We start from the raw sequence: 57,417 nt of genomic DNA on the forward strand, positions 1-57,417 counted from the left end.
GCTGCGATCAGCGAAGCCTTGTAGTCTATCACGGTTTTTTAAGTACCGTCAAACTTTTTTCGCTTTCTTCAACTTCACCAGCCAACCGCTTTTCGCGATCAGCCGCCGAAGTCTTTTCAGCGAAGCCTTCGATTATGCACTGCTTTTTCAAACCGCGTCAACTTCGAAGGAAGTTTTTTTACCCGACCCACTCGCAGTCAATTCCGAAGAACCCACCGCGACTCACTTTGCAGTGACTGTCAGTCGAGCCCGCAAGTATATGCCAGGATTTGAGCCCGACAAGCCCCATGACCAAACAATCTTGCAATCGAGTTGCCTGTCCACCCGCGGGCCCACATTGACGCACTGCAAACCCCGGAGAGTGCCTCCTCCGATAATCCGCACCACATGGCACTCATCACACTCCTCGACGCCCAACTGGCGTTCGGTCACGTCCCCCTGCTAGATCACGCGGACTTCTCTCTTCTTGAATCGGAGCGCATCGGCCTGATCGGGCGCAATGGCGCCGGCAAGTCCTCGATGCTCAAGATCCTCGGGGGCCTGGAGAAGACAGACGACGGCACCCTTCAATTGCAGCAGAACCTGCGCGTGGCCTACGTCGCCCAGGAACCGGCGCTCGACATGGACGCGGACGTGTTCACCGCCGCCAGCCAGGGCCTGGCCGAAGTCATTGCGGTGCGCGACCTCTATCTCTCCGGTGCGGACGGCCTCGACCTCGACGCCCTGCAGTCGAAGATCGAAGCCTTCGACGCCTGGAACTGGGAGCAGCGCGTGGAAGAAACACTGCACCGCCTCCACCTCGACCGCAACGCGCGCGTCGGCTCCCTCTCTGGCGGCACGCGCAAGCGCGTCGCCCTGGCCCAGGCCCTGGTGGCCGCCCCCGACGTCCTCCTGCTGGACGAACCCACCAACCACCTGGACCTCGACTCCATCGAGTGGCTCGAACAACTGCTCATCGACTTCAAGGGCAGCGTCGTCACCATCACCCACGACCGCAGCTTCCTGAACCGCGTGGCGACCCGCATCGTCGAGCTCGACCGAGGCAAGCTGAACTCCTACCCCGGCAACTTCGAGCAATACCTTCTGCAGAAGGAAGAACAGCTCGCCCAGGAGGCGGTCATCAGCGCCAAGGCCGACAAGCTGCTGGCCCAGGAAGAAATCTGGATCCGCAAGGGCGTGGAAGCGCGCCGCACGCGCAGCCAGAGCCGCATCACCCGCCTGCAGGAACTGCGCGCCAGCCGCACCGCCCGGCGCGAGGTGCAGGGCAGCGTGAACATGGACGTGGCGTCCGGCCAGTCCAGCGGCAAGATCGTGGCCGAACTCACCGAGGCGACCAAGTCCTTCGGCGAAAAGACCGTGATCCGCAACTTCAGCGGCACCATCCTGCGCGGAGACAAGGTCGGCCTGCTCGGCCCCAACGGCGCGGGCAAGACCACGCTGCTGAAGCTCATCCTGGGCGAGCTCGAGCCCGACAGCGGCAAGATCCGCCGCGGCACCAACCTGCAGGTGGCGTATTTCGACCAGATGCGCGACAAGCTCGACCTCGACGCCACGCTGGAAGACTTCATCAGCCCCGGCAGCGAGTGGATCGAAATCGGCAGCCAGCGCAAGCACGTGAAGAGCTACCTGTCGGACTTTCTCTTCTCCCCTGCGCGCGCCAATTCCCCCGTGCGCTCCCTCAGCGGCGGTGAGCGCAACCGCCTGCTGCTCGCGCGCCTGTTCGCCCGCCCCGCCAACGTGCTGGTGCTCGACGAGCCGACCAACGACCTGGACATCGACACGCTCGAACTGCTCGAAAGCCTGCTGCAGGACTACGACGGCACCGTGTTCCTCGTGAGCCACGACCGCACCTTCCTCGACAACGTGGTCACCAGCACCATCGCCTACGAAGGCGACGGGCGCTGGCGCGAGTACGAGGGCAGCGTGCAGGACTGGCTGATCCAGTCCAAGCGCGCCCGCGAAATCGCCGAACAGCGCGCCGCCTCGGCTCCGACGTCTGCCCCGACGCCAGCGGCCACCCCCGCGCCCGCCGCCGAAGCCCCCGCCCCCAAGGCGGCAGGCGCACGCAAGAAGCTCTCATATAAGGAGCAGCGCGAACTCGACGCCCTCCCCGCGCAGATCACCGCCCTCGAAGGCGAGCAGAAGCGCATCACGGAAATGCTCGAGCTCGACGGCGGCGCCCTCTACGCCAGCGACGCCTCGCGCGCCGCCGAGCTGGCCGAACGCCACGCCAGGATCGACGACGAACTGCTCGCCGCGCTCGAGCGCCAGGAAGAACTGGGCGCCACGCGCTGACCGGCGACCCCGCCGGCACCGGTCGTCCGCCCGTCCGACGCGCGGCGGGCGCCGACTAGGCTATACATGCGGCTAACCCCTCAAAGCCCCGGTCCAAGCCCCGGGGGAGCCGCATGCCTTCTTCCTTCCAGACGCTGTTCCGCCGGTCTGCAGCGCTCCTTGCGCTGGTGATCCTGGGCGCCTGCGCGCAACTGCCGCAGAACGTCGACCGGCCCGTCTCCCACGCAATCGCCTCCCCCACCACCGGCACCGCGCTGGCCGACCTGGTGCAGCAGCGCCGGCAGGCCGACAAGGCGCGCTACGAATCCGGCTTCCTGCTGCTGGGCGGTCCGCAGGCCGCCTACGGCAGCCGGCTCGCCCTGGTCGAGGGCGCCCAGCAGACGCTGGACCTGCAGTACTACGCCATTCACGCCGACGCCAGCACCGGCCGGCTGGTGCGCGGGCTGCGCGCGGCGGCCGAGCGCGGGGTGCGCGTGCGCGTGCTGCTCGACGACTTCCACACCACCGGGCGCGACGCGCTGGTACTGGGCCTGGCCTTCATCCCGAACATCGAGATGCGGCTGTTCAACCCGCTGGCCGGCTCGCGCGACTCCACCTTCAGCCGCCTGTTCAATTCGATCGACGACGCCTCGCGCATCCAGCAGCGCATGCACAACAAGCTGTTCCTGGCCGACAACGTGCTCGGCGTCACGGGCGGGCGCAACCTGGGCGACGCGTACTTCGGCAATGCGACCAACGGCAACTTCGTCGACGTCGACGTGCTGGCGGCCGGCCCGATCGTGCAGGACCTGTCGCGCAGCTTCGACAGCTACTGGAACAACGAGCGCGCCTACCCGGTGCAGTCGCTGGTCACGCGCGAAGAACTGCAGGCCATGCGCGACCGCGCGAAGAAGGCCGACCAGGAACTGGTCGCGCAAGCTACCCGCGACCACGACGAAAAACCCAGCGACGACGCACCGCCCACCGCCGAGCAGCGCGCCCGCGCCTGGGACGAGAAACCGCTAGACCTGCGCACCGCCACCTTCGTCTGGGCGCCGGCCGTGATGCTCGCCGACAAGCCCGGCAAGATCGCCGCCGATTCCGCCTCCGGCCCCGACACCCCCAAGGCGCCGGGCCTGGTGGTGAGCCAGCCCGACGACAAGGCCGGCACCTCGCGCGGCGTGGCCTCGCTGGAAGCCGCGTCCGACCTGGCCGCCAACGGCGACACCGTGGTCGAGGGCCTGCTGCAGCTGATCGGCCAGGCGCGCGCCGACCTGCTCATCATTTCCCCCTATTTCGTGCCCGGCAAGGACATGCTGCAGGCCTTTTCCGCGGCGCGCGCACGCGGCGTTCGCATCCGGGTGCTGACCAATTCTTTGGCGTCGAACGACGCGCCCGTGGCGCACGTGGGCTATGCGCGGCACCGCGAGGCGCTGCTGAAGATGGGCATCGAGCTGTACGAGCTGCGCAGCGAGCAGAGCAATTTCGGCAGCGTGTTCGGTTCTTCAGGCGGCAGCGGCGGCGGCGCGGGTGCAGGCTCCGGCAGCGGGTCCGGCAGCGTCACGGGCGAATCGCGCGCCATGCTGCACTCCAAGGTGCTGGTCATGGACGGCCGGCTGCTGGTGGTCGGCTCGATGAACCTCGACCTGCGCTCGCAGCTTCAGAACACCGAGATCGCGCTGCTGATCCGCAGCAACGAACTCTCGCGCGCGGCGTCGGAGCAGATCGAGCGCGGCATGGACGAGCGCTCGTGGCATGTGGAGCTGGTCGACGGCTCGCTGGTGTGGCGAGCCCCGAAGGACAGCAAGCTGCCGGACGCGACCTCCGAGCCCGACACCAGCGCCACGCTGCGGCTGATGCTCAAGCTCTTCGGGCCGCTGGCGCCCGACGAACTGCTCTAGGCAAGCTCAGTGCTTGTGCTGGTGCCCCGCCGCGGCGGCCGCATCGGCGCCTTCGGGCGCGCCCACCGGCAGCGTCACGTCCAGCGCGGTCTTCACGCCCTTGGCGTCCTCGAACTTCAGCGTGAACGGCACGCTCGCGCCCTTGGCCAGCGCGCCCTTCAGGTCCATCATCATCACGTGGTAGCCGCCGGGCTTGAGCTCGACGGTCTGGCCCGCGGGCAGGTCGAGGCCGCCGGAAAGCTCGCGCATCTTCATGACGTCGCCTTCCATCTTCATCTCGTGCACTTCGGCCGTGCCCGCGGCCGGGGTCGCGATGCCCACCAGCTTCGTGCCGGTGGGCGCGGTCAGCTTCATGAAGGCGCCCGTGCCGCTCTGGCCGGGCACCGACTGGCGCACCCAGCCGTCGCGCACGTCGACCGTGGCCACGCCCTGCGCCACCACGTTCAGCCTGGCGGCCGGGCTCTTCAGGCCCGCCGTCGAACTGCCCGAGGCCGGCACCTCGGCCCAGTCGGCCACGCCGGTGTCGCAGGTCTGCAGCACCTTGAACCACAGCGTGCCGGGGGCCGCGGGCACCTTGCCGCGCAGCACGAACTCGGCGCGCTCGCTGCCGGGCAGCGCGCTGTCGGGCGTCTCGGCGGTCCAGCGCACTTCGCCGTCGCCGTTCTTCGTCACGTCGAGCTTCCAGCCCTTGCGTGCCTGCGCGTCGCTCAGCACGAAGCCCTTGGGCAGGCGCACGGCCAGCCCGGTGGTGGCCTTGGCGCCTTCGCAGGCGTGGCCCACGCGGAAGGCCGCGTTGTAGTCGCTGCCCACGGTGGCCGCGCCCGGCGGCAGCGTGACGTGCGCAAATGCGGCGCCCATGCCGCACAGCATGGCGCATGCCGCCAGGGTCTTGAGCGCGGGCTTCGAATAGTTCGTCATGTCGTGTCGTCCTTGCAGGTGGAGTGAGAGAGTCAAAGGTCGAACTTCAGTTCGGCCACGTAGGTGCGTTGCGGGTACGGGTGGAAGGCCCAGTACTTGTTGTTGTTCAGGTTGTCGATGCCGAAGGACGCGCTCCACTGCCGGTCGATCCGGTAGCGTATGCGCGCGTCGACCACGAAGAACTTCGAGAAGCCCATGTACGCGGCGCCGTTGGGGTCGCTGTTGTCCAGCGTGCCGTACTGCTTGCCGCTGTAGCGCGCGCCGACCGTGTAGCTCCACCTGGCGTCGGGCCGGTAGGTGGCCAGCAGCGTCGCGCGCACCTTGGGCACGCGCGGCTGGTCCTGCCCGACGCTGGCCGCGAAGCCGCTGTTGGCGGCGATCTTCGAGCGCGTGAGGGTCAGGCTGCCGCTCAGGTCGAAGCCCTGCATGCCCACGTCGACCGCGTTCAGCGCCACCTCCAGCCCGCGGGTGCGAATGGCGTCCACGTTCTGCACCGTGCTCACCAGGTTGTTCAGCGCCTGGCTGTACAGCGCGTCCTTGGTGTTCTCGAAGAACAGCGTGGTGCGCAGCACGCCGTCGAGCCCCCAGCCCTTCAGGTCGCGCTCGGCGCTGAGCTCGGTGGTCCACGAGCGCTCGGGGCGCAGGTTCGGGTTGGTGTTGACGATGCGGTTGCCGTCGATGGAGCCCTGGTACAGCTCGCTCACCGTGGGCATGCGCACGGCGCGGCCGGTCGAGGCCTTCAGCAGCCAGTCGGACGTGGCCTGCCAGGCGACGGCGGCCTTGGGCGAGTCGTAGCTGTTCTTGCGCGGCGCGAAGCCGATCAGCGTGCTGGCGTTGCCGAGCTGGCCGCCGTAGGCCTCCCAGCGTTCGTGGCGCAGGCCGAGCGTGGTCTTCCAGTCTTTCGCGAAGCGCCAGGTGTCCTGCACGTAGAGCGACTGCAGCCGTGTGTTGCCGTTGAAGGCCGAGAACGGCGTCACGGGCGAGCCGTTGAGCCAGTCGAGCGTGTTGCCGACGCTGGTGCGCAGGCGGGCCGTGTCCTGCTGGAAGCCGAAGTCGACCACGTGCGCGCCCACGCCCTCGGCCGAGCCGGTGGGCCGCCAGGTGCCGGCCGCCTTGAAGGTGTTCCAGCCCGAGCCGCCCATGTCGGTGGTGCGCCCCGGCCCGCCGTTGAAGGCGCCCGGCAGCGGCGTGGTCGGCGTGCGCGAGGTGTCGCTCGCGTAGTCGAACAGGCTGGCGGCCACCTCCCAGTCGAACACGCCGCCGGTGTGGCTCTTCACCGAAAGGCCGTGCATGTAGTGCGTGAGCGCGGTTTCGGTGGGCGCGAGCGCGGCGCTGGGCGAGTCGAGGTTGTAGCTGCGCCCGCCGATGTTCACGCGTCCGCCGTACACCGGCCGGCCGAGCGCGTCGCGCAGCCAGGTGTCGACGCCGCCGTGCGTGGTGTTGTTCCAGGCGCCCAGCGTGTAGGTGGCGCGCACGGTGGGCGAGAAGTCGTACGCCACTTTCAGCTTGGCCTGCTCCTGCGTGGTGTCGTAGATGGTGGAGCCGCCCACCAGCCACCACGGCTGGTTCGACGGGTTCAGCCCCAGCACCGCGCCAGTGACCGGCGTGCCCGCGTTGCCGAGCGTGCCGGCGCTCACGAGCCGGTTGCCGAACACCAGCGCCTGCCCCTTGCTGTGGGTGCGCGAGGCGTTGAGCCACCACGACCAGTCGCCGCTGCGGCTGCCCAGCGACAGGTCCAGCTGCTGGCCGGCCGGGGACGAGTGGCTGTTGTACAGGTCGAAGTTCGACACGAAGCCGCTCAGCTTGACGTGCGCCTCCAGCTGCGTGGGCATGCGCGTCACGTAGTCGACCACCGCGCCCACCGAGTTGCCGGGGTACGCCGCCGAGAACGGTCCGTAGAGCACGTCGACGCGCTCGATTTCCTCGGGCGACACCATGCCCCAGCGCGGCGCGTAGGTGGCGCCGTTGCCCAGCGGGTTCGACAGCATGATGCCGTCGGCATAGACCATCGAGCGCGCGCTGTTGCCCGTGCCCGAGGCGCGCGTGGCGAGCACGGCGTGGTTGAAGTCGCCGATGTAGCGCTTGCGCACGACCAGGCTGGGCAGGTACTTGAGCGCGTCTTCGCTGTCGGTGGCGTTGACGGTTTCAACGATCTGGTCGTGCGTCACGCCTTCGATGGTGGTCGGGATCTGCGCGGGCAGCGAGGTCGGGCGGCCGCCGGTCACGGTGACGGTGCTCAAGGCACCGGAAGCACCGGATGCCCCGGAAGCGCGGGCGTTGCCGGGAGCCTCAGCGACCTCGGCGTTTTCGGCGGTGATCGCCTGCTGAGCCAGCGCGGGCGCGGCGAACGGAAAAATGGGAAACGCCATGGCGATCGCCAGGGCGCGGGAATGCTTTTTCAAGAGGAACCTTCTCCACGAAACTTCGAGCCGAACAGGCCGCGCGCGCACGTCGGTCGTGCGCATGCGGCATGGGTTGCGAAAGCGTCAGGAGAAGGTCGGGGGCCCGCGCGCCGGCAACGGCGCGGCGGTGGCCGCGGCCAGGCGCGCGGCGGGAATCGACTGGACCACGCGGCCCAGCGGCAAGGGAAGATCGAAAGCGGGCACCGCCAGGGCCGGCGGCGGCGCGCCGGTCAGCACGCACAGCGGGCAGTCCATGTGGGAGGCGCCCATTTCCTGCGCGCCGTCCTCGGTGTGGACCACCACCTTGATGGAGCCGACGCTGGAGCACACCAGCTCCATCGCCTGCGGATGCACCAGCGGAGAGGCCACCGCCACGCCCAGCGACAGCACGAACCACAGCAGCACCCAGCGGCCGACGAGGCCGAGGAAGCGGGTGTGGGGGCGCAGCAGGTGCATGGCGGTCGCGATTATCTGCGCACTTTGCCCTTGGCGGCAGGGGCCGCGGCCTTGGCCGGGGCCTTCGCGGGTGCCTTGCCGGCGGCCTTGGCCGGCGCCTTGCCGCCCTTGGGCGCCGGTGCCGCCTTGCCACCCTTGGCCGTCGGCGCTCCCTTTGCGCTCTTTGGGTTGGCCTGACCGCGCTGGCCCTTCACGGCCTTGCCGCCGCGCACGGCCCGCGGCGCGGGCGAAGGCGCCGCCAGCGCCGCCATCGGCGCCGCCGTCTGGGCCTGCGCGTCGGTCAGCACCGGCGTCACGGTGAAGCCGCGCGCCGCCATCAGCGTGGGCAGCCCCTGCGCGCCGATCATGTGCAGCGCGCCCACGGCGGCGAACACGCCCTTGCCGCCGGCGTGCAGGCGTTCGATGCCGTCGGCCAGGTTCGGGTTGCGGTCGTCGAGCAGGCGCTTCATGAGCCGCTGCTCGGCGGGGGTGTTGAGGCAGTCGCACCAGTCGGCGTAGCGGGCCAGGCGGGCCGCGTCGCTGCGCGCCCACACGTCGGCCAGCTCCTTCAGCTGGCCGCGCAGCTTGCCCGACTCCAGTTCGTCGAGCGCCGCGTCGATCTGCTCGCCCTCTTCGGCCTCCGATTCGCCGGTGAGCACCTTCAGCTGGGCGGCGGCGCTTTCGAGCGCGACGATGGGCTTGTTGCTGTTGCGGGCCGACACGGCCAGGGTTTCGTCCACGCCGAATTCGGGGTACAGCCCGTCGGCGCGCGCCACCAGCCCGGCCAGCGCCGTGACCTGCAGGATGGGCTGCAGCTTCGACAGCGCACCCGGCGGCACGCAGGCCTCGGCGTTCTGGCGCTCCAGGCGACGGGCGCGCTCGCCGGTGAGCACGCGCGCCAGTGCCTCGGGGTCGGCCGGCCGGGCCATGGCGGCGGCGGTGGCCTCGTCGCGCGAGTCGATTTCCAGCGCCAGCGTGTCGCTCTGGGTCAGCGCCTTCTGGATGGTCGGGCCGGGGCGCACCCAGTCGCCGCGCCCGACGTGGATGGTGCCGTACAGCCACGAGGTGCGCCCGTCGCGCTCGATGCGCCACAGCATGCCGCGGTCGACCCCGTTGCGCAGCGCGGTGCCGGGCTTTTCGAGGCTGGCGATGGCCGAGGGCGGGCAGGCGGCCTGCGCCGCCGAGAAAGTGAACACGCAGCAGGCGCCGGCCAACAGCTGGCGCGGCAACTGCGGCAGTCGCGACAGCCGCGACCACTGCGACAGAGGCCGCAGCCCCCGCACGAGGCGCAGGGGCGCTGATAAGTCGATGTCGCGCATCTGGGCGACGAGGATCCGGAGTATCCGCAAGGCTTGCTCCACGATGAAAGAAAGTCCGGCATTCTCACAGCAGCGCTGCCCATAATCCGAAACCATGCAGAGCATCTTCCACCTTGCCTTTCACGTTCGTGACCTCGATGGTGCCCGCCGTTTCTACGGCGACGTCCTCGGTTGCGCCGAGGGCCGCAGCACCGACACCTGGGTCGATTTCGACTTTTTCGGCCACCAGATTTCGCTCCATCTCGGCGAGCCCTTCGCCACCGCGCGAACCGGCCGCGTCGGCGACGTGATGGTCCCCATGCCGCACTTCGGCCTGGCGCTCGCCCTGCCCGACTGGCAGGCCATGGCCGCGCGCCTGGAGGCCGCCGACACCGAATTCCTGCTGAAGCCGCAGGTGCGCTTCGAAGGCCAGCCCGGCGAGCAATGGACGATGTTCTTCCACGACCCGTTCGGCAATCCGATCGAGGTCAAGGGTTTCCGTTCCCTGGACACCCTCTACGACAAGTGAGCACGCCACGTGAGCCCGCGCCGCGCCATGTCCCGCCAACCCGCCGCTGACGACGCTCCGGTCACGCGGGGGATGGGACGACGCGCTGTGCGGCGGCTGTTCGGGCGCGCAATGGCCGCATTGGTTCCCCTGGTCGTCGCCGTCGCGGCCCACGCCCAGCAAGACTGCGAGCTCAACGGCCGCGGCGTGAACCCGGCCAACGGCGCCACCACGGCCGGCAAGACCGGCCTGCTGCGCTGCAAGGACCGCGCGAGCGGCGAGCTGCAGCGCGAGGAGCAGGTGCAGAACGGCGTGTCGATGGGCCTGGTGCGCATTTATGAGAAGGGCAAGCTGGCCAAGGAGCACAGCGTCAACGCCAAGGGCAACATCCAGGGCCGCGCCCGGGAGTTCTCGCCCACCGGCCGCGTGCTGCGCGAAGCCACCTACGACGACGGCCAGGAGCGCGGCCTGGTGCGCAGCTTCTACCCCGACGGCAAGCTGCGCCGCGCCATGTTCTACCCCGACACCGGCAACGGCAGCGAGCGGGCCTCGGTCGAGTTCACCGAGCGCGGGCAGCTGTCGGCGCTGCGCTGCGCCGACACGCCGGCGCTGGCGCCGGTGGTCGACGACGCCAAGCTCTGCGGCTTCTCGGGCACGGGCCCCTCGCAGGTCGAGCTGTTCGACGCAGGCGGCAACCTTCGCTCGCGGCTGGCCTACGTGTCGGGCAAGCGCGTGCGTTCGCAGAGCTTCTACGACAACGGCAAGACCGCCGTGCTCGACGAAACCGTCGGCAACCAGCGCACCGAGCAGAACTATTCGTCGGAAGGCGTGAAGCGCCGCGAAACGGCCTACCTGCTGCAGGAGCGCACCAGCGTGCGCATCCGCGAGCAGGCGTTTTCAGAAAAAGGCACGCTGGTGCGCGACCAGCGCTGGAACAGCGCGGGCGAGCCGATCGTGGACGACAGCTACTACCTGAACGGCCAGCCGAGCAGCAAGTCCGCGTACAGCGGCGGGGGCGGAACCGGCGACGCGCGTTCGGTCGAGGTCACCGAGTTCTACGACAGCGGCGAGCGCGCCGCGCAGGGCCGCTACCAGCTGGCGAGCCGTGGCCGGCAGACGCCCGTGGGCACCCACCAGCGCTTCAGCGAAAAAGGCACGCTGCTGGCCGAGTCGACCTTCGACACCAAGGGCCGCGTGACGCGCGAGCGGGTCTGGGACGAGAACGGCGAGTTGCAGCGCGACGACGAGGTCTTCGAGGACGGCTCGCGCAAGGCGTTCTCCAAATAAGGCTCGCCCCCAGGCTGCGCGCACTTCGTGTCGCTTCGCCAACCCCCTGCCGGGGGCAACACCTGCGGCCCGGCGAAGCCGGTGCCGCGGTGTTTCCCGAAAAATCGGGTGCAGGCCGAAAAAGCCTGCTGCCGGGTCAGTCGAGCTTGATGCCGGCCTGCTTGATGATCGGCCCCCAGCGCTTGGACTCCGCGCGCGACAGCGCCGCGAACTGCGCCGGCGTGCCGGGCATGGCTTCCATGCCGAAGTCTTCGAAGCGCTTCTGCACCGTGGGCGTGCCGAAGGCCTTGTTCAGGTCGCCATTGAGCTTGGTCACCACCGCGGGCGACAGGTTGGCCGGGCCCAGGATGCCCTGGAACGCGAACACCTCCGTGTTGGGCACGCCCACTTCGGCCAGCGTCGGCACGTTGGGCAGCAGCTTGCTGCGCGCGCCCGAGCCGATGGCCAGCACCCGCACCTTGTTGCTCTGCATGATCGACAGGCCCGAGGCCAGGTCGAGGAACATGCACGGCACCTGCCCGCCCATCACGTCGGCCATGGCCGGCGCGGCGCCGCGGTACGGAATGTGGGTGATGAAGGTGCCGGTGCGCACCTTGAACATTTCCATGGCCAGGTGGTGCGGCGAGCCGTTGCCCGGCGACGCGTAGTTCACCTTGCCGGGGTTGGCCTTCACGTAGGCCAGGAACTCCTTGAAGGTCTTGGCCGGAAAGTCGGGGTGCACCACCAGCGCCAGCGGAAACTTGCCGATCGCGCCGATGTAGGTGAAGTCCTTTTCCGGGCTGAACGGCAGCTTGCTGAACAGGTGCTCGTTGAAGGCCAGCACCGCGTTGTCGGCCGACAGGATGGTGTAGCCGTCGGGCTTGCTCTTGGCGACCAGGTCGGCACCGATGTTGGTCGAGGCGCCGGGGCGGTTGTCGACCACGATCTGCTGGCCCAGCGTCTGGCGCATCGATTCGGCCAGCACGCGCGCGATCACGTCGGTGCCGCCGCCCGCCGGATAGGGCACGACCCACTTGATGAGCTGCTGGGGGTACTCCTGCGCATGGGCGAAGGGCGAGGCGGCCACGGCGGCGCCGGAGGCGAGCGTGGCGAGAAGGGTGCGGCGATCCATGGATCAGTCTCCAGTTTGTAATTCGAAAGCGGACAGGGATGGTACGGGCAGCGCGTGCAGTGCGTCGGCCAGCGCGGCGCGGCAGCGCGCCTCGTCGCCGACCTGCTCGAACAGCAGCAGCGCCAGGCGCGCGAGGAACAGCGATTCGCGCTCCGCGCCGGCTTCGCTGATGGCGCGCGCGCACTCGGCGTAGAGGCGGTCGCGGGCGTCCGGGTGAAGGGGATGCGACGGTTGCAGGGGTGTGGTGCTCATGCCAGGGTCTCCAGGCGCGCGGCCGCGGCGCGTGCCAGCGCAGGTTGCAGGGCGCCGGCCGGCAGGCGGTGCCAGCGCGCAGCCACGTGGCCGTCGGGGCGCAGCAGGTAGACCGCACCGTCCTGCGCGCCGAGCGCGGCGAAGACGGCGGGCGATGCGTGCGCGTCCGCCGCCTCGGTGCCGGGGCTGGCGACCGTGCGCACGGCGAAGGGCAACGCGCCGTCGCGTGCCGCGGCAAGGTCCGCCGCCGGCGGCGACGCCAGCTCGGGCCGCAGCACCAGCAGCGTGAAAGCCGGCGCGACCAGGTCCGTGAGGTGACCTCGTTCGAGCGGCTGCTCGGGCATCACCTCGCCCGGCAGCGGGCCGGCGGGCAAGGTGTCGCCATCGCTCGACAGCGGCGAATCGGCATAGCGCACCGCCTGCGTCTGGCGCGGGTTGATGAGCTGCGCGATGCCGCGGTGCGCCTCCGACAGCGACAGCGCCGCCTCGCGCAGCAGGTCGAAGCCGCGCGAGGGCGGCGACATGAACTCGGTGCTGCGCATCGCGTTCTCGGCGTTCACGTGGAAGGCCGCGATGCGCTCCTGCGAGTACGAGTCCAGCAGCGCTGCATCCGACACGCCCTTGGCCACGAGGGCCAGCTTCCAGCCCAGGTTGTCCGCGTCGTCGAAGCCCGAGTTGAGCCCGCGCACGCCGAAGATCGGCATCGCATGCGCCGCGTTGCCCGCGAACAGCACGCGGCCGTGGCGATAACTGTCGAGCGTCATCGCGCCGGCGCGGTACACCGAGGTCCACACCGTCTTCCACGGCAGGTGGCCTTCGCCGATGGCGTCGAGGTGGCGCTGCACGAACTCGGCCACGGCCGGCGGCTGCAGCGCCTCATCGGTGCTCTGGCCGGGGCGCAGCTGGTAGTCGATGCGCCAGATGTCGTCGGGCTGGCGGTGCATGAGCACGGTCGAGCCGGGGTTCCACGGCGGGTCGAACCAGGCGCGGCGCTCGGTCGGGTGGCCGCTGCGCAGCTCGATGTCGATGATCACGTAGCGGCCTTCGTAGCCCGTGCCTTCCAGCGCGAGCCCCATCGCCTTGCGCACGAAGCTCTGGCCGCCGTCGCAGGCCGCGAGCCACTGGCCGTGCAGCCGGTAGGCGCCCTCGGGGTTGCGCACGTCGAGCGTCACTCCGTCTTCGTCCTGCGCGAGGCCGGAGAGCTCGGTGGCCCAGCGGATGTCGATGAGCCCCGGCGTGGCCTCGTTGCGGCGGAAGATTTCTTCCAGCAGGTAGTGCTCGGCGTAGTACTGCTCGAGGTTGATCATGGGCGGCAGCTTCTGCTGCGCGTCGGTCGGCATCTCGAAGCGGAACACCTCGGCCGTCTTGTAGAAGCTGCGCCCCACGCTCCACGGCAGGCCCTTGCCCATGAAGCCGGGCAGCACGCCCAGGCGCTCCATGATCTCCAGGCTGCGCCGCGAGATGCAGGCCGCGCGGCTGCCCACGCACACCGTGTCGTCGGCCTCGAGGATCACGCAGCGCACGCCGTGGTTGGCCAGGCCCAGCGCCAGCGCCATGCCGACCGGGCCGCCGCCGGCGATCACCACCGGGTGGCGGCCGGGCTCGACGCCGCGCAGCTCAGCCTGTTCGCCGGGGTCGAGTTGCTCCAGCGGCGGCGTCCAGGGCTTGTAGCGGGTGTAGTGGAAGGCGCCGACCGAGGGCGGCAGTTCGGTGGCACTGGCCGGCGGCGGCACGGGGCCGCTGGCGGCATCGCCCGGGGCGGCTGCGGGAGGGTTCGTCATGCGACGGGATTGTCCCGATGCGCGGGCCGCGGCAATGTCATAACTTCGTACGAGGTATTTACCCTTGATCGTCCGATTCCAACCCGCATGAGCACCGCATGACCACCGCATGAGACGCTGGCGCATCCACCCCACCGACACCCCGCTGGCGGCCGCCGTGGTCGGCGACGTGCTGTCCGGCGTGGGCACCGCGCACCTGGCCACCAGCTACCTGAAGGCGATGCAGCGGGTGATGCCGGTCACCTTCTGCACCGTGTTCGCGGTAAGCGCCGCGGGGCGCATCGAGGCGGTGTCGGCCGCCAGCAGCTACGGCAGCACGGCCGAGCGCACGTCGGAGCGCTACGTGGCCCAGCGCTTCGACCTGCTCGACCCCAACATGGCCTGGCTCGCCGCGCGCAAGCTGCCGTCGCGCGCGCAGTTGTGGCTGGGCCACCAGCGCGCCGACGAGGTGGCCGACCCGGCCTACCGAGCGGCCTGCTACGGCGACGTGGGCATCCGCGAGCGCGCGTCGGTGCTGTTGCTGCTGCCGACCGGGCAGCGCGTGGCCGTGAGCTTCTACCGCAGCCTGGCGCAGCCGGAGTTCGGCGCGCAGGACTTCGCGCTGATCGAATCGCACGCCACCCTGCTGGCCGACGCCACCGCGGCGCACGGGCGCAGCGCGGTGGCCGTGCGCGAAGCCGTGGAGCCGGCGCTTGCCTCGCGCCTGCTCACGTTGAGCCTGCGCGAGCGCGAGGTCATCGGGCACCTGATGGCCGGCCGGACGGCGAAGGAGGCGGCGCGGGGAATGGGGGTGGAGCTGACGACGGTGCGCACGCATCAGTACCGGGCGTTCCGGCGGTTGGGGATACGGTCGCAGAAGGAGTTGCTGCGGGGGGCGGTCGCCTAGTCGAGGCGGCCCGGGCTCGAGGTTTTTGACCCCATGAGGTCAAAAACGGCCGCTACCGCCGCCAAATCGACGGAATTGACCCCATAGGGTCAAAAACGTCAGTCCTTGGCCGCCTCTCCTTCGCCCCCGTGCGTCTTCACCAACGACACCGGAGCCTCCTTCGGACGTCCACCGGTCGACACGATTTCCTGGTCGATCGCCCCGAACATCGAGCGCCCATCGAGCCCCTTCATCTCGATGCGGATCGTGTCGCCGAACTTCATGAACTCGGTGGACGGCTGGCCGTCCTGGATGGTCTCGATGCAGCGCTTCTCGGCGATGCACGAGTAGCCCTTGGGCCAGTCGGTATGGCCGTTCTTTTCCACGCCCTTGTTGCTCACGGTGCCGCTGCCCACGATGCTGCCGGCGCGCACGTTGCGCGTCTTGGCGATGTGGGCGATGAGCTGGCCGAAGTGAAAGGTCATCTCGGGGCCGGCGTCGCACATGCCGACCTTGCGGCCGTTCCAGCTGCTGTGCAGCGCGAGGTGCACGCGGCCCTTCTGCCAGGCTTCGCCGAGTTCGTCGAGGGTCACGGCCACGGGGCTGAACGCGGTGGCGGGCTTGCTCTGGAAAAAGCCGAAGCCCTTGGCCAGTTCGGCCGGGATCAGGTTGCGCAGGCTCACGTCGTTGGCCAGCATGACCAGGCGGATGCCCTCCAGCGCCTGCTCGGGCGTGGCGCCCATGCGCACGTCGCCGGTGACGACGGCGATCTCGGCCTCGAAGTCGATGCCCATGGCCTCGCTGGGCACGATGACGTCGTCGGTCGGGCCGAGGAAGTCGTCGCTGCCGCCCTGGTACATCAGCGGGTCTTGATAGAAGCTCTCGGGCACCTCGGCGTTGCGCGCCTTGCGCACCAGCTCCACATGGTTCAGGTAGGCCGAGCCGTCGGCCCACTGGTAGGCGCGCGGCAGCGGGGCCATGCACATGGCCGGGTCGAAGGGAAAGGCGTGGCGCGCGCGGCCGGTGTTCAGGGCGTCGTACAGGTCCTGCAGCTGCGGGCTCATGAAGCCCCAGTCGTCCAGCACCTGCTGCAGCCGGCTGGCGATGCCGGTGGCGTAGTGGGCGAGCGTGAGGTCGCGCGAGACAACGACGAGCTGGCCGTCGCGCGAGCCGTCCTTCAGGGTGGCGAGTTTCATGATGCGGTGCGTGCCTGCGTGAATGCGTGGGGAAGACGCCGCGCCGGCACCAGGCCGCGCGCCGCTCCCACTTAAACTGGTTGAACGGGCGGCAGTGTACCGAGGTGGTCTTGGTGAACCTCCGCGCCAGCACCCCACTCCACACACCGATGCCGACGCCCGTCGCTCCCCCCTCGCTGTCCGCCGGCCTGCCGGCGCGCCCCCCGTGGCGGGCGCTGGCCGGGCTGACGCTGGTGGTGGCGCTGGCGCACCTGCTGTTGCTGGGGCTGGCGCCGATGGCGATGGGCCCGGAACCGTCGCCGCTGGCGAACAAGTTCATCACCCGGACCATCGTGATCGCGCCGCCGGCGGCCGAAAAAGCCGCAGCAGCACCCGCGGCCAAGCCGGTGGAAGCCCGGCCGGCAGCGCCGCCCAAGCCGCGTCGCCCGCGCGCGCCCTCGGTGCCCAAGCCAAAGCCGCAGCCCACCCAAGCCCCCCAGGTCGCGCCCACGCCGGAGTCGGCACCCGACGCGTCCGTGCCCGCCACGCCGGACACGCCCGACCTGACAGCGCAGGCCGCTCCCGATTCAGGAGCAAGCGCACCCGAAGCGCCCGCCAGCGCCGCTGCTGGCGGTGCTGGCGGTGCTGGCGGTGCTGCCGGCGCGACCACGGCGGCCGGCGGCACAGGCGACGGCTCGCCCGGCAGCACCGCCGGCGCCGCGAGCCCCACCTCCGGCAACATCGCCGGCACGCAGTCGTTGCGCATCCCGGGCTCGGTCAAGCTGTCGTTCGCGGCCACCGGCCAGCGCGGCGCCTCGCCGATGCAGGGCGTGTTCGGCACGCTCGAATGGCTGCAGGACGGCAGCACCTACGACGCGCGGCTCACGCTCAAGCTGCTGTTCGCCACCATCCTCAGCCAGCACAGCGCGGGGCGCATCGGCCCCTCGGGCATCGAGCCCGAGCGCTATTCGGAGAGCCGCAAGGGCGAAGTGGCGGCGCATTTCGCGCGCGAGCAGGGCCAGATCGTCTTCAGCAACAACGCCCCGCCGGTGCCGCTGCTGCCCGGCGCGCAAGACCGGCTCAGCGTGGTGATGCAGCTCGGCGGCCTGCTGGCGGGCGACCCGGCACGCTACCCCGGCGGCAGCCAGATCACCGTGCAGACCGCCGGCACGCGCGAGGCCGGCACCTGGGTCTTCAACATCGAGAACGAAGAAAAAGTGACCGTGCAGGCCGGCGAATACACCGTGCGCAAGCTCACGCGTAGCCCGCGCAAGGACTTCGACGTGAAGCTCGAGGTCTGGCTCGCACCGGCATTGGGCTACCTGCCCGTACGGATCAAACAGACACAGCCCAACGGCGACTTCGCCGACATGGAATTGCGCGAATCCCTGCCTGCGGGGCCCACGAACTGAGGACAAAGTCACATCATCGAGGTCAAAAGCAGAAATTAACCCGTTGGTTCTACAAAAGGACAACCTGTCTTGAAACTGGCGCGTTGATTGCTATCTAACCCCCATGAACGCCATCGACATCCTTACAGGGCCCGCCATGAACATGCTTTATGACTCGGAGTCTTTCGTCGTCGTGCACGTGCAGCCCCATGAAGGCGACGAGCCGGCGCAGCCCAATGTGCCGGTTCTGGAGCGCCACGGCTTCGAAATCGTGGACAAGCGCTCGGGCAAGGAGGTGTACCTCGACGGCTCCTGGGCCGAGCTGTTCCAGCAGCAGATCGCGGCCTGGCAGCTCAACACCCCCACCCAGGAAGAAGTGGAAGACACGCTTGAAGGCTACGCCGAGCTGGCCCACACGCCGGTGCTGGTGCACTGAGCCACTGACCGGTTCCAGTTCACGCGTTCCGGTTCACGCGTTCCGGCCCTCTTCCGGCAACACTTCCGGCAACAAAAAGCGCCCCGCGGGGCGCTTTTTGCATTCAACGCGCCGTCTTCAGCGGTAGATCCACTTGAACATCGGCCCCACCAGCAGCAGCACCGCCACCAGCCGGCACACCTGAAACGCCGTGACCACCGGCACGCCCAGCTGCAGCACCTTGGCGGTGATCGACATCTCGGCGATGCCGCCCGGCGAGGTGCCCAGGATCATCGTGGCCGGGTGAAGGCCCGTGGCCCAGGCCAGCAGCCAGGCCACGCCGCCGCACAGCACCAGCATGCCGACGGTGCCCAGCGTGACCGAGCCCAGCCAGCGCGGCGCCGTGTGCAGGAACTCGCGGCTGAAGCGCACGCCCAGGCTCACCGCGATCACCAGCTGCGCCGTGTTCGACATCCAGCCCGGCACCGCCGACAGCGACACCCCCGCCACCGTGAAGCCCATGGCCACCAGCAGCGGCCCCATGAACCAGGGGTTGGTGCGCTTCAGCGCGCGCGTCGCGAGGCCGCCGACGCCGGTCGCCAGCGCCAGCAGCGCCAGGCCGCCCAGGTTCACTTCGCGCGCGCCGGGCGGGTTGATTTCCAGGCCGTGCAGGCCGCTCCACTGCATGGCGAACGGAATCGTCACCGTCACCACCACCAGCCGCAGGCTGTGCGCGGCGGCCACGAGGTCGGTGCGCGCGCCGGCCGATTCGGCCATCAGCGTCATCTCCGACGCACCGCCGATGGCGCCCGAGAAGTAAGTCGTGGCTCTCATGGATTGCGCCGGCACATGCGGCATGCGCGCGGCGTGCATGCCGTGCAGCCAGCGCCCGAAACTCCAGCCCAGCAGCAGCGCCCATGCGATGGCCAGCAAGATCGCCCACCACACGCTGGCCACCAGCGACACCACGTGCGGCGTGAAGTACAGGCCCAGCGCGGTGCCGATGGTCCATTGCCCCGCGTTGCGCAGCGGCGTGTGGCTGGCCGTGGGCGCGCCAGCGATCGAGGCCAGCGACACCGCGAGCAGCGGACCGATCATCCAGGGCAGCGGCGTGCGAAGCGCCAGGCACACGCCCGCGGCGGCCAACGCCAGCAACAGCGTGGCCAGCACGCGAACAATGAAACGGGAAGACACGAACAGAAGAGAACAGGGTCTCGCCAACAGCGAACAGAGCGGACAGGTCGGACAGCAAGAAGCGGATTTGGACGGCACGGCAGGCGCGCGCGGCGGGCATAGTATGGCGCGATGCCTCCTTCACACTGGCCCGCTCGGGCTCCCCGGTTCCTGTTCCCCTTGCTGGCGGTCGCCGCAGCAGCTGCCATCGCCGGCTGCGGCGTTTTCCAGCCGAGCGCCGACGCTCCCAACGCTCCGATAGCGCGCCGCATCGCCGCGCTGCAGCCCGTCGACGCCCTGCTGCTCGGCGAACAGCACGACGCCCCCGAGCACCACGTGATCGAGCGCGAGGCCGTCGAGGCGCTCGCCACGCGCGGCCAGCTCGCCGCGCTGGCGCTCGAGATGGCCGAGGAAGGCCGCGGCACCGCCCATGTGGCGCCCACCGCCACCGAGGCGCAGGTGCAGGCCGCGCTCGACTGGAGCGACAAGGCCTGGCCCTGGGCCAGCTACGGCCCGGCGGTGATGGCCGCCGTGCGCGCCGGCGTGCCGGTGATCGGCGCCAACCTGCCGCGGGCCCGCATGAAGGACGCGATGGCCGACGTCTCGCTCGACGCCCAGCTCAGCGGCGAGGCCTACACCGCGCAGCAGGAGGCCGTGCGCGAAGGCCACTGCCGGATGCTGCCCGAGTCGCAGATCCTGCCGATGACGCGCATCCAGGTCGGGCGCGACCGCGCGATGGCGCAGGCCATCGTCAAGGCGCGCAAGCCGGGGCAGACCGTGCTGCTGATCGCCGGCGCGGGCCACGTGGTGCGCACGCTGGGCGTGCCGCAGCACCTGCCCGACGACATCAAGGTCGCCACCGTGCGTCTCATGGCGGCACCGGCCACCGCCGAGGTGGTGCCCGGCGAATACGACAAGACGTGGCGCACGCCGCCGCTGCCCGAGAAGGACTACTGCGCCGAGCTCAAGCGCCCGGTCAAAGCGCAGCCCACGGCGCAACCCAAAAGCTGAGCCCCATAGAAAAAAGCCGCGGGCCCGAAGACCCGCGGCTTGGCGAAGCGGCTGCCCCTCAGCGCGCCGAGATCGTCGACACCGCCGAGTTGCCGGTGGCCGATGCGGTGATCTGGTTGCCCGTGGTGCGCAGCGTGCTGTTGCCCACCGCCCCCGAGATGCCGACCCCGAAGTTCACGCTCGTCACCGTGGCCGTCACCGCGCCGGTGTTGACCTGGTAGTTGCCGATGGCCGCGCTCGGCGTGCCGGTGTTCAACGCGGTCTGGGTCACGCGGTTGGTCGCACTGTTGCCGACCGCCTGCGCGGCCAGCGTGTTGCCCGTGACACCGACCGTGCTGCCCGACACGCCTGCGCCCGTGCCGTTCAGCGCCACCTGGTAGCTGCCGCCCGTGCTGCTTGCCGACACCGCGCCGCTGTTGACCTGGCTGTTCAGCACCGCCGCGCTCGCCCCCACGTTCAGCGCCAGCGGCCCGCCCAGGCTCGACGAACCCACCGTGGCCGCCGCGCCGTAGCCGCTGCCGCCGCTGGACTCGAGCACGTTGGTCGCCGCGTTGCCACGCGCCAGGGCGGCGGTGGTGTTGCCGTCGATGGAAACACTGCCGCCGTTCAGCGGCGCCGGGCCCGCGAGCGTCACGCCCGCCGCCGTGGTGGCCGAAGCCGTCACGCCTGCTGCGCTTTGCTGCACGTTCGCGATGCCGGCGCTGGCGCCCTGCGTTGCGCCGCTCGCCACCGTCAGCGTGTTGGTCGCGCGGTTGGCAGAGGCCTCGGCGAAGGTGCTGTTGCCCGACACCGAGACGGCGCCGTTGTTCAGCCCCTGCGTGCCGGCCACGGCGCGGTCGTCGTTGTAGATCGTCGTTGCGGCCGTGCTGCTGACCGTGGCGGCGGGGTTGCCGACCGTCTGGCGGTTCGACAGCACATGGTCGCCGGTGGCCGTGACGAGGCCCGCGCCGGTGTCCAGCGTGGCCGAGCCCGCGCTGCCGAGCGGCTGCGTGTTGGCCGCGCTCACGCCCAGCGTGTTGGTCGCGTCGTTGGTCACGGCCAGCGCGGTGTTGCTGTTGCCCGAAAGGCGCACCGTCGAGTCACGCGACGCGGCCGGCGCGAACAGCTCGAGCGTGGACGACGCCGTGACCGGTGCCGTGCCCGACTGCGACGACTGCAGCGCCGAGCGCGCTCCCACGTTCGCCCCGGCCAGCGCCACGCTGTTGAGCGCGGTGTTGGCCACCGCCTTGGCGCTCTGGCTGTTGCCGGACACGTTCAGCGTCGAGCCGCTCACCGACGACAGCGCGGCGGTGTCGACGCCCACGCTGCCGGTCGCCGTGGCCGACACCGCGCCGGTGCCCTGCTGCACGTTGGCCAGCGCCTGGTCGGCCAGCACCAGCACCTGCGAGCCCGGCAGCGCGGTGGCCGCGGCCGTCGGCAGCAGGCCGCCGCTCAGGGTGTTGCCGTTCACGTCGATGCTGTTGGTCGCGGCGCTGCCGGTGGCGGCCACGGTGTTGCTGTTGCCCTGCAAGGTGGCGCTGCTGCCGTTCAGCGCGTTGGCGCCGGTGAGCGTCAGCCGGGCCACGCTGTTGCCGCTGGCGCTGACCACCGCGTTGCTGTCCTGCGCGTTCAGCACCGCGACGGTGGCCGACTGCGAGGCGCCGCCGCTCAACGACGCCGCGTTGGTCGCGCGGTTGGCCGAGGCCTCCGCGTAGGTCGCGTTGCCCGTGATGGCAAAGCTGCTGTTCAGCAGCCCCGCGTTGGCGGGCGCCGAGCGGTCTTCGTTGTAGAGCGCGGTGTCCGCCGTGGTGGTGACCGAGCCGCCGGCCGACTGGATGTTGGCCAGCACCTGGCCGCCGATGGCAAGGCTGGCGCCGGGCACAGGCCCTTGCAGCACAACCGCCGGAATGCCGAAGCCGCCCGCGCCCGAGGTGCCGCCCGCCACCGCCACCGTGTTGCTCACGTCGTTGATCACGCCGAGCGCGGTGTTGCTGTTCTTGGCGATGCTCACCGACGAGCCCGACACGGACGCCGGCGCGAAGGCCTGCGTGAACGAGCGCGACACCACCGCCGCCGAGCTGCCCTGCGCGGACAGCAGCGCGGAGCGGGCCGCGACGTCGGTGCCGGCCAGGGACACCGCGTTGCTCGCGGTGTTGGCCACGGCCTTGGCGCTTTGCGCGTTGTTCGACACGCTCAGCGTCGCGCCGCCGATGGCCGCGCCGGGCATGGTGTCCACGCCGAAGGCCGCCGCCACCTTCGAAGACACCGTGGTGCCGGTCACCAGCTGGATGTTCGACAGCGCGTGGTCCGCCACCGCGCCCGCCACGCCGCCGATGCTGGCCGCGCCGCCAATGGGCAACCCGTTGCCCACCGCCACGCTGTTGCCCTTCACGTCGATGCGGTTGGCCGCGGCGTTGCCGGTGGCCGAGCCGGCGGCGGCATTGCCGTCGACGCTGACCTTCGAGTCCTGCAGGCTCGCCCCGCCGAGCACCACCTGCACGCCGTCCTTGTTGGCGAGACCGCCGGATTCCTGCCCGGTCTGCGAAGTGACCGAGGCGCTGGTGAGCTGCAGGTTCTGCAACGCGGTGGTGGTGGCGACGCCGACGCCGTCCACGCTCACGCCGTTGGCCGCGCTGTTGCTGGTGGCGCCGGCCACCGTGGTGTTGCCGCTGGCGTCCACCTTCGAGCCGGCGATGTTGCCCTCGACCGTGGTGCGCACTTCGGGCCCGCCGGTGCGCATCGCCAGGACCTCGCCCTGGCCCGACTGCGCGTTCTGCACGCTGAAGGCCGCGTTGGTGTTCAGCGTGGTGCCCGTGAGCGTGGCGCCCGTCAGCCCGAAGCCGGCGGTGTCGATGGTGTTGCCCTTCACCGCCACGGTGTTGCCCGTGGCGCGGCTGCCGTAGGCCAGTGCCTGCGCCGTGTTGCCCGAGCTCGACACGGTGCTGTCGGTGAGCGCGCCCGTGACCGCGGTGCGCACCACCGTGCCGCCTTCGGCCCTGGCCGAGATGACGGTGCCGTTGCCCGCCACCGCCTGCGTGTTGGTGACGTTGGCCACCGAAGCGTTCGCGCCGCTCAGGTTGTTGATGTTCAGCGTCACGCCGCTGGCCGCGTCGTTGCCGTAGGTGGCGGCCACCAGGGCGTTGCGGTCGTTCGCCACGCCGGCGTCGGACACGCTGCCGGCCACGGTCACCGAGAGCGTGTTGGACCCGACGGCGGCGGTGTTGATGTTGGTTGCCACCGACTGGTCGTTGAGCACGCCGTAGGCCGCGCGCACCGTGGGCAATGCCGCGGCGTTGTTGTCGAACGGCAGCCCGCTCGCAAGGTTGACCGACACGCTGGAGGCCGCGCCGGCTGCCGGCGTGGCGCTCACGTTGCCCGCCGTCACGCCCAGGCTGTTGCCCGCCGTGTTGCCGTAGGCGATGGCGCGCTGCAGGTTGTCGGTGAGCGAGGCCGAGCCGCCCTGCAGGTTGCCGTTCACCGCGATGCGTGCCTCGGGGGTGAAAAGCCCCGCGCCGACGCCCGAGTTGGCGTCGGCCGTCTGCACGCTCGCGATGCCCGCGCCGGTGCCCACCGCGTTGCCCGACAGCGTGAGCGTGTTGGTCGCGCCGTTGCCCAGCGCCACCGCTTCCTGCCGGTTGAGGGTGAGCGACAGCGTGCTGTCCGCCACGGGTGCGCCGCCGCCGTTGGCAGTCAGCCAGACCTGCGAGCCCTGGTTGATGGCCGCCACGCCGCCGTCGTACAGGCCCTGCAGGTTGCTCAGCGTGGCCGCGCCGCCGGCGGAGACGCGGCCGTCGGAAGCAGCACCACCCGAAAGCAGCGCGTTGCCGTTGCCCAGGGCCACGGTGCCGGCCGCCAGCGACAGCCCCTGCGTCACCTGGTTGCCCTGCGCCGTGGCGGCCACGGTGTTGCCCGACACCTTGACCGCGGCGCCGTTGGTGCCGCCGGTGCCCACCGGTGCCTCGCCGGTCTGCGCGGCGATGACCGAGGGCATGACGTAGGCCGTCAGCGGCGCCTGGTAGTTGGCCTGCTGGTTCGCCACGGCGGCGGTGCCGCCGAACGAGGCCGCGTTGCCGCCCGTGGAAATGGCGCTCGACGCGGTGTTGCCGGTGGCGTCGGCCGTGATGCTGTTGCCCACGAGCGTCACAGGCGCGCCCTGGCTCGACTGCACGCCCGCCAAGATGGCAGCGCCTTTGGTTTGCGCGAAGGTCGTCACGCCGAGGTTGCCCTGGCTGTTGAGGATGGCCAGGTCGGCGTTCACGTTGCTGGTCAGGCCCACGCCGTTGTGCGTGCTGTTGTTGGCCGCCGTGGCCGCGGTGCCCGAGCCCGCCACGCTCACGCCGTCGACCACGATCCGGTTGCCCGCCGTGCCGGCGGTGGCGCCCAGCGCCTCGTTGCCGGTGGCCGCGCTGGAAATCACGTTGCCCTGCACCGACAGCGAACCCGTCAGCGTGTTGGCGCCACCCGCAGGCGCGCCGCTCACGATGCCCAGCACCACCGACTTGTCGTTGATTGCCTGGTGCATGACACCGACGATGCCATTGCCGTTCGCCTGCAGGTTGGCGACCACCGCCGAGCCCGCGAAGGCGGGCGCGCCGCCCGGCTGGATCTCGGCCGTGTTGGTCGCGGTGTTGGCCTTGAGCACGGCGGAAATCGAGTTGCGGTCGAGCGCCGCCTGCACGGTCAGGGGGCTGAGCGTGTTGGTCGTCAGCACCAGGTCGACCAGGCTGTTCTGCACCAGCGCGCCCGAGCTGGCGCCGGTGGCCGACTGCAGCGTGGTCACCACGATGTTGCCCTTGGCGTCGAACAGCGGCACGCCCGCCGGGTAGGTCAGCACCGAGGTGCCGGCTTGCGCCGCGCCGCTGGCCGAGGCCGTGCCCGACACCACCGAGCTGCCACGGTTGAGCGTGGTCGATGCCGAGATGGTGTTGTCCGCGTTCACCACGCTGCCGCTTTGCAGCACGGCCGACTCCTGCAGCAGGCGGGTGTCGATCACGTTGGCGTTGATGACGCCGGTGTTCGAAGACACGCCCAGCGTCGCGGCGTTGTCCACCGGCAGCGGCGTCAGCGGCTGGATCGCGTTGGCGAAGCTGTTGCCCGTGGCGGTGGCGCCGACCAGGTTGCCGGCGGTGGCGGCGGCCACGGGGTTGGGCACGCCCGGCATGCCGATCGAGGTGGTGCCGACGGTGGCGCTGGTAACGGTGGCCGTCACGTTGGCTGCGTTGGTGTTGCCCGAGTTCACCGTCGGCGTACCGGTTGCCGTGCCGTGGTAGGCGGCGTCGACCGAGGTCTCGGCGGCCTGCGCGCCGCTGCTGGCAATCAACGCCATCGCCACGGCCGAGCCGATGCGGCTGCGGCTGAACATGGGCGCGCGTGCGGCCCGGCTTTGGATCTTGCGTGCTTTCATTGCGTGACTCCTGGATATGAGGAAACGGACGGGGTGAAAAACGGAATGCCTGCGCGTGCTCAACCGCCCTTGGCGGATGTGTCTGGCGACGAGGCGGAAGCGGAGGGGGAAGCGGTGGGGGAAGCGGTGGAAGAGGAAGCTGTAGAAGATGCAGACGAGGCAGCAGGCGCGGCACCCACCACCGGGCTGCCCACGCGCAGCTTGGCGATCTCCTGCAGGCCCGGGCCGTCGCGGTGGATCGACGTGTCGGCCGCGTCGGGCCGCCAGGTGACGCTGATGGCGCCCGGCGGCACGCCGCGGTTGGCCAGCGCCGAGGTCACGGCGGCAATGCGCTGGTCGGTGAGCTCGTCGCGCTTGCGGGCGTCCCAGTTCTCGGTGTCGCGCGCCACCAGCACGATGTCGGTCGCGCCCTTCTTGGCGGCGCCGGCGATCTGGTCGATCAGCGCCAGCGAGCTGCCGCCGAGCGTGGTGGCGCCGAAGTCGAAGGCCACCTGTGTGGCGCTGCCCGTGAGCCGCGCGCCGCCGGCGCCGGTGGCGTTGACGGCCACATTGCCCTGCGCCACGGGCGAGGTCGCCGCCGCGCCGCCCACGGTGGCGTCGGCGGGGTTGTCGACCTTGCGCAGCTCGGCGGCGGGCACCATCGGAATCTGCTCGCCGCCGCCGGGGCGCATCGTCATGCAGGGCCGGTGGTCGACCTGCGTCACGGCCGCCATGAGCCGCACCACGCCTTCTTCGAGCGCGGCGCGCACGCCCATCTGCACCGGCTCCTGGCCCTTGGCGCCGATGTCCACGTCGTACAGCTTGCTGCCGAAGAAGCGGAACACGTTCAGGCCCACTTCGTAGCCGTTGAACTGCTTGGTGAGGCTCACCGTGCGCACCACCATCAGCGACTTGGTGTCCACGATGCGCAGGTCCACGCTCACCGACTGGCTGAAGGTGCGCGCCTTCACGCCCACCTGGTTCACCGCGACCTCGGCGCCGCCGGAGTTGATGTTGTAGTTCAGCTCGGTGATGCCGCCCACGATGAAGTAGTCGGACTTGTTGATGGTGCCGCCGAAGTACGGCAGCCACGGCACGTTCTGCCCGCCGTTGGGTCCGCCCACCTGGTGGTTGCGCCCGTCTCCGAGCTGCCGGCGGTCGGCGTAGGCGAGCTCGCGCTCGGCGATCACGGGGTCGAAGCGCTCGGCGATGCTCACCGCGCCGCCGAGCTTGCCGAGCGCCGAATACACCATCAGCGCGCCGCCCTGCGTGATGGCGTTGCCTTCGTTGATGCTGTACTTGCCGGTGTAGTCCTTCACGTCGCCCACGCCGATGACGATGGGCGGGCGGCGCGTGGCGGCGACGTGGTCGGCGTAGCAGGCGAGCACCGCCTCCATGGGCGTGACGTTGTCGCGCACCGCCGGGCCGAGCACCACGGGCGCTTCGCCCGGGGCGAAGCGCTGCTGCGGCGCGGCAACGCAGCCGGCGAGCACGGCAACCGCCGCGGCGGCCAGTGCGGCCAGAGAAAGGGAGCGTGGGGTGTGCATGGTGCCTGCCCTGTTCAATTGAGCACGCCGAACGCGCATGCCGAGCTGCCGCCCACGCTGGCGGTCTGCGCGCCGGCGTTGCCTTGCGTGGAGTTCAGCGCCTGGTTGGCCGCGCCCTGCACCTGCGTGCTGGTGCCGCCGATGACGGCCGAGCCGACCGCGCCGGCGTTGGCCTGCGAGGTGCCCACCGTGGCGCCGCCGAGCGTGCCCACGGCGGTGCGGCTGTCGTTGCCCGACGCGTCGGAGCGCGCCCCCGCGTTCGACGGTGAGTTGGCCACCGTGCTGTTGTTGCCGTCGTTGCCGGTGGAGGTGGCCGAGACGTTGCAGTTGTACTGCCGTCCGATGTTCGTGTTGTAGACCGGCGCCGCGTAGTAGCCGCTTTTCTGCTTGCGCACCATGTCCTGTACCGCGGCCTGGTTGACCTTGTCGGTGCTGGTCTGGAACTGCCACGACGTGTTCTCGCCCACGTTGTTGGCGCGCGCCAGCGGCACCGCGCTCGCAACGGCCAGGGAAAACGCAAAGGCAAGCGCAAGCCTCGGCGCGGCATGGGGCGCGGGGCGGTTGCGGTGGCGCCGGGACGTGGGGTCGCCGACGGAAAGAACGACGCGAGGCATGGCAGCTCCTTTCGAAAAACCGCACTTTTCGAAACCGAAAGTGCTACGTTTAGCGACTGGATGCTAGGGAGGGGGCCCCGCCGTCGGAATCCCGAGAACCGGTGGAATTGAGGGGGTCTACCCCAATGCCGGAGCCACCGGATCCGGTGGATCGCGCACAAAAAAACGGCGGGGAGCGACGCGCCGTCGCTCCCCGCCGTTCATGATTTCAGCCGCTCAGGCGTGGGCCTTGATGGAATCGGCCAGCGTGTTCACCAGCGTGTCGATGTGCGACTTTTCGACGATGTACGGCGGCGCGATGACCAGCACGTCGCCCGCGGCCCGCACCAGCGCGCCCTTGTGGAAGCAGTCCAGGAAGATGTCGTAGGCACGCTTGCCCGGCAGGCCCGCGATGGGCGCGAGCTCCACCGCCGCGGCAAGGCCCAGGCTGCGGATGCTGATGACGTTGGGCAGCCCCTTGAACGCGCTGTGGAAGGCGTCGCCCAGCACCTTGCCCATTTCGCCGGCGCGCGAGAACAGCTGCTCCTGCTTGAACAGATCGAGCGTGGCGACCGCCGCGGCGCAGGCCACCGGATGACCCGAGTAGGTGTAGCCGTGGAAGAACTCGACCACGTGCTCGGGCGCGTCGGTCTTCATCATCGCGTCGTAGAGCTTGTCGCGGCAGATCACGCCGCCCAGCGGAATCACGCCGTTGGTCACGCACTTGGCGAAGTTCAGCATGTCGGGCACCACGCCGAAGTAGTCCGACGCGAAGTTGCTGCCCATGCGCCCGAAGCCGGTGATGACCTCGTCGAAGATCAGCAGGATGCCGTGCTTGTCGCAGATCTCGCGCAGGCGCTTCAGGTAGCCCTTGGGCGGCAGGTACCAGCCCGCCGAACCGGCGACCGGCTCCACGATGATGGCGGCCACGTTGCTCGGGTCGTGCAGCGGCAGGATGCGCGTCTCCAGCTCGACCAGCGGGTCTTCGGCCCACACCGGTTCCTCGTTGTGGATGTAGGCGTGGTTCACCGGGTCGTGAATGAAGCGCATGTGGTCCACGCGCGGCAGGAAGGCCGAGCCGAACACCTTGCGGTTGCCCGGAATGCCGCCCACCGACATGCCGCCGAAGCCCACGCCGTGGTAGCCCTTCTCGCGGCCGATGAACACGTTGCGGTGGCCCTCGCCGCGGGCGCGGTGGTAGGCCAACGCCACCTTCATCGAGGTGTCGGCGGCTTCCGAACCCGAGTTGCAGAACAGCACCTTGTTCAGGTCGCCCGGGGCGAGCGCGGCGATGCGCTCGGCGGCCTCGAAGGCGCGGTCGTTGCTCACCTGGAAGGCGGTGGCGTAGTCGAGCGTGTCGAGCTGCTTCTTGATGGCCTCGTTGATGGGCTTGCGGTTGTGGCCCGCGCCCACGCACCACAGCGAGGAGATGCCGTCGATCACTTTCTTGCCGTCGTGCGTGGTGAACTCCATGCCGTCGGCGGCGACGAAGACGCGCGGGTCTTTTCGGAAATGACGGTTGGGGGTAAAGGGCAACCACTGGTTGTCCATGTTGAAGTCCTGATGGGCCATGTCTCGCTCCTGCGGGTATGTGGTGGACGAAAATCGCGATTCTGGCACCCCTGCCACAATCACGCCCCTGATGACGACCACTACGCCTTCCTCACCCGCCTACATCCTCACCCTCTCGTGCCCCGACCGGACGGGCATCGTGCACGCCGTGTCGGGCTTCCTGCTCGAGCGCGGCGCCAACATCGAAGAGGCCGCCCAGTACAACGACCACGGCACCGGCCTGTTCTTCATGCGGGTGCGCTTTGCCTGCGTCGAGCACAGCGAGGCGGTGCTGCGCGAGGAACTGAAGGGCTTTGCCGCCGGCTTCGGCATGAGCCTGCAGCTGCATGCCGCCGCCGAGCCGATGAAGACGGTGATCCTGGTGAGCAAGGAAGGCCATTGCCTGAACGACCTGCTGTTCCGCTGGAAGAGCGGGCTGCTGGCCATCGACGTGCGCGCCATCATCTCGAACCACCGCGACTTCTACCAGCTGGCCGCCAGCTACAACGTGCCCTTCCATCACATTCCGATGACGGCCGCGACCAAGGCGCAGGCCGAGGCCAAGGAGCTGGAGATCATCGAGGCCGAGGGCGCCGAGCTGGTGGTGCTGGCGCGCTACATGCAGATCCTGAGCAACGACCTGTGCCGCAACCTGGCCGGGCGCGCCATCAACATCCACCATTCGTTCCTGCCCAGCTTCAAGGGCGCCAAGCCTTACTACCAGGCGCACGACCGCGGCGTGAAGCTCATCGGCGCCACCGCCCACTACGTGACGGCCGACCTCGACGAGGGCCCGATCATCGAGCAGGACGTGGCCCGCGCCGACCACACCGACACGGTCGAAGACCTCACGGCCCGCGGCCGCGACACCGAGAGCCAGGTGCTGGCGCGCGCGGTGAAATGGCACAGCGAGCACCGCGTGGTGCTGAACGGGCACCGCACGGTCGTCTTCCGCTGAGGGCAGGGCACGTGTAAGCGGGTGTAGCATCCGGCGCCCAGGAGCCGCTCGGCGCTCCTGCAAAGCCTATCGATGAGACACCTGCCGCACCTCGCCCTTTCCTTCGCGCTCGCCGTCGGCCTCACGGCGCTGACGATTTCCAACGCTTCGGCCCAAGCCGCATCGGCCCCGGCACAGCTGACGCAGTTGGCGCCACTGGCGCCGCTCGCGCCAGACGCCCTCTTCGCCCGCGTCTCGCCCGCTGTCTGGGTGCTCCAGGCCAGCGACGCCCAGGGCAAGGTGCTCGCCGTCGGCACCGCCGTGGCCACCGGCACGGGCAGCGCGGTAACAAGCTGCCAGCTGCTCGCCAAGGCCGCGAGCGTGACGCTCAAGCGCGACAACGTCAGCTACGGCGCGACGCTGGAGTTTCCGGACGCCGAGCGCGACCTCTGCCAGCTTCGCGTTCCCAACCTCCCCGGCCCGCCCCTGGCCCTCGCGCCCGCGGGCTCGCTGCAGGTCGGCATGCCGCTGTACACCGTGGGTTCGCCCCGCGGCAGGGAACTGACGCTGGGCATCGGCATGCTGGCCGGGCTGCGGCGCGGCAATGCCGGCCAGTTGGAAGCCCTGCAGCTCAACACCGCACCGGCGGCCGGCATGGGCGGCGCCGGCCTGTTCGACGCGCAGGGTCGGCTGGCCGGGCTGGTCAGCGCGGCTTCCATCGTGACGGGGTCCGCGGAACTGGCGATGCCCGCGTCATGGATCGCCGAATTGCCGACGCGCGGCCGGGTGGCCGTCGAGCGCATGGCGGCGTTGCCCCCATCTGCGCCGTCCGCTGGCGCATCGGTCGCGCGGCCGAGCGTGGTCGAGTACCGGCTGCTCGACCGGCTGACCGGCATGTCGCGCCCGGTGGTCTACCGCGCGGACGCGAGTCCGCCGGATGGTGCAATCAGCTTCAACAGCGGTGGCTGGGTGGAAAAGCCCGGCGGCGAGGTGGTGGGCGTCACCACCGCCATCGCCGGGGAGTTCGACGCGGTGATGCCGCCCGGCGGCTGGGCCGGCGAAATCCTCAAGCAGAAGACGGTGTGGAGCACGCGCTACAGCTCGGTGCTCGGCGGCATGCGCGTGAACATGGACCTCAACGCCGTGGCGGCGGACAACACCACCCTCGCGGTGGCGGGCCGCAACCTGAACGTCGTGCGCATCGAGTACCGGGGTTACACCCAGCGCTTCGCGAACGCGGGCGCGGTGGTGGGCAACCAGTACGGCCACTACCGGGCCGATGCCTGGTTCTCACCCGAACTGGGCCGCGTCGTGCGCTTCGAGGTGCAGACGCGTGGCGGCTCCCTGACCGGTGTCTTCCACATCAACGAAGTCCTCGAGCTCGTCGACATTCGCTAGAGGACTTCGCGGGGATGCGGCGCCAGTTGTGGCGCCGGTTGCAGTGTCAGTCGCAGCGTCAGTTGCGGTAAGGGTTGTTCGGCCGGCGGTCGTAGCGGTTCGGCACGCCGTCGCCGTCGCGGTCCCAGCGGCCGGCGCTGTACTGCCAGCGGCCGCCGTCCTGGCGCCACTCCGGCGCGCGGTAGGCGTAGCCCGGGCGTTCGCGCACCCACACACCGCCCACCCAGGCGTGGCGGCCACCACGCCATTCATAGTGGCCCGGCGCCCACACGTAGCCGCGACGCGGCGGCGGCACGCGTTCGAAGCGCGGCGGCGGCGGAGCGACCTGGATGACCACAGGCTGGGCCTGCGCGGTCGTGGGAACGGTCATTGCACCCACCGACAGCAGCGAAGCAGCGCCGATGGAAAAAGCCAATGCGATTGTTTTCATGAAGGACTCCTCATGAGTTGTTGGAGGAGCCTTCATGCTGCCGAGCCCATGTGAACCGCCTGTAAGCGGGGCGCGAAGTCTTGTGTAAAGCTGTTTCGCACGCCGACGGCTCCCAACAACCTCCGACGGCGCTCTCCTCACGCCGCGCGAGCGCTCACTCCTGCAGTTCCTTCAGGTCGACGGCCGCGCTCATCGCCGCGTGCCCGGCCTTGTTGGGATGCAGGTGATCGCCCTTGTCGAACTGCGGGTTGAGCGCCTGCGGATCGGCCGGATCGCGCAGCGCGGCATCGAAGTCGATCACGCCGTCGACGTCCTGCAGGTTGCGTATCCACCGGTTGACGGCATTGCGCATGGCCTCGTTGCCCTCGTTGAAATAGGGCGTGTTCTTGAACGGCGGCACCGTGCCGATGAGCACCTTCACACCCTTGGCGCGCGCCTGCTTGACCAGCTGCGCCAGCCCCTCGGTGATGCGCTCGGCGGTCGGCATGTCGCGCGGCGCCACCGCCAGGCCCGGCAGGCCCGCGAGCACGCTGCGGCCGATGTCATTGGTGCCCATCAGCACGATGACGTGGGTCACGCCGCTCTGCGCCAGCGCATCGCGCGCAAAGCGCGACAGGCCGCTTGGGCCGATGCCGTCGAGCAGGAGGCGGTTGCCGCCGATGCCCGTGTTGACCACGGTCACCTCCTGCGGTGCCTCGGGGCTGTCGCGCAGGCGCGTGGCCAGCAGGTCGGGGTAGGCGCCTTCGCCGGTCTCGCCGCTGCCCGCGGTGATGGAGTCGCCGAAGGCCACCACCGTGCGCACCGGCTTCGACGTCAGCACGTCCAGCCCCGTGACGATGTGGTTGATGCCCTGCGCGGTGGCGTCGCGCAGCTTGGGCGTCGCGACCGCGTTGCCGTGCACCACCCAGCTCGTGTCGCTCGAGCGCATGTGCACGGTGGCCGCGGGCGTGTTGCCGTCGAAGAACGCGCTGACCGTCACGTTCTGCCCGGCCTCGATCTTCAGGTCCACGCCGTCGCTCCAGGCATCGGCGCCGGGCGCGATGGTGAGGCTCGAGCGCCCGCCGAACTGCAGGATGCGCAACGAGATGGGCGAGATGGCGTCCGCACCGGTGCTGCGCGCCACGCTCGCTGCCGCGATGCGCATCGGCACCTTGCCGAAGCGGTTCGAAAAGCGGATGCGGATGTGCTCGCCATCGAGCGTGGGCTCCAGCAGCTGCCGCAAGGTCTGCGCCTTGAACGCGTTGCCGGTGAGCCCCGGCAATTGCCCCATGCCCGGAACCGCGGCCAGCTCACGAAAGTCCAGCGGCGCCACCGCCCATGCAGCCACCCAGTGCGCCTCGGCCGGCTGCTTGGGCGCACCGCTCCCGGTGGGAACGGCATGCACGCCCACGGCCAGCGCCGCCAGGCAAAAAGCGGCCACCCAATGCGCGAGAGCAACCTCGCGCAGGCGGGCGAGCCAACTGGAAACCGATTTCATTTAGGCAAAAACGACTAAGTTTAGGCAGCTCCTTTGTCCTTTGCGTGACCGGGTCTAGTTGCGTGGTTACCAAGTGTCGACGTAGGGCGTGACCGGCTGCCGCGCCCGCGTGGCGGACTCCAGACCGCGCACCAACCAGGTGCGCGTGTCCGCCGGATCGATGACCGCATCGATCTCCAGCGTCTGCGCCATGTGGATCGCCTCGCCGTTGGCGTACTGCTGCGCCACCAGCTGCTTGAACAGCGCGTCGCGCTCGGCGCCCTCGGCCGCGGCCGCGAGTTCCTTGCGAAAACCCAGCCGCACGGCACCTTCGAGGCCCATCGCGCCGAATTCGCCGGTCGGCCAGGCCACGGTGAACACCGGCGCGTCGAAGCCGCCCGCCGTCATGGCCTGCGCGCCCAGGCCGTAGCCCTTGCGCAGCACCACGGCGAAGAAGGGCACGCGCAGGTGCGACGCCACCATGAACATGCGGCACACGTGGCGCACCTGCGCCTGCGCCTCGACCTCGGGACCCACCATGAAGCCGGGTGTGTCGCACAACGACACCAGGGGCAGCCCGTGCGCATTGCACAGCTGCATGAAGCGCGCGGACTTGTCGGCCGCTTCCACGTCGATGGCGCCGCCCAGGTGGTGCGGGTTGTTGGCCATCAGGCCGACCGGGCGGCCCTCGATGCGCGCCAGCGCGGTGACGATGCCCGCGCCGAAACCCGCGCGCAGCTCCAGCAGCGAGCCCGTGTCGGCCACGCCGCGCATCGCCGCGCGCACGTCGTACACGCGCAGCCGGTTCTCCGGCACCACGTGGCGCAGCGTGCGCGGGTCGGCGCATTGCCAGTCGGTGGTCGCGCCCTGGAAGTACGACAGATACTGCCTGGCCGCGGCCACGGCGGCGGCCTCGTCTTCCACCAGGATGTCGATCACGCCGTTGCGCGACTGCACGCTGCTCGGGCCGATCTGCTCGGGCGCGAAGGTGCCCAGCCCGCCGCCTTCGATCATGGCGGGCCCGCTCATGCCGATGTTGCTGCCCTTGGTGGCGATGATCACGTCGGCGCAGCCCAGCAGCGCCGCGTTGCCCGCGAAGCAGCGGCCGTGCACGATGCCCACCACCGGCACCTTGCCCGACAGCGCCGCGAACTGGCTGAAGGTGTGGTTGTTCAGGCCCGCCACGATGGGCATGTCGGTGTCGCCCGGCCGGCCGCCGCCGCCCTCGGCGAACAGCACCACCGGCAGCTTCAGCTGGTGCGCCACCGCCAGCAGGCGGTCGGTCTTGTGGTGGTTGCGCATGCCCTGCGTGCCGGCCAGCACCGTGTAGTCGTAGGCCAGCACGGCGCAGCGCGACACCTCGGGGCCGAACTGCTTCGCGTTGATGCTGCCCAGCCCGGTGACCATGCCGTCGGCGGGCGTGTTGGCAATCAGGTCTTCGAGCGTGCGGCGGCGCGTTTGCGCGGCGATGGCGAGCGCGCCGTACTCGATGAAGTTGCCGGGGTCGCTCGCGGTGTCGCACAGGTCGGCGATGTTCTCGCGCGCGGTGCGCCCACCTTGCGCGTGGCGCTTGTCGACGGCCGCCTTGCGGTTGATGTCGAGCGTGGGCGCGTGGCGGTCGATGACCTTGCGCAGGTCGGGGCGCACCGCATCGAGATCGTGCGTGGTGCGCGCCTCGGCCTCCACGGCTTGCGCATCGACCGCCTCCAGCTGCACCAGCGACTGGCCTTCGACGAGGTAGTCGCCCGGCGCGGCCAGCAGCGCGACCACGCGGCCCGCCACGGGGGCGTGCAGCAGGTGCTCCATCTTCATGGCCTCGAGCACGCCGAGCTGCGCGCCGGCGGGCAGCACGTCGCCCACCTCGACCTCGAACTGCACGAGGCGCGCGGGCATCGGCGCTTTCACGGTGAGCTCGTCCGAGCCGTCGTCAGCAACCACGACAGGGGCGACATTGGCGACAGGCGCCGCCGTCGTCTTCTTCGCTTGCTTGTCGAGCGCAGCCGCTGCCGCCAGCAGGTCGCCCAGGTGCGCCTCCACGAAGCGCGTGTGCACCGCCTGCGTCGCGAACTCGGGGCGCGCCGCAATCGCGCGCAGCAGCGACAGGTTGGTGGCAATGCCCTCGATGTGGCATTCGTCCAGAGCGCGCAGCGAGCGGCGCAGCGCGTCTTCGAAACGCGGCGACGGCGACTGCACGATGAGCTTGGCCAGCAGCGTGTCGTAGTGCGGCGAAGGCGCCAGGCCCGCGTAGCCGTGCGTGTCGACGCGCACGCCGGGGCCCGAAGGCAGGTCGAAGCGCGCGAGCGTGCCGCCGGACGGCCGCGCGTTGCCTTGCGCGTCGAGCGTCTCGGCGTTGATGCGCCATTGCAGCGCAAAGCCGCGCTGCGGCGCGGTGCGGTCGGCCTGCACGCCCAGGTCTGCCAGCGAGCGGCCCGCGGCCACTTCGACCTGCAGCTGCACCAGGTCGAGCCCGGTCACCGCCTCGGTCACCGTGTGCTCCACCTGCAGGCGCGGGTTGGCCTCGATGAACACGAAGGGCAGGCTCGTCGATGCCGCGTCGACCAGAAATTCGAAGGTGCCGAGCCCGCGATAGCCCACCGCCTTCGCCATGCGCAGCGCCGCCTGCGTGACCTGCGCGCGCAGGGCCTCGGGCAGCGACGGGCTGGGCGCGATCTCGACCAGCTTCTGAAAGCGCCGCTGCAGCGTGCACTCGCGCTCGCCCAGGCTGGCGACCGCCGTGCCGTCGCCCAGCACCTGCACCTCGATGTGCCGTGCATTGCGCATCAGGCGCTCCACGTACACGCCCTCGATGCCGAAGGCCGCCTTGGCTTCGGACATGCAGCGCGCATGCGCCTCGGGCAGCGCCTGTGCGTCGAGCACCGCGCGCATGCCGCGCCCGCCGCCGCCGCCGATGGCCTTGACCATCACGCCCGCGCCCTGCGCGTGCTGCTCGGCGAAGAAGGCCTGCGCCTGCGCGAGCGTGACCGCGCCCGCGCTGCCCGGCATCACCGGCACCTCGCACTGCGTGGCCAGCGCGCGGGCGCGCGCCTTGTCGCCGAACAGGCCGAGCTGCTCGGGCGTGGGGCCGATGAACACGAGGCCGGCGTCCGCGCAGGCCTGCGCGAAATCGGCGCGCTCGCTCAGGAAGCCGTAGCCGGGGTGCACCGCGTCGCAGCCTTGCGCCCGGGCGATGGCGATGAGCGCGGCAATGTCGAGGTAGGCCGCGGGCCCGGTCGCGTCGAGCGCGACGGCGGTGTCGGCCAGCTGCGCGTGCAGGGCCGCGGCGTCGTCGCGCGCATGCACGGCCACGCTGGCAATGCCCAGGTCGCGCAGCGCGCGCACCAGGCGAACGGCGATCTCGCCGCGGTTGGCAATCAGGACTTTGGAGAACAAACGAAACCTCTCAGCTTGGGTCTTTGAGCAGGCGACGCAGCACCTTGCCCGCGCCCGTGGTGGGCAATGCATCGATGAAGCTCACGGCGCGCGGCGCCTTGTAGCTGGCCATGTTGTCGCGCGCCCAGGCCACGAGCGCATCGGCCTCGAGCGTGGCGCCGGGCTTGCGCACGATGAAGGCCTTCACGACCTCGCCCTTCTCGGCATCGGGCTGCGCAATGACGGCCGCCTGCGCCACCGCCGGGTGCTTGATGAGAATGGTCTCGACCTCTTCGGGGAACACGCTGTAGCCCGAGACCTTGATCATTTCCTTGAAGCGGCCGATGAAGGTGAGATAGCCGTCCGCGTCGAGCTTGCCCATGTCGCCGGTGTGCACCCAGCCGTTGCGCAAGGTGGCCGCGGTGGCCTCGGGCTTGTTCCAGTAGCCCTTGAACACGCCCTTGCTGGTGAGCACGATCTCGCCGACCTCGCCCGCGGGCAGGTCGGCCTGGGTGTCCGCGTCGACGATGCGGATCGTCACGCCCGGCACCGCGATGCCCTGCGTGCCCCAGCGCGGCGCGTGGTGCGGCGTGTAGGTGTCGCAGGTGTGGGTTTCGCTCAGGCCGTAGGCGGCCTCGAAGGACGTGCAGTTCGGCGCATGCGAGCGCCACTGCCGTGCCAGCGGCTCGGTGAAGGTGATGCCGAAGCTGGTCACCGGGTTCATCTGCAGGCTCGACAGGTCGAAGCCGGCGATGTCGGGCACCTGCATGCAGGCCACGTTCATCGGCGCGATGCTGTACCACCAGCTCACCTTGCAGGCGGCAATGGCCTGCAGCACCGTGCGCGGGTCGAAGCGGTGCAGCAGCACCGACGTCGCGCCGCTGAGCACCGGCACGTTCACGCCCATCAGCATGCCGGCGATGTGGTACAGCGGCGCGATGGACAGCAGCACGTCCGCCGGGCCCACGCCGTTGCAGTCGGCCGCGGCGCGCGTCTTGAAGAGCGCGTTGCCGTAGCTCAGCATCGCGCCCTTGGGCAGGCCGGTGGTGCCCGAGGTGTAGGTCATGAGCGCGATGTCGTCCATGTCGATGGCCACGGGCTGCGGCCTGGCGTCGGACTGCATCGCGGCCAGGAAGTCTTCACAGCCTTCGACGCCTTCACAACCTTCGGGAAGGGTGCGCTCGCCCTTGCGTTCCGCCGCAAGCTCCGCAGGCAGGTCGAGCGAAGGCTCCGCGGGCAGCAGGTCGGCGTAGTGCACCACGAACACGTGTTCGAGCGCGCTTTCGGGCTGCACCTTGCGCACCACCGGCAGCAGCGCGACGGCCGCGACGATCACGCGCGCCTTCAGGTCGTTGACCTGGTAGGCCAGCTCGTGCTCCTTGTTCAGCGGGCCGCTCGGGCAGACGATGGCGCCGATCTTCTGGATGCCGAAGTGCGCCACCAGGTACTGAGGGCAGTTGTTCAAAAAGAGCACCACGGGCTCGCCCTTCTTCACGCCCAGCGCCTGCAGGCGCGCGGCGAAGGCGTCGCTCGCGCGGTCGAGCTGGGCCCAGCTCATGACATGGCCGTACCAGATGCAGGCGGCGCTGTCGGCGCGTTCGCGCGCGTGGCCGCGCAGGTATTCGTGCAGCGGCTGCTCGGGGCGCGGTGGCAGTTCGCGCAGGTTCTGCGCGGCGGGCTTGGTTGTCTCCATGGCGTCACTTTCTCAGGGTTATCGATAGCCGCCCATGCAGGGCGGGCGCTTGCCAATGCCGCATGGTGCACGAACAATCCTACCCATGGGTATAACTTCCGCGACACGGCACAAACCCTCTGGAGACCAGAGCGACGCAACGACACAGCCCCACCTGCCGCAGGGCACAGGCCGCCAGCGCGCGGCCACGCAGAGCACCGACGTGCAGCGCGAGCGCATCCTGCAGGCGGCCGCGCAGCTCTTCGCGGCGCAGGGCTACGCGAACACCACCATGGCGCAGATCGTGCGCGCGCTGGGCGTGACCAAGCCCTTCGTGTACTACTACTTCCGCGACAAGCAGGAGATCTTCGAAACGCTGTCGTGGCGCCCCGCGGTCGACTGCTTCACCGCGCTCGACTTCGCGGCCGACGACCCGCGCCGCGCCAGCGAGAAGGTGCTCGAGGGCCTGGAGCGGCTGATACGCGCCACCATCACGCACCACCCCTGCGCCTTCTTCGCGTACCGCGAGCCGCAGGTGTACCGCCCCGAGTACATCGCGGCGCAGAAAAAGCTCGCGCACCACTTCTACGACCTGCTGTGCCCGCTGCTCGAAGAAGCGCGGCGCGACGGCGACCTCGACTTTGCGGAAACCAAGATCACCGCGCTCGCGGCCTGCAGCCTGCCCGGCTTTCTGTACAGCTGGTACCGCCCTGGCGGCCGGCTCTCGCCCGACGAGGTCGCGGCCGAACTGACCAAGCTCGCCAGCCGCGTGATCGGGCTGCAAGCGAAGAACTGACCGATCACCATCCCCGGAGACACACCATGAAGTTGAAGAATGCGCCCCTGGCGCGGATCGCCCTTGCCTGCCTGGTCGCCACCATGGCCACGGCCAACATCGCCCAGGCCCAGGCCCCGCAGCAGACCTACAAGATCGCCTACATCGACCCGCTCTCGGGGCCCTTCGCCAACGTCGGCGAGCTGATGCTGATGCACACGCAGTACGCCATCGAGGACATCAACGCCAAGGGCGGCGTGCTGGGCGGCACCAAGCTGCAGCTGCTGCAGTTCGACAGCAAGCTCTCGGCGCAGGAGAGCCAGAGCGCGCTGCAGGCGGCCATCGACCAGGGCGCGAAGGCCATCGTGACGGGTGGCTCGGGCTCCTCGGTGGTCACGGCGCTGGTGCAGTCGGTGGCGCGCTGGAACCAGCGCAACCCGGGCCGCGAACTGATCGTGCTGAACCACTCGTCCATCGACCCCGAGATGACGGGCAAGGCCTGCAGCTTCTGGCACTTCCAGACCGAGGCGAACACGGCGATGAAGATGAAGGCGCTGGCCAACTACATCAAGAAGACGCCGGAAGTGAAGAAGGTGTACCTGCTCAACCAGGACTACGCGCACGGCAAGCAGTGGGCCAGCTACGGCCGCCAGCTGGTGGGCCTGGCGCGCCCCGACATCCAGTTCGTGGGCGAGACGCTGCACCCCATCGGCCGCGTGAAAGACTTCGCGCCCTACATCGCGAACGTGAAGCAGAGCGGCGCCGATTCGGTCATCACCGGCAACTGGGGCCAGGACATGACGCTGCTGCTGAAGGCGGCGGGCGACGCGGGCTACAACCTGCGCTACTTCAACCACAGCGCGGGCTCGGTGCCGGGCACGGTCACGGCGGTGTCGCAGGCCAAGCTGGGGCAGCTGACGTGGGTGGCCGAGTGGCACCCGGGCGAGGCCGACACGCCGAAGGTCGACGCGCTGGCCAAGGCCTACAAGGCGAAGACGGGCAAGGACTTTCTGGCGCCGCGCATCGACATGACGCCGCGCCTGCTGGCCGCGGCGATCAACAAGGCGGGCAGCACCGACACGGTGAAGGTGGCGCACGCGCTCGAAGACCTGAACTTCGACTCGGTGGTGGGCCCGGTGCGCATGCGCGGCGAAGACCACCAGCTGCTGTTGCCGCAGGTGGTCAACACCATCGCGCCGGTGGACGGCAAGACGGTGAAGGTCGGCTGGGAAGGCACGAACTACGGCTTTCGCACGGACGCGATCTACACGGGGAACGAGCTGGCACAGGGCACTGATTGCAAGATGGTTCGTCCCTGATTTTTGTTTTGTTCTCGGCGCTGCTGTTCAGGGCGTGTGAACAGGCCGCCGGGTACTTCCCTCCGCGAATGTCCCCCGGGGCTTCGCCCCTCCTCCTTTATTTCGCTGCGGGAAGCACCCGACGCCCTGTTCACCTGGGCACGCTGCTGGTGACCGGCTCGTCAACGACCGCTGCGCACAACGATCACGACGGCGCGGTGCCCCTTTGCGAGAAATAAAGGAGGAGGCCGAAGGCCGGGGGACATTCGAGCAAAGGGGTACCGCGTCGGCGTGATCGCGCCCTGAACTCTTCGCGCTCCGAGCTCTTCGAAACCCTGTCCCTGCCAAGCCCGCCCTAGGGAATCCCCGCCCTGCCCCCGGCCCGTGTCGTCGGGATACTCCGGTTGTTACACCCCGGACATCCGAAGCGGGTCCACTCCAAAGGCACAACAGACCATGGCAGGCAAAAACTCGCTCCACCCGATCCCGCATCCGGCGAAGAAGCCCTTCGTCGGCAACCTGCTGTCGATCGGCTCCGACTCTCCCGTGCTCGACATGTGGAAGATCGCGAAGGACTTGGGCGGCATCTACTGGCTCGACATGCCGGGCATGCCGGTGATCGTGGTGTCCTCCCCCGCGCTGGTGGACGAACTGTGCGAAGAGAAGCGCTTCGACAAGAGCACGCGCGGGGCGCTGCGCCGGTTGCGTGCGGCGTCGCACGGCCTGTTCACTTCCGACACGCACGAGGAAACCTGGTCGAAGCCGCACAACATCTTGCTGGCCAACTTCAGCCAGCGCGCCATGCAGGCCTACCACCCGATGATGCTGGACATCGCGGGCCAGCTGGTCACCAAGTGGGAGCGGCTGAACTTCGACGAAGAAGTGGACGTGGTGCGCGACATGACCGCGCTCACGCTGGACACCATCGGCCTGTGCGGCTTCGGCTATCGCTTCAATTCCTTCTACCGCGAAGGCTTCCACCCCTTCGTCGACGCGATGGTGCGCACGCTGGAAACGGTGCAGAACCGCCGCGGCCTGCCGCTCGAAGAGCTCATGCTCAAGAAGGAGCTCGCGCAGCAGCGCAAGGACATCCGCTACATGCACAAGATGGTGGAAGACATCATCCAGGAGCGGCGCGCGAGCGGTGCCGACATCGCCACCAAGCCCGACCTGCTGAGCTACATGATCGCGGGCGTGGACAAGAAGAGCGGCGAGCAGCTCACTGACAAGATGATCCGCGACGAGTGCATCGAGTTTCTCATCGCGGGGCACGAGACCACCAGCGGCCTGCTCTCCTTCGCCATCTACTTCCTGCTGAACAACCCGGAGGCGATGGCCAAGGCGCAGGCCGAAGTCGACAACGTGTTCGGCCCCGACACCACGCAAAAACCCACCTACGCGCAGGTCAACCGGCTGCAGTACGTGATGCAGGTGCTGAAGGAGTCGCTGCGCATGTTCCCCACCGCGCCGGCCATCTCGATGCGCGCGAAGGAGGACACGACGATCGGCGGGCAGTACACGATCAAGAAGAACAACATGGTCATCATGCATGCGCTGGCGCTGCACCGTGACAAGGGCATCTGGGGCGAGGACGCCGACCGGTTCAACCCCGACAACTTCACCCGCGAGGCCGAACGCGAGCGGCCGGTGAACGCCTTCAAGCCCTTCGGCAACGGGCAGCGCGCCTGCATCGGGCGGCAGTTTGCGCTGCAGGAGGCCGTGCTCACGCTCGGCATGATCCTGCAGCGCTTCAACCTGGTGGACCACACGGGCTACCAGCTGAAGATCAAGGAGGCGCTGACCATCAAGCCCGAGGGCCTGAAGATCAAGGCACTGCTGCGCGACCCGGCCACGCGCCCGCGCGGCAACATGACCGACGCGGCCGCCGCGCCCGTCCAGGCCGCGCAACCCGCGCAACCCGCCACGGGCCCGGCACGCAAACCGCAGCCCGCGCGCCACGGCACCTCGCTGCTGGTGCTGCAGGGCTCCAACCTGGGCACGGCCGAAGACCTGGCGCGCCAGCTGGCCGAGGCCGGCGAGGCGCGCGGCTTTTCCACGCAGCTGGCTTCGCTCGACGACTACGCCGAGCGCCTGCCGGCCAACGGCGCGGTGGCCATCGTGTGCGCCTCGTACAACGGCGTGGCGCCCGACAACGCGGCCGAGTTCCACCGCTGGCTCGACAAGGCCGACGACGCGCTCAACGGCGTGCGCTTCAGCGTGTTCGGCTGCGGCAACACCGACTGGGCCGCCACCTACCAGGCGGTGCCGCGCCGCATCGACGAGCGGCTGCAGGCGCTGGGCGCCACGCGCGTGCACCCGCGTGGCGAAGGCGATGCGCGTGAGGACATGGACGGCGCCTTCCAGGACTGGAGCGACGCGCTGTGGCCCGAGCTGGTGAAGGCCTTCGACATCAAGACCGGCGCCGACACGCCCGCGCAGAGCGAGCCGCTGTACACGCTCGAGGAGCTGCCGCCGCCGCAGAAGAACGCGATCGTCGATGCGCTGGGCGCGGTCGCGTTGCGCGTCATCGAGAACCGCGAGCTGCAAAGCGCGGGCGGCAGCGACGAGGCCGGCCGGTCCACGCGCCACGTGGAGCTGATGCTGCCCGAAGGCCTGGTGTACCGCGCCGGCGACCACCTGAGCGTGGTGCCGCGCAACAGCCCGGCGCAGGTGGAGCGCGCCATGGCGCGCTTCGGCTTCGACCGCACGGCCCATGTGCGCCTGCACGCGGGCGCAGGCCGCAAGGCGGCACTGCCGGTGGAGCAGGTGATTGCGGTCGACCGGCTGCTGGGCGACTACGTCGAGCTGCAGGACGTGGCCACGCGCAAGCAGATCGCCACGCTCGCGGCGCACACCGAATGCCCGTTCACCAAGCCGAAGCTGCTGGCGCTGTCCGGCAGCGACGAGGTTTCGCAAGCCGCCTACAAGGCCGAGGTGCTGCACAAGCGCAAGTCGCTGCTCGACCTGCTCGGCGAGCACCGCGCCTGCCAGGTGCCGTTCGCGGTGTTCCTGGAAATGCTGTCGCCGCTGTCGCCGCGCTACTACTCGATTTCGTCGTCGCCGACGATGACGCCGGGCCGGTGCAGCGTGACGGTGGGCGTGGTGAGCGGCCCGGCCAGGTCGGGCACCGGCACCTTCGAGGGCGTGTGCTCCAACTTCCTGGCGCGCGCGGAAGCGGGCGACACGGTGCACGGCGTGGTGCGCGAGACCACGGCGGAAGGCTTTCGCCTGCCGGACGACGCGAGCCGCCCGCTCATCATGGTCGGCCCGGGCACGGGGCTGGCGCCGTTCCGCGGCTTCCTGCAGGAGCGCGCGGCGCAGGTCGAGGCGGGGAATTCGATCGGCGAGGCGCTGCTGTTCTTCGGCTGCAGGCATCCGGAGCAGGACTTCATCTACGCCGACGAACTCAACGCCTGGGCGCACCGCGGCGTGATGAAGCTGCACACCGCGTTCTCGCGCGCGGGGGACCGCAAGGTGTACGTGCAGGACCTGATCCGCGAACAGGCGGCCGACGTGTGGAAGCTGCTGGAGGCCGGCGCCGTGGTGTACGTGTGCGGCGACGGCTCGCGCATGGAGCCCGACGTGCGCCGCACGCTGAGCGACCTGGCGCGCGAACATGGGCACGACAGTGCCGCGTGGATGGACAAGATGATTGCCGACCAGCGCTACGTGCTGGACGTGTGGGCAGGGGCCTAGGCTCGCCCCCAGGCTTGCCCACTTCGTGTGGCCTCCTTCCCCCTATCGGGGGCAATACCTGCGGCCCGGCAAAGCCGGTTCCGCGGTATTTCTGGAAGGGGACGGGACAGCTGCGCTGCGTCGCGTTGCGTTGGGTTTTGGTCAGTCCGCGCGGTCGGGGTCCGGGTACACCAGCGGTCCGAGCAACCCGCGATTGAAGGGCTTCCACTGGCCTTCGGCTTGCGCCAGCCGGTCGGCCACGGCGTAGAGCACGGCCGGGTGCGCGCCCAGGCCCAGGTGGCTGGCCAGCACTTCGATGTTTTCCGACTGCGGGCCGGTCTTCTCGATGCTGCAGCGCCAGGCGACCACGCCGTCTGTGCGGCTGAAGATCGACGTTGTCGGCACGGGCGGCGTGGGCTGCACGAACTTCATGCGGCGCGGGTCGTGCGAGCTCTGGCCGCTCACGCCCTCGTACACGCGCCATGCGTTGGTGGCGCGCGGGCTGCCGGAAAACGGGCTTCCCAGCGTGATCACGTTGCGGATCATGTGCGAGTACGACGACGCCAGCAGCCGCGCGTAAACGCCACCCAGGCTCCAGCCGATGACGCTGACCTTCTCGCCGTTCTTCTCGTGCAGGGTCTTCAGCAGCTCGACCATGCCGTGCTCCACGCCTTCGCGCGGGCCGAGGTTGCGGCCCTGGCCCCAGCCGTGCGCGTCGTAGCCGCGGCTGCACAGGTAGCGGCGCAGCAGCAGCGTGGAGCCGTCGCCCGCCACAAGGCCGGGCAGCACGATCACCGGGTGCCCGTCGCCGCGCGGCGTGAGCTGCAGCAGCGGCCACATGGCGATGCCGGCGCCGGTTTCCCACAGCGCGCGCGCCTCGGCCAGCAGCAGCAGGCGCGACGGCGGCGCGATGGGTTCCTTGGCGTGGGTGGCGGTGGTCATGATCAGTGGCTCCTTCGGCGCGATGGCCTGTTGTAGCGCGTTGTGGCTCTTGATGGACTTTTATCGTCTTGTTCGCAAAGCTGGGGCTCTGGCAGCCAATGCCCCGTCGGACAACAACGTCATTTATCCGAGGTATTTGCCCCTCAGGTAATCGAGGTAAGCCCTCGATTCGCTGGAAACATACGGCGAGACGAGGGTGAGCGTGTAGAACGCCGCCAGCCCCGGGTCGGCCTGCGCGAGGGCGTCCCGCCCCGGCACCAGCCGCTCGAACGACAGCCAGCAGGTGGTGGTGAACACCATCTGCAGCGCCAGGATGCGCGCCTGCTCGGCGCTGGTCTCGATCACGCCCGAGGCCACCAGGCCTTCGCACAGCGCCTGCGCGGCCAGCAGGTTCTGCGCGGTGAGGGCCTGCGCGCGCTGGCCCAGCGCGGGGTACTCGCTGGCCAGGAAGGCCATGTCTCGGTAGATGAAGCGGTATTCGTCGATGGCCTCGAAGCGCAGGTGCAGCGCCAGCCACAGGTCGTCGATGGCCGCGATGGCGGCCGACGAGCCGTTCAGCGCCTCCAGCCGCTGCTCGAAGCGGCGGAACAGCCACTCGACGATGAGCTGCTTGGCCTTGAAGTGGTAGTGCAGGTTGCCCGGGCTGATGCCGAGCTCGGCCGCGATCTTGTGCGTGGACACGGCCGCGAGGCCCTGCGCATTGAACAGCGCGAGGCTGGCCTGCAGGATGCGGTCGCGCGTGGTGTTGGAACTGGCCACAACGGCGGTGGGTGGCTCAGCGTCTGGCGCGGCCGCGGGGGGCGGCTGCGCGCGGGCTTTCGGCAGCGGCAGTGGCAGTGGCGGCAGAACCCGCGGAGCCTTCGAGCTGCGCCACGCGTTCGCGCAGTTGCGCCACCTCGTCGCGCAGGGCCTGCACCTCTTGCGCGTTCGGCAGGCCCAGGCGCTCCAGCGCGGTGGCCACGCGCTGGTCGAACACGTCCTCGAACTTGCGGATGCCGAAGCTGTCGAGGCTGGGGACCTTGCCCTGGCGGATGCCGAGCAGGCCTTCGATCACGTTGGCCTGGCGCTTGGCGACGTCGTTGCGCACGGTGTCCAGCGCCTTCAGGCCGGCGCGCAGCAGGCCTTCGGCCTTGCCGGGGGCCGCGGCCTGGGTCTTGCCGGCAGCAGGTGTGGCCTTGCGGGGAGCAGCCTTGCGGGGGACGGCCTTGCGGGCAGCTGGTGCCTTGCGTGCGGGCACCTTCTTCGCGGGCGCCGCCCTCTCCGTCTTCTTCGACTTTGCAGTTTCGTCAGCGCGGGTCGCCATGCAGTGCTCCAGGTACCGGACAAAAGAAAAAGGGCGCCAGGCGCCCTCGGGGTCAGGCCGCCTTGCGGGCGGCAGCGCGGCGAACCGGCTTCTTGGCGACGGCGGCCTTGGCCTTCACCGTGCGAACCGGCTTGGCTTCTTCGGCGCCGCTCACGCGGGCTTCGATCTGCTTGGTGCCGGCGGCGATGCGGTCGGCGATTTGCACCGACACGGTGGCGATCGGCTGGTTCAGCGCGCCCAGGGCGTTGATCACCGAGGTGGCGACGGGCGACTCGACGCGTGCCACGCGGCCGGCGACGGTCTCGATGCCGGTGGTGGTGCCGGCGGCCACGCGGTCCATCACGGACACGATGCGGCCGGTATCGATGTCCAGGCGGTTGGCCAGGAAGCCGTTGATCTTCTCCTGCGCGCCGATCAGGTTGGCCTTGACCTGCTCGCTCACCAGCGGAATCTGGCGGCTGCCCAGGAAGTTGCTGTAGCGCGTGGCGGCGCCGCCCAGCAGGCGATGCACGCCGGTGCGGTAGGCGCCGACCAGGGTCTTGCCTGCGTCGTTGTACTGGCCGACGACGTGGACGGCTGCGGAAGCGATGGTGGTTTGCGTGGACATGGTGATTTCCTTTGAAGTTGATGGGCTCGCGAGGAAACGGGGATGTTCTGTCGCGATGGGCCTATCTTCTTCCCGGGGGCCTAGGCCTGGAAAACTAGAACGGTCGGAAAACTAGTCCAACTGCCCCACTTTTCTGCAGGCCGGGCCCGCGCGCCGGTCATGCCGCCGCGGCGCGGGGGGAACGGGCGCGTTTGGCGGGGGCGGCCGGTGCGGTGGGCGCGGTCTTGCGGGCCTGCGGCTTGGGGGCTGCCTTCTTGGCGGCTGCTTTCACAGGCGTCTTTGCCGGTGCCTTCGCAACGGCAGCTTTCACAGGCGCCTTCTTCGCAGCGACCTTCACCGGCGCTTTCTTGCGCGCGGCCGGTGCCTTCCTGGCAACGGCAGGTGCCTTCCTCGCGGCGACCGGCGCGGGCGCCTCGTCGTCCGACGGCTCCTCCACCGTCTTCGGCGGCACCGGCGCGGGCGCGGCACCGGCGGCGGCCGGGTGCTTCTGCGTGAGCTCCATCAGCAGCTTGTGCTCGGCCAGCATGTAGTCGCCGATCTCGGTGATGTCGGGCACGGCGCGGCGGCAGGCGATCAGGCCGTAGTCCATGCGGCCGTTGTAGCTCTGCACCGTCACGTTCAGCGCCGTGCCGTGGCTGGCGATCGACACCGGGTAGTAGCAGGTCACCAGCGCGCCGGCGAAGTACATCGGAAACGGCGCGCCCGCCACGTTCGAGATGGCCACGTTGGCCGCCGGCGGCAACAGGTTGACGATGCCCGAGCGCCCCACCATCGACGCGATGCCCGACACCAGCCACGGCGCGGCGAAGGTCGGAAAGTCGTCCAGGATCACCGCCTTGAAGCGGTTCATGGTCGACTTCGACGAGTTCGACGACGCGTTGATGGCCTTCAGCCGCTGCACCGGGTCAGTGATGTCGGTGGCCAGGCTCACCAGGATCATGCTGGCCTGGTTGTTGGCCGTCTGGTCGCCGGCCTCGCGCAGGCTCACCGGCACGCCGGCCACCAGCGGCTTGGCCGGCAGCTCGTTGTTGTCGGCCAGGTAGTGGCGCAGCGCGCCCGACACCGTGGCCATGACCACGTCGTTCAGCGACACGCCGAAGTGCTTGGCGATGTACTTGGTCTCGGCCAGCGAGATGGTGCGCCCGGCGAAGGTGCGCTGGTTGGTGATCGACACGTTCAGCGAGGTGCGCGGCGCGAACAGGTTGAACTTCTTGGGCGCGGCGGCGGCGTCTTTCTCGGCGGCCTTCTCGTCGGGCTTGGCCAGCCCGCCGATGGCGCGCGCGATGGCGGGGGCCATCTTGAAGAGCTTGACGTACTGCTGCGCGGTGTTGCGCAGCGCCGCCGTGGCCAGCTCGGCCATGCCCAGCTGGTAGCCGCTGCCGCGCGGGCGCGAACGCGGCGGCTTCACCACGCGGCCGGTGGCCTCGAGGTCGAAGATGGCCTTGCCCACTTCCACGCCGGCCTGCCCGTCGATGCCCGCGTGGTGCACCTTGGTGTACAGCGCCACCTGGCCGCTCTTGAGCCCGTCTATGATGAAGAACTCCCACATGGGGCGGCTGCGGTCGATGAGCGTGGAGTGCAGGCGCGCCACGTACTGCTGCAACTGCCGGTTGGTGCCGGGCTTGGGCAGCGTGATGTGGCGCACGTGGTAGTCGATGTCGATGTCCTCGTCGTCCACCCACACGGGGTTGGACATGTCGAAGGGCATCAGCGCGAGCTTGCGCGTGAACACGTCGGCCAGGTGGATGCGGCTGGCCATGAAGTTCTTGGCGTCTTCGTAGAAGTCGCCCTTGTAGCCCTTGGGCAGGTCGAGCACATTGAGCGAGCCCACGTGCATCGGCATTTCCGGCGTTTCCATGTGCAGGAAGGTGGCATCAAGACCGCTCAGGTGTTTCATGTGTTGTGTCTCCTAGGTGGGGCATGCGCCGTTCGGCAGGATAGCGCGGGCATCGCGTTTGTGGGCCCCGCGTTCTTCAGTGTTTCCACCGGGGGCGAGGCGCCGGCGGGACACGGGTTTGCCCGAAGTTCCCAAGCTGCAGCACGGCGGCCGCTGGCGCGGCAACGGCCCGTCACTTGTGCGAAAGCCCTTGTTTCACACGGGCTCCGTACACTGGGGCCATGACATCCAGCCTCCCCCCGCAAGCAGTGCAAGCTGCGCAAGACGACCACCTCTGGCTCGAGGACATCGACGGCGAGAAACAGCTCGACTGGGCCCGCGCGCAGAACGCGCTCACGGTGCAGGCCTATGCGAAGTCGCCCGCGTTCGAGGCGCTCCAGCAGGGCATCCTCGAGGTGCTCGACTCCGAGGAGCGCATTCCGATGGTGCGCAAGATCGGCCAGCGCTTCTACAACTTCTGGCGCGACAAGGCGCACCCCAAGGGCCTGTGGCGGCGCACCACGCTCGACGAGTACCGCAAGCCGCAGCCCGCCTGGGAAAGCGTGCTCGACCTCGACGCGCTGGCCGCGGCCGACGGCGAGAACTGGGTGTGGCACGGCGCCGACTGCCTCGACCCCGAGTACAAGCGCTGCCTGATCTCGCTGTCGCGCGGCGGCGCCGACGCCGACGTGGTGCGCGAGTTCGACCTGGAGACCAGCCGCTTCGTCGAAGGCGGCTTCACGCTGCCCGAGGCCAAGAACCACGTCGGCTGGAAGGACATCGACCACCTCTACGTGGCCACCGACTTCGGCCCCGGTTCCATGACCAGCTCCAGCTACCCGCGCATCGTGAAGGAATGGCGCCGCGGCACGCCGCTGGAAAGCGCGGTGACGGTGTACGAAGGCCTGCACGAGGACATGTCCGTCGGCGCCTACCGCGACAACACGCCCGGCTTCGAGCGCGACTACGTCTCGCGCCAGATCGACTTCTACGACAGCGAGACCTGGCTGCGAAAGACCGACGGCACGCTCGCCAAGATCGACGTGCCCGACGACGCGCTGGCCGAGATCACGCGCGAGTGGATGCTGATCGAGCCGCGCACCGACTGGACCGTGGGCGGCACCACCTACAAGTCGGGCTCGCTGCTGGCCACGAAGTTCGACGACTACATGGCGGGCGGGCGCGAGCTCACGGTGCTGTTCGAGCCCGACGACACCACCGCGCTCGACAGCCACTCGTGGACGCGCAACCACCTGATCGTCAACACCATGCACGACGTGGTGAACCGGCTCGAGGTGCTCACGCCGCCGGCCGACGGCAAGGGCGCGTGGAAGCGCGAGAGCCTGGGCGGCGCGCCGGCGCTCTCGACCATCGCGGCGGGCGGCATCGACGAGGACGAGAACGACGACTACTTTCTGACCGTGAGCGGCTTCCTGCAGCCGACCACGCTCTACATCGGCACACTCGGCACCACAGGCACCTCTGAAAAGAGCGAGCCACAGGTGCTGAAGAACAGCCCCGCCTTCTTCGATGCCTCGGGTTTCAGCGTGAGCCAGCACTTCGTGCATTCGAAGGACGGCACGCGCGTGCCCTACTTCGAGATTGCGCCCAAGGACCTGAAGGCCGACGGCACCCACCCCGTGCTGCAGTACGCCTACGGCGGCTTCGAGATCTCGCTGCAGCCCAGCTACAGCGGCAGCATCGGCCGCGCGTGGCTCGAACAAGGGGGCGTGTACGTGATCGCCAACATCCGCGGCGGCGGCGAGTACGGCCCGCGCTGGCACCAGGCCGCGCTGCAGGAGAACCGGCTGCGCACCTGCGAGGACTTCGCGGCCGTGTCCGAAGACCTGATCGCGCGCAAGATCACCTCGCCCGCGCACCTGGGCGCCATGGGCGGCAGCAACGGCGGCCTGCTGATGGGCAACATGCTCACGCTGTACCCGCAGCTGTACGGCGCCATCGTGAGCGAGGTGGCGCTGCTCGACATGCGGCGCTACACGCAGCTGTCGGCCGGGGCCTCGTGGATCGCGGAGTACGGCGACCCGGAGCAGCCCGACGAGTGGGCGTTCATCAAGACCTTCTCGCCCTACGAGAACGCCAGGGCCGGCCAGGCCTACCCGCCGGCGCTGTTCACCACCTCGACCCGCGACGACCGCGTGGGCCCGGTGCATGCGCGCAAGATGCACGCGAAGATGCTGGCGCTGGGCCATGACAGCCGCTTCTACGAGAACCTTGAAGGCGGCCATAGCGCGGCCACGGACAACAAGGAGTCCGCCTTCATGGACGCGCTGGGCTATGCCTACCTGTGGCACCACCTGAGGAGCTGAAATGAGCAACGCCAAAGTCACCCTCGAACTCATCGGCGCGCCCACCGACATCGGCGCCAGCGTGCGCGGTGCCGGCATGGGGCCCGACGCGCTGCGCGTGGCCGGGCTGGCGGAGGCGCTGGCGGGCCAGGGCTACGCGGTGATCGACCGCGGCAACCTCGCCGGCCCGGCCACGCCCTGGACGGCGCCGGCCAACGGACTGCGCCACCTGGACGAGGTGATTGCGTGGAACCGCTCGGTGTACGCCTCGGTCGACGGTGCGCTCGGCGCCGGCCACGTGCCGGTGATGCTGGGCGGCGACCACTGCCTGGCCATCGGCTCCATCAGCGCGGTGGCGTGGCACGCGCGCAAGCGCGGCAAGAAGCTGCGCGTGCTGTGGCTGGACGCGCACTCCGACGTCAACACCGAGACCACGAGCCCCAGCGGCAACCTGCACGGCATGCCGGTGTCGTGCCTGCTGGGCCACGGGCCCGCGGTGCTCACAGGCTGGAGCGGCGAGCGCGCGGCCCTGGAGCACGATGCGATCCGCTTCATCGGGATCCGCAGCGTGGACAGCGACGAGAAGGAAGCCATTCGCACGCTGGGCCTGCACGTGTTCGACATGCGCCACATCGACGAGCACGGCATGCGCACCACCATGACCGAGGCGCTGCAGGACGTGGACGAAGACACGCACCTGCACGTGAGCTTCGACCTCGACTGCCTGGACCCCGGCATCGCGCCCGGCGTGGGCACCGGCGTGCGCGGCGGGCCGACCTACCGCGAGATGCAGCTGTGCATGGAAATGATCTCCGACACCGGGCGGCTGGCTTCCGTCGACGTGGTGGAGCTGAACCCGGCGCTGGACGTGCGCAACCAGACGGCCGAGGTGGCGGTGGAGCTGATCGAGAGCCTGTTCGGCAAGTCGACGCTGGTGCGCTGACCTTGTTTCAACGCGCCTGGGTGGTCTGAGCGGTCTGAGTGGTCGGCGCGGCGATGCAGCGCTGCAGCCGCCGCAGGTCGTCGAGCAGCAGGCACAGCGGCGCCGCCAGCAAGGCGTGCGACGGTGTCGTTGTACCGGTCTCGGCCAGCCGCGCGAGGTCGGCCAGGTCGGGCGAGCCTTTGCCAGCCAGATCGTCGGCCAGGGCGTCGGCCATGCCGGCGACCGCGGCAGCCGCGGCCCGAGCGGCCTCGAGCGGAAAAGAGTCAACGCCGTCCTGCCGGCGCAGCACCCGGTCCAGCACGACCGCGTCCTGGAAAATGCGCGCCGCCAGCCGCGCCTTGTTGCGGTAGGTGCGCGCGCCCTCCGCGGCCGTGCCCCGGCGCCACCAGCGGGCTTCGAGGTCGGCGCTGCCCGCCAGCAGCGCCAGGCGGCCCAGCGATGCGCGCGTGGCCGCATGGACGCGCTCCACCTCGGCTTCGGCGGGCCGCTGCGTGGCCGCCATGCGTTTCGCGATGCCCCGCAGCAGAGCGGCACAGCCCTCGTCGAAGCGCGCGCCCGCGTGGTATTCCGACATGAAGGTGGCGACCGCCAGCGCCACCCCCACGCCGATGCCGATCTGCGCCATGCGCAGCATCGCCACCTGCAACGCCGAATGGCCGGGAATGCCGCCGGCCGACAGGATGATCAGCGCCGCCACCGGCGCGCTGCGCAGCCCGGGCGCCGCCGTGCTCGCAAAGGCCAGCAACACCACGATGGACAGCGTGGCCGCGAGCGCGTTCACGCCGTGGTGCTGCAGGTACACGCCGGCCAGGCCGCACAGGGCGCCGGCCGCGGTGCCGCGCACGCGATCCCAGCCGGCATCGAGCGTGGAGCCGGCGCTCGGGCGCATGACGATCAGCACGCTCATCACCGACCAGAAGCTCTCGGGCAGCCGCAGCGCGACCGACACGCCCCAGGCCAGCGCCACGGCGCCGGCCAGCTGCACGCCCGGGCGCCAGCGGCCGTGGCGCCACAGGCCTGCCAGGCCCTTCAAGCCTTTCAGTAGCTGGAGGGCCGGCGCGCTGCTCATGGTTCGGGCGCGTGGGCCAGCGCGGCGGCAATGCCGTCGATCAGGCGGCAGGCTTCCAGCAGCAGGGCCTGCTGGCCGGCGTCGAGCGTGGCGCCGATGACCCCGGCCAGTGCCGCCTCGCGCGAGCGCATGAGCGCCTTCAGCCGCCGCACGCCCTCGGGCGTGAGCGACAGCAGCCACTGGCGTCCGTCGCTCGGGTGCGGGCTGCGGGCGGTCCAGCCTTCGGCTTCCAGCTCGGCCAGCAGGCGGGTCAGCGATTGCGGCTTGACCCGTTCGAGCGCCGCCAGCGCGGTGGGCGTGCTCGGCCCGTGCCGGTGCAGCTGGCCCAGCACGCTGAGCTTGGCGACGCTCGGGCCGTCCGGCGAGGCACTGCCGCTGCGCAGCTCGCGCGCCAGTTGCGCTACTGACGTGCGAAGGTGCGAGGCGCACGACGCCGGCGTGACGGCCGCAGGGGCAGGGGAAGAAGAGGAAGAAGGGGAAGTGGAAGACACGCCCAGATTGTAAGACGCATCTTGGTAGTTGAGGCTTTCGCCCCGGCCGCCGTCAGCCTCGGTTGGGCGACGAGTTCACGGGAAAGGTCATGACCGGAGCGGCTGCCGGTGGCGCCGAAGGCGCAGGCGTCGACGCGGCGGCCGGCGCCCCGTCGGGCACCTCGGCCTCGCTCTCGGGGCCTTCGAGGAAGCGGTCGAGCAGCGCGAAGAAGCGGTCGTAGAAGCGCTCGTCGGTCAGCGTCTCGCTGGCCACCTTGACCATCGCGTCGTCGCTGGCCGAGAACGGCAGCGACAGCGAGCCGATCGCGCCCACGCCCACGCTGGCCGAGTTGTTCACCTTCTTGATGCCGTAGCGGTCCTGCAGCGCGGTGGCGAAGGCGACGGTGCTCTTGCTCGCCTTGTTCGCCGCCTTGCTGCCCCTGCCGCCTTCCAGCGCGCAGACCACGCGGAACTCGACCTCCACATGCACCTCGGCCGCGGGCTGGAAGCTCTTGCGCCCGGTGACGAGGTCGGCATTGGCCGCGGTGATCATGTAGCCCTGGCTCAGCAGCGCGCGGCGCGCGGCCTCGCAGGTCTGCGCCTCGGTGGCCTCGTAGTTGCGGGTGTGGGTGGTGGTGGAGCCGAACTCCTCGGGCTCGTAGGTCACGCGGCGCCCGCTGCTGCCGCAGCCCGCGAGCAGCAGCGCGGACAGCAAGACGAGGGACAGGCCCAGGGGCAGCGCCGGAGCGCGAACGGAGGAAGCAGGAGAAGTGAGGGGCATGGTCGGCATGAAGCGGCGAATGCTAACCGGCGGTGCGCCGGCCAAGCTTCGAGCGCGCGAAGGCGCAGGCGTTCCCTGCGCAGCCGAATTTCAGGACCAGGGCAGCAGGTGGTGCGCCCGCGCCCGCGTCGCCGCGATCAGCCGCGCGTTGGGCGCGTCGGTGCTGTCGACCCAGGCGCGCGCGGCTTCGGCGCTGCGGCCGAACTGCTGGTGGCGCCGCACCAGGCGCGCTTCGCGCAGGGCGTCGTCGATGTCCACGTACCAGGCCTCGTCCAGCAGGGCCGCCGCACCGGCCCAGGGGCCGGCGTCGTGCAGCAGGTAGTTGCCTTCGGTGATGACCAGTTGCGTGGTCGGCAGCACGGCGATGGCGCCGGCAATGGGCTCCTCGATCTCGCGGCGGAATTCGGGGGCGTAGACGATGTCGCCGCCGGGGCGCTGTTCGCGCAGGCGCTGCAGCAGCGCCACGTAGCCGGCGCTGTCGAAGGTGTCGGGGGCGCCCTTGCGGGCCGCGCGGCCGAGCCGTTGCAGCTCGACGTTGGCCAGGTGAAAGCCGTCCATGGGAACGACCTGGGCGCGCTCGGCGCCCACCGCCTGCAGCAGCGCCGCCGCGAGCGTGGACTTGCCCGCGCCGGGCGCGCCCACCAGCCCGAGCAGCTTGCGTTGCCCGTCGGCCATCAGGGCGCGCAGGCGGGCAAGGCTTTCCGTAGGGAGGGCTGGAAGAGACTGAACGTTCGGGGGCGGCGTGGTGCTCATCCCCCGAGCGTACCGCTCCCCGCGGTGCGATCGATCAGCAGACCAGGGTGATCAGCGCGCAATCAAGGCGCGATCAGGGATACAGCCCGCGCTCTTGCCGCGCCATCAGGATGCGCTCGCAAGCCACCGCGTAGGTGGCCGTGCGCAGCGTGATCTTGTGCTTGTCCGCCGTGTCCCAGATCTGGTTGAGCGCGTTCATCATGATGCGGTCCAGGCGCACGTTGATCTCGTCCTCGTCCCAGAAGAACGACGAGAAGTCCTGCACCCATTCGAAGTAGCTCACCGTCACGCCGCCGGCGTTGCAGATCACGTCGGGCACCACCAGCACGCCGCGCTCGGCGAGGATGTCGTCGGCCGTGGGCACGGTGGGGCCGTTGGCGCCTTCGAGCACGAGCTTGGCGGTGGTCTTCTGCGCGCGCTCGGCGGTGATCTGCCCTTCGAGGGCGGCCGGGATCAGGATGTCGCAGGCAACGTTCCAGAAGTCTTCGTTCGGCACGATGTCGCCGCCGGCCTTGAAGGCGACCACGCCGTCCTTGTTGGCCACGGGAATCAGCTTGGCCAGGTCGAGGCCGTTGGTGTTCACGATGGTGCCGGTGTGGTCCTGCACCGCCACGATCTTCGCGCCCGCCTCGGCGAACAGCTCGGCCGCGACCGAGCCCACGTTGCCGAAGCCCTGCACCGCGATGCGCGCGCCGCGCAGGTCCATGCCCAGGCGGCGGGCCGCTTCGCGCCCGGTGACGAACACGCCGCGGCCGGTGGCCTTCACGCGGCCGAGCGAGCCGCCCAGGTGCAGCGGCTTGCCGGTGACCACGCCGGTGGCGGTGCCGCCGACGTTCATCGAGTACGTGTCCATCATCCACGCCATGATCTGGCCGTTGGTGTTCACGTCGGGTGCGGGAATGTCGGTGTGCGGGCCGATGATGATGCCGATCTCGCTGGTGTAGCGGCGCGTGATCTTCTCGAGCTCGTTCTGCGACAGCTTCTTCGGGTCGACGCGGATGCCGCCCTTCGCACCGCCGTACGGCAGGTTCACGGCCGCCGTCTTGATGGTCATCCAGGCCGACAGGGCCATCACTTCTTCCAGCGTGACGTCGGGGTGGAAACGCACGCCGCCCTTGCCCGGGCCGCGGCTCATGTTGTGCTGCACGCGGTAGCCCTCGAAGTGGGCGATGGTGCCGTCGTCCATCTCGATGGGCACGTCCACGATCAGCGCGCGCTTGGGGCGCTTGAGCGTTTCGACCCAGCGGGCCAGCGGGCCGAGGTACGGCACCACGCGGTCGACCTGCGACAGATACGTGCCCCACGGGCTGTTGGCGGTGGGGCTGACGAAGGAGAGTTTTTCACTCATGAGGGATCCCAAGGTTGAACGGATGGGCACAACGATAGACCTGTCCCGCGCGCGACGCCATGGCTTATGCGCGCCGCGCTGGCGGTTATGCAAGAGACGTTTGAAACCGCGTGCGCGCACATGACAAAACCGTCATCGACGGGTTATCGATCCGGCGGATGCGCTCCCTAGAGTCGGCTTCACCCCTCAAGCAACCTCAAGGAGTTCACGAATGACCCAGCAACCGAAAACCATCCGCGTCATGGGCGCCGCCGCAGTCGCCGCCATGCTCGGCCTGCTCTCGGCCCCGAGCTTCGCTGGCAACTACGCCGAGGGCGACCCGCGGCCCCAGGCAACGACCTCGTCGGCGACACGCGCCGCTGTTGCAGCCGACGCGCAGCAGTGGCTGAAGCTGGCGCCCACGCAGGGCTACTCCGACGGCATCTCGCAACGGCCCGAGGTGGTGTCGACGCACACGCGCGCCGCGGTGGCGGCCGACACGCGCCTCTGGCTGCAGTCGGGCCTTGCGGCCAGGCAGAACGGCGAAGCGGGTGCCGACGTGACGCAACCCGGCTACCGGGAGGCCGCGGCGAAATACTTGAACGGGCAGTCGGCAGCGCAGGCTGAGGCGCGGGTGCAGGTACAGGAGGAGCGGCGGACTGCTGGCAACTGATCGCTGCGCGGCGCCCCGAAAAGCGCACGAACAAGTACAAACGCCCAAAGGGTAAGCCAAGGGCATTTCCTTGGTTCTATCTCCTATAGCCGGGCTCGCTAGGCCGC

The 57,417-nt window shown here is 69.7% G+C and carries 44 protein-coding genes; 17 read left to right on the forward strand and 27 right to left on the reverse strand.

Translation table 11 applies throughout. The annotated features are described in order from the left end of the window. The 3 genes from AB6807_RS07955 to AB6807_RS07965 form a co-directional block, all read left to right on the forward strand. Positions 1–236 (forward strand): hypothetical protein (locus AB6807_RS07955; RefSeq protein WP_371084166.1); only part of this gene is annotated, 236 nt, incomplete at its 5' end. Positions 237–387: 151 nt separating this feature from the next. Further along, a complete protein-coding gene (locus AB6807_RS07960) occupies positions 388–2,295 on the forward strand; it encodes an ATP-binding cassette domain-containing protein (RefSeq protein ID WP_371084167.1) in 1,908 nt (635 codons plus the stop codon). A 113-nt stretch (positions 2,296–2,408) separates the two neighbouring features. Next, on the forward strand, positions 2,409–4,175 hold the full coding sequence (locus AB6807_RS07965) for a phospholipase D family protein (protein ID WP_371084168.1): 1,767 nt from the start codon (positions 2,409–2,411) through the stop codon (positions 4,173–4,175). A 6-nt stretch (positions 4,176–4,181) separates the two neighbouring features. On the opposite strand, the gene AB6807_RS07970 is transcribed toward AB6807_RS07965, so the two are convergent. The 4 genes from AB6807_RS07970 to AB6807_RS07985 form a co-directional block, all read right to left on the reverse strand. Next, positions 4,182–5,093, reverse strand: coding sequence for a copper chaperone PCu(A)C (locus AB6807_RS07970; protein ID WP_371084169.1), 912 nt, complete (start codon positions 5,091–5,093; stop codon positions 4,182–4,184). Positions 5,094–5,125: 32 nt separating this feature from the next. Next, positions 5,126–7,462, reverse strand: coding sequence for a TonB-dependent receptor (locus AB6807_RS07975; RefSeq protein ID WP_371084709.1), 2,337 nt, complete (start codon positions 7,460–7,462; stop codon positions 5,126–5,128). 117 nt (positions 7,463–7,579) lie between these two features. Beyond that, positions 7,580–7,951, reverse strand: a complete 372-nt coding sequence (locus AB6807_RS07980) for a DUF2946 family protein (RefSeq protein WP_116914331.1) — start codon at positions 7,949–7,951, stop codon at positions 7,580–7,582. A gap of 11 nt (positions 7,952–7,962) precedes the next feature. Continuing rightward, complete coding sequence (locus tag AB6807_RS07985) at positions 7,963–9,279, reverse strand: TraB/GumN family protein (RefSeq protein ID WP_371084170.1); 1,317 nt, start codon at positions 9,277–9,279, stop codon at positions 7,963–7,965. A 64-nt stretch (positions 9,280–9,343) separates the two neighbouring features. Between AB6807_RS07985 and AB6807_RS07990 the strand changes: the two genes are divergently transcribed. After that, the gene (locus AB6807_RS07990) at positions 9,344–9,757 is read left to right on the forward strand and encodes a VOC family protein (RefSeq protein ID WP_371084171.1); all 414 of its coding nucleotides are present in this window, start codon (positions 9,344–9,346) and stop codon (positions 9,755–9,757) included. Positions 9,758–9,868: 111 nt separating this feature from the next. Beyond that, complete coding sequence (locus tag AB6807_RS07995; RefSeq protein ID WP_165840580.1) at positions 9,869–11,023, forward strand: toxin-antitoxin system YwqK family antitoxin; 1,155 nt, start codon at positions 9,869–9,871, stop codon at positions 11,021–11,023. Positions 11,024–11,159: 136 nt separating this feature from the next. On the opposite strand, the gene AB6807_RS08000 is transcribed toward AB6807_RS07995, so the two are convergent. From AB6807_RS08000 to AB6807_RS08010, 3 genes are read right to left on the reverse strand one after another with little or no spacing between them, the layout of a single operon-like run. Beyond that, positions 11,160–12,134, reverse strand: a complete 975-nt coding sequence (locus AB6807_RS08000) for a tripartite tricarboxylate transporter substrate binding protein (protein WP_116914334.1) — start codon at positions 12,132–12,134, stop codon at positions 11,160–11,162. 3 nt (positions 12,135–12,137) lie between these two features. Continuing rightward, on the reverse strand, positions 12,138–12,386 hold the full coding sequence (locus AB6807_RS08005; RefSeq protein WP_371084172.1) for a hypothetical protein: 249 nt from the start codon (positions 12,384–12,386) through the stop codon (positions 12,138–12,140). Beyond that, positions 12,383–14,167: an FAD-dependent monooxygenase gene (locus tag AB6807_RS08010; protein ID WP_371084173.1), complete on the reverse strand. Its 1,785-nt coding sequence runs from the start codon at positions 14,165–14,167 to the stop codon at positions 12,383–12,385. Before AB6807_RS08010 ends, AB6807_RS08005 begins: the two co-directional genes overlap by 4 nt. 109 nt (positions 14,168–14,276) lie before the next feature. Between AB6807_RS08010 and AB6807_RS08015 the strand changes: the two genes are divergently transcribed. Then, complete coding sequence (locus tag AB6807_RS08015) at positions 14,277–15,053, forward strand: response regulator transcription factor (protein ID WP_371084174.1); 777 nt, start codon at positions 14,277–14,279, stop codon at positions 15,051–15,053. Positions 15,054–15,151: 98 nt separating this feature from the next. Here AB6807_RS08015 and AB6807_RS08020 read toward each other — a convergent pair whose 3' ends face one another. Continuing rightward, entirely contained in the window at positions 15,152–16,228 is a 1,077-nt protein-coding gene (locus AB6807_RS08020; protein WP_371084175.1) for a fumarylacetoacetate hydrolase family protein, read from the reverse strand. 149 nt (positions 16,229–16,377) lie between these two features. Here AB6807_RS08020 and AB6807_RS08025 point away from each other — a divergent pair, with 149 nt between their 5' ends. Continuing rightward, a complete protein-coding gene (locus AB6807_RS08025) occupies positions 16,378–17,619 on the forward strand; it encodes a DUF3108 domain-containing protein (RefSeq protein WP_371084176.1) in 1,242 nt (413 codons plus the stop codon). 136 nt (positions 17,620–17,755) lie between these two features. Further along, the gene (locus tag AB6807_RS08030) at positions 17,756–18,034 is read left to right on the forward strand and encodes a DUF3567 domain-containing protein (protein WP_165840581.1); all 279 of its coding nucleotides are present in this window, start codon (positions 17,756–17,758) and stop codon (positions 18,032–18,034) included. A 117-nt stretch (positions 18,035–18,151) separates the two neighbouring features. Here the strand turns inward: AB6807_RS08030 and AB6807_RS08035 are convergent, their stop codons facing one another. Next, entirely contained in the window at positions 18,152–19,207 is a 1,056-nt protein-coding gene (locus tag AB6807_RS08035) for an AbrB family transcriptional regulator (RefSeq protein ID WP_371084177.1), read from the reverse strand. Positions 19,208–19,318: 111 nt separating this feature from the next. Between AB6807_RS08035 and AB6807_RS08040 the strand changes: the two genes are divergently transcribed. Further along, entirely contained in the window at positions 19,319–20,197 is an 879-nt protein-coding gene (locus AB6807_RS08040; RefSeq protein WP_371084178.1) for a ChaN family lipoprotein, read from the forward strand. A gap of 58 nt (positions 20,198–20,255) precedes the next feature. Here AB6807_RS08040 and AB6807_RS08045 read toward each other — a convergent pair whose 3' ends face one another. The 4 genes from AB6807_RS08045 to AB6807_RS08060 all read right to left on the reverse strand — a co-directional run bounded on the left by AB6807_RS08045 (position 20,256) and on the right by AB6807_RS08060 (position 29,271). Next, positions 20,256–25,580, reverse strand: a complete 5,325-nt coding sequence (locus tag AB6807_RS08045) for a beta strand repeat-containing protein (RefSeq protein WP_371084179.1) — start codon at positions 25,578–25,580, stop codon at positions 20,256–20,258. A 59-nt stretch (positions 25,581–25,639) separates the two neighbouring features. Beyond that, positions 25,640–27,106, reverse strand: coding sequence for a CsgG/HfaB family protein (locus tag AB6807_RS08050; RefSeq protein WP_371084180.1), 1,467 nt, complete (start codon positions 27,104–27,106; stop codon positions 25,640–25,642). A 14-nt stretch (positions 27,107–27,120) separates the two neighbouring features. Continuing rightward, positions 27,121–27,720 carry a hypothetical protein gene (locus AB6807_RS08055; RefSeq protein ID WP_371084181.1) on the reverse strand — a complete coding sequence of 200 codons (600 nt, stop codon included), beginning with the start codon at positions 27,718–27,720 and terminating at the stop codon, positions 27,121–27,123. Between the two features lie 216 nt (positions 27,721–27,936). Then, the gene (locus AB6807_RS08060) at positions 27,937–29,271 is read right to left on the reverse strand and encodes an aminotransferase class III-fold pyridoxal phosphate-dependent enzyme (RefSeq protein WP_116914347.1); all 1,335 of its coding nucleotides are present in this window, start codon (positions 29,269–29,271) and stop codon (positions 27,937–27,939) included. 70 nt (positions 29,272–29,341) lie between these two features. Between AB6807_RS08060 and purU the strand changes: the two genes are divergently transcribed. Together purU and AB6807_RS08070 are read left to right on the forward strand one after the other, a co-directional pair. Then, a complete protein-coding gene (gene purU / locus AB6807_RS08065) occupies positions 29,342–30,208 on the forward strand; it encodes a formyltetrahydrofolate deformylase (protein ID WP_116914348.1) in 867 nt (288 codons plus the stop codon). Positions 30,209–30,280: 72 nt separating this feature from the next. Beyond that, positions 30,281–31,585: a serine protease gene (locus AB6807_RS08070; protein WP_371084182.1), complete on the forward strand. Its 1,305-nt coding sequence runs from the start codon at positions 30,281–30,283 to the stop codon at positions 31,583–31,585. 58 nt (positions 31,586–31,643) lie between these two features. Here AB6807_RS08070 and AB6807_RS08075 read toward each other — a convergent pair whose 3' ends face one another. The 4 genes from AB6807_RS08075 to AB6807_RS08090 all read right to left on the reverse strand — a co-directional run bounded on the left by AB6807_RS08075 (position 31,644) and on the right by AB6807_RS08090 (position 38,533). Then, positions 31,644–32,015, reverse strand: a complete 372-nt coding sequence (locus AB6807_RS08075) for a YXWGXW repeat-containing protein (RefSeq protein ID WP_116914350.1) — start codon at positions 32,013–32,015, stop codon at positions 31,644–31,646. Between the two features lie 154 nt (positions 32,016–32,169). Continuing rightward, positions 32,170–33,492: an SGNH/GDSL hydrolase family protein gene (locus AB6807_RS08080; RefSeq protein WP_371084183.1), complete on the reverse strand. Its 1,323-nt coding sequence runs from the start codon at positions 33,490–33,492 to the stop codon at positions 32,170–32,172. 66 nt (positions 33,493–33,558) lie between these two features. Further along, positions 33,559–36,861, reverse strand: coding sequence for a carboxyl transferase domain-containing protein (locus tag AB6807_RS08085; RefSeq protein ID WP_371084184.1), 3,303 nt, complete (start codon positions 36,859–36,861; stop codon positions 33,559–33,561). A gap of 10 nt (positions 36,862–36,871) precedes the next feature. Further along, entirely contained in the window at positions 36,872–38,533 is a 1,662-nt protein-coding gene (locus tag AB6807_RS08090; RefSeq protein WP_371084185.1) for an AMP-binding protein, read from the reverse strand. An 85-nt stretch (positions 38,534–38,618) separates the two neighbouring features. Here AB6807_RS08090 and AB6807_RS08095 point away from each other — a divergent pair, with 85 nt between their 5' ends. The 3 genes from AB6807_RS08095 to AB6807_RS08105 all read left to right on the forward strand — a co-directional run bounded on the left by AB6807_RS08095 (position 38,619) and on the right by AB6807_RS08105 (position 44,281). Next, complete coding sequence (locus tag AB6807_RS08095; RefSeq protein ID WP_116914353.1) at positions 38,619–39,308, forward strand: TetR/AcrR family transcriptional regulator; 690 nt, start codon at positions 38,619–38,621, stop codon at positions 39,306–39,308. Positions 39,309–39,334: 26 nt separating this feature from the next. Beyond that, a complete protein-coding gene (locus AB6807_RS08100; protein WP_371084186.1) occupies positions 39,335–40,606 on the forward strand; it encodes a branched-chain amino acid ABC transporter substrate-binding protein in 1,272 nt (423 codons plus the stop codon). Positions 40,607–41,041: 435 nt separating this feature from the next. Next, a complete protein-coding gene (locus AB6807_RS08105) occupies positions 41,042–44,281 on the forward strand; it encodes a bifunctional cytochrome P450/NADPH--P450 reductase (RefSeq protein WP_371084187.1) in 3,240 nt (1,079 codons plus the stop codon). Positions 44,282–44,422: 141 nt separating this feature from the next. Here the strand turns inward: AB6807_RS08105 and AB6807_RS08110 are convergent, their stop codons facing one another. From AB6807_RS08110 to AB6807_RS08130, 5 genes are all read right to left on the reverse strand, one after another. Then, positions 44,423–45,202, reverse strand: coding sequence for an esterase/lipase family protein (locus tag AB6807_RS08110; RefSeq protein ID WP_371084188.1), 780 nt, complete (start codon positions 45,200–45,202; stop codon positions 44,423–44,425). Positions 45,203–45,325: 123 nt separating this feature from the next. Then, entirely contained in the window at positions 45,326–45,961 is a 636-nt protein-coding gene (locus AB6807_RS08115; protein ID WP_116913571.1) for a TetR/AcrR family transcriptional regulator, read from the reverse strand. Positions 45,962–45,977: 16 nt separating this feature from the next. Next, positions 45,978–46,505 (reverse strand): phasin family protein, encoded by a 528-nt coding sequence (locus AB6807_RS08120; protein ID WP_371084189.1) that lies wholly within the window; start codon positions 46,503–46,505, stop codon positions 45,978–45,980. Positions 46,506–46,557: 52 nt separating this feature from the next. After that, the gene (locus tag AB6807_RS08125) at positions 46,558–47,112 is read right to left on the reverse strand and encodes a hypothetical protein (protein ID WP_116913470.1); all 555 of its coding nucleotides are present in this window, start codon (positions 47,110–47,112) and stop codon (positions 46,558–46,560) included. Between the two features lie 157 nt (positions 47,113–47,269). After that, positions 47,270–49,009 (reverse strand): wax ester/triacylglycerol synthase family O-acyltransferase, encoded by a 1,740-nt coding sequence (locus AB6807_RS08130; protein ID WP_371084190.1) that lies wholly within the window; start codon positions 49,007–49,009, stop codon positions 47,270–47,272. 221 nt (positions 49,010–49,230) lie between these two features. Here AB6807_RS08130 and AB6807_RS08135 point away from each other — a divergent pair, with 221 nt between their 5' ends. Together AB6807_RS08135 and rocF are read left to right on the forward strand one after the other, a co-directional pair. Further along, positions 49,231–51,315, forward strand: a complete 2,085-nt coding sequence (locus AB6807_RS08135; RefSeq protein WP_371084191.1) for a prolyl oligopeptidase family protein — start codon at positions 49,231–49,233, stop codon at positions 51,313–51,315. 1 nt (position 51,316) lies between these two features. Continuing rightward, positions 51,317–52,237, forward strand: coding sequence for an arginase (rocF, locus tag AB6807_RS08140; protein WP_371084192.1), 921 nt, complete (start codon positions 51,317–51,319; stop codon positions 52,235–52,237). A gap of 7 nt (positions 52,238–52,244) precedes the next feature. Here the strand turns inward: rocF and AB6807_RS08145 are convergent, their stop codons facing one another. The 5 genes from AB6807_RS08145 to AB6807_RS08165 form a co-directional block, all read right to left on the reverse strand. Next, the gene (locus AB6807_RS08145) at positions 52,245–53,270 is read right to left on the reverse strand and encodes an aromatic acid exporter family protein (protein WP_371084193.1); all 1,026 of its coding nucleotides are present in this window, start codon (positions 53,268–53,270) and stop codon (positions 52,245–52,247) included. A gap of 32 nt (positions 53,271–53,302) precedes the next feature. Further along, positions 53,303–53,797: a MarR family winged helix-turn-helix transcriptional regulator gene (locus AB6807_RS08150; RefSeq protein WP_371084194.1), complete on the reverse strand. Its 495-nt coding sequence runs from the start codon at positions 53,795–53,797 to the stop codon at positions 53,303–53,305. Positions 53,798–53,849: 52 nt separating this feature from the next. Continuing rightward, positions 53,850–54,557: a DUF2242 domain-containing protein gene (locus AB6807_RS08155; RefSeq protein WP_371084195.1), complete on the reverse strand. Its 708-nt coding sequence runs from the start codon at positions 54,555–54,557 to the stop codon at positions 53,850–53,852. A 90-nt stretch (positions 54,558–54,647) separates the two neighbouring features. Beyond that, on the reverse strand, positions 54,648–55,310 hold the full coding sequence (locus tag AB6807_RS08160) for a nucleoside/nucleotide kinase family protein (protein ID WP_371084196.1): 663 nt from the start codon (positions 55,308–55,310) through the stop codon (positions 54,648–54,650). A 73-nt stretch (positions 55,311–55,383) separates the two neighbouring features. Continuing rightward, complete coding sequence (locus AB6807_RS08165) at positions 55,384–56,658, reverse strand: Glu/Leu/Phe/Val dehydrogenase (protein WP_116913478.1); 1,275 nt, start codon at positions 56,656–56,658, stop codon at positions 55,384–55,386. A 211-nt stretch (positions 56,659–56,869) separates the two neighbouring features. Here AB6807_RS08165 and AB6807_RS08170 point away from each other — a divergent pair, with 211 nt between their 5' ends. After that, positions 56,870–57,310: a hypothetical protein gene (locus AB6807_RS08170; RefSeq protein WP_371084197.1), complete on the forward strand. Its 441-nt coding sequence runs from the start codon at positions 56,870–56,872 to the stop codon at positions 57,308–57,310. Positions 57,311–57,417: the final 107 nt, after the last annotated feature.

It is taken from the genome of Variovorax sp. RCC_210, from assembly GCF_041355175.1.
In the GTDB taxonomy this organism is placed as follows: Bacteria; Pseudomonadota; Gammaproteobacteria; order Burkholderiales; family Burkholderiaceae_C; genus Variovorax.

Excerpts from the sequence above, each read along its gene's own strand:
- AB6807_RS08160 (WP_371084196.1), bottom strand. The coding sequence starts at position 55,310 with ATGAGCACCACGCCGCCCCCGAACGTTCAGTCTCTTCCAGCCCTCCCT.
- AB6807_RS08000 (WP_116914334.1), bottom strand. The coding sequence starts at position 12,134 with ATGGATCGCCGCACCCTTCTCGCCACGCTCGCCTCCGGCGCCGCCGTG.
- AB6807_RS08090 (WP_371084185.1), bottom strand. The coding sequence starts at position 38,533 with ATGGAGACAACCAAGCCCGCCGCGCAGAACCTGCGCGAACTGCCACCG.
- AB6807_RS08030 (WP_165840581.1), top strand. The coding sequence starts at position 17,756 with ATGAACATGCTTTATGACTCGGAGTCTTTCGTCGTCGTGCACGTGCAG.
- AB6807_RS08165 (WP_116913478.1), bottom strand. The coding sequence starts at position 56,658 with ATGAGTGAAAAACTCTCCTTCGTCAGCCCCACCGCCAACAGCCCGTGG.
- AB6807_RS07960 (WP_371084167.1), top strand. The coding sequence starts at position 388 with ATGGCACTCATCACACTCCTCGACGCCCAACTGGCGTTCGGTCACGTC.
- AB6807_RS08130 (WP_371084190.1), bottom strand. The coding sequence starts at position 49,009 with ATGAAACACCTGAGCGGTCTTGATGCCACCTTCCTGCACATGGAAACG.
- AB6807_RS08075 (WP_116914350.1), bottom strand. The coding sequence starts at position 32,015 with ATGAAAACAATCGCATTGGCTTTTTCCATCGGCGCTGCTTCGCTGCTG.
- purU (WP_116914348.1), top strand. The coding sequence starts at position 29,342 with ATGACGACCACTACGCCTTCCTCACCCGCCTACATCCTCACCCTCTCG.
- AB6807_RS08015 (WP_371084174.1), top strand. The coding sequence starts at position 14,277 with ATGAGACGCTGGCGCATCCACCCCACCGACACCCCGCTGGCGGCCGCC.
- AB6807_RS08120 (WP_371084189.1), bottom strand. The coding sequence starts at position 46,505 with ATGGCGACCCGCGCTGACGAAACTGCAAAGTCGAAGAAGACGGAGAGG.
- AB6807_RS08040 (WP_371084178.1), top strand. The coding sequence starts at position 19,319 with ATGCCTCCTTCACACTGGCCCGCTCGGGCTCCCCGGTTCCTGTTCCCC.
- AB6807_RS08170 (WP_371084197.1), top strand. The coding sequence starts at position 56,870 with ATGACCCAGCAACCGAAAACCATCCGCGTCATGGGCGCCGCCGCAGTC.
- AB6807_RS08055 (WP_371084181.1), bottom strand. The coding sequence starts at position 27,720 with ATGCCTCGCGTCGTTCTTTCCGTCGGCGACCCCACGTCCCGGCGCCAC.
- AB6807_RS08125 (WP_116913470.1), bottom strand. The coding sequence starts at position 47,112 with ATGTCCACGCAAACCACCATCGCTTCCGCAGCCGTCCACGTCGTCGGC.
- rocF (WP_371084192.1), top strand. The coding sequence starts at position 51,317 with ATGAGCAACGCCAAAGTCACCCTCGAACTCATCGGCGCGCCCACCGAC.
- AB6807_RS08020 (WP_371084175.1), bottom strand. The coding sequence starts at position 16,228 with ATGAAACTCGCCACCCTGAAGGACGGCTCGCGCGACGGCCAGCTCGTC.
- AB6807_RS08105 (WP_371084187.1), top strand. The coding sequence starts at position 41,042 with ATGGCAGGCAAAAACTCGCTCCACCCGATCCCGCATCCGGCGAAGAAG.
- AB6807_RS08135 (WP_371084191.1), top strand. The coding sequence starts at position 49,231 with ATGACATCCAGCCTCCCCCCGCAAGCAGTGCAAGCTGCGCAAGACGAC.
- AB6807_RS07990 (WP_371084171.1), top strand. The coding sequence starts at position 9,344 with ATGCAGAGCATCTTCCACCTTGCCTTTCACGTTCGTGACCTCGATGGT.
- AB6807_RS08050 (WP_371084180.1), bottom strand. The coding sequence starts at position 27,106 with ATGCACACCCCACGCTCCCTTTCTCTGGCCGCACTGGCCGCCGCGGCG.
- AB6807_RS08045 (WP_371084179.1), bottom strand. The coding sequence starts at position 25,580 with ATGAAAGCACGCAAGATCCAAAGCCGGGCCGCACGCGCGCCCATGTTC.
- AB6807_RS08095 (WP_116914353.1), top strand. The coding sequence starts at position 38,619 with ATGGGTATAACTTCCGCGACACGGCACAAACCCTCTGGAGACCAGAGC.
- AB6807_RS08060 (WP_116914347.1), bottom strand. The coding sequence starts at position 29,271 with ATGGCCCATCAGGACTTCAACATGGACAACCAGTGGTTGCCCTTTACC.
- AB6807_RS07975 (WP_371084709.1), bottom strand. The coding sequence starts at position 7,462 with ATGGCGTTTCCCATTTTTCCGTTCGCCGCGCCCGCGCTGGCTCAGCAG.
- AB6807_RS08110 (WP_371084188.1), bottom strand. The coding sequence starts at position 45,202 with ATGACCACCGCCACCCACGCCAAGGAACCCATCGCGCCGCCGTCGCGC.
- AB6807_RS08100 (WP_371084186.1), top strand. The coding sequence starts at position 39,335 with ATGAAGTTGAAGAATGCGCCCCTGGCGCGGATCGCCCTTGCCTGCCTG.
- AB6807_RS08005 (WP_371084172.1), bottom strand. The coding sequence starts at position 12,386 with ATGAGCACCACACCCCTGCAACCGTCGCATCCCCTTCACCCGGACGCC.
- AB6807_RS07995 (WP_165840580.1), top strand. The coding sequence starts at position 9,869 with ATGGCCGCATTGGTTCCCCTGGTCGTCGCCGTCGCGGCCCACGCCCAG.
- AB6807_RS07965 (WP_371084168.1), top strand. The coding sequence starts at position 2,409 with ATGCCTTCTTCCTTCCAGACGCTGTTCCGCCGGTCTGCAGCGCTCCTT.
- AB6807_RS07980 (WP_116914331.1), bottom strand. The coding sequence starts at position 7,951 with ATGCACCTGCTGCGCCCCCACACCCGCTTCCTCGGCCTCGTCGGCCGC.
- AB6807_RS08155 (WP_371084195.1), bottom strand. The coding sequence starts at position 54,557 with ATGCCCCTCACTTCTCCTGCTTCCTCCGTTCGCGCTCCGGCGCTGCCC.
- AB6807_RS08080 (WP_371084183.1), bottom strand. The coding sequence starts at position 33,492 with ATGAAATCGGTTTCCAGTTGGCTCGCCCGCCTGCGCGAGGTTGCTCTC.
- AB6807_RS07970 (WP_371084169.1), bottom strand. The coding sequence starts at position 5,093 with ATGACGAACTATTCGAAGCCCGCGCTCAAGACCCTGGCGGCATGCGCC.
- AB6807_RS08010 (WP_371084173.1), bottom strand. The coding sequence starts at position 14,167 with ATGACGAACCCTCCCGCAGCCGCCCCGGGCGATGCCGCCAGCGGCCCC.
- AB6807_RS08025 (WP_371084176.1), top strand. The coding sequence starts at position 16,378 with ATGCCGACGCCCGTCGCTCCCCCCTCGCTGTCCGCCGGCCTGCCGGCG.
- AB6807_RS08070 (WP_371084182.1), top strand. The coding sequence starts at position 30,281 with ATGAGACACCTGCCGCACCTCGCCCTTTCCTTCGCGCTCGCCGTCGGC.